The sequence below is a fragment of the Stenotrophomonas sp. Marseille-Q4652 genome, from assembly GCF_916618915.1.
Taxonomy (GTDB): domain Bacteria; phylum Pseudomonadota; class Gammaproteobacteria; order Xanthomonadales; family Xanthomonadaceae; genus Stenotrophomonas.
On record NZ_CAKAKE010000001.1, the window covers coordinates 1,025,737 to 1,083,407 of the forward strand.

At 68.4% G+C, this 57,671-nt stretch carries 50 protein-coding genes and 1 pseudogene (2 of these 51 only partly in view); 50 read left to right on the plus strand and 1 reads right to left on the minus strand.

Going from position 1 to position 57,671, the window contains the following annotated elements:
• The 50 genes and pseudogenes from fliD to LG380_RS04965 all read left to right on the plus strand — a co-directional run.
• Positions 1-159: the 3' portion of a flagellar filament capping protein FliD gene (gene fliD, locus LG380_RS04715; protein ID WP_225763823.1), read on the plus strand. Its footprint begins 1,194 nt before the window's first position; only the last 159 of its 1,353 coding nucleotides appear in the window; its start codon lies beyond the left edge, outside the window; its stop codon occupies positions 157-159.
• A gap of 130 nt (positions 160-289) precedes the next feature.
• Positions 290-703, plus strand: a complete 414-nt coding sequence (fliS, locus tag LG380_RS04720; RefSeq protein ID WP_225763824.1) for a flagellar export chaperone FliS — start codon at positions 290-292, stop codon at positions 701-703.
• Between the two features lie 6 nt (positions 704-709).
• Positions 710-1,015: a hypothetical protein gene (locus tag LG380_RS04725; protein WP_225763825.1), complete on the plus strand. Its 306-nt coding sequence runs from the start codon at positions 710-712 to the stop codon at positions 1,013-1,015.
• A complete protein-coding gene (locus LG380_RS04730; RefSeq protein WP_225763826.1) occupies positions 1,012-1,593 on the plus strand; it encodes a PilZ domain-containing protein in 582 nt (193 codons plus the stop codon). Before LG380_RS04725 ends, LG380_RS04730 begins: the two co-directional genes overlap by 4 nt.
• Before the next feature lie 79 nt (positions 1,594-1,672).
• Positions 1,673-2,305: a response regulator transcription factor gene (locus LG380_RS04735; RefSeq protein ID WP_225766446.1), complete on the plus strand. Its 633-nt coding sequence runs from the start codon at positions 1,673-1,675 to the stop codon at positions 2,303-2,305.
• A gap of 265 nt (positions 2,306-2,570) precedes the next feature.
• On the plus strand, positions 2,571-3,977 hold the full coding sequence (rpoN, locus tag LG380_RS04740; RefSeq protein WP_225763827.1) for an RNA polymerase factor sigma-54: 1,407 nt from the start codon (positions 2,571-2,573) through the stop codon (positions 3,975-3,977).
• Positions 3,978-3,990: 13 nt separating this feature from the next.
• Positions 3,991-4,374: a response regulator transcription factor gene (locus tag LG380_RS04745; RefSeq protein ID WP_225763828.1), complete on the plus strand. Its 384-nt coding sequence runs from the start codon at positions 3,991-3,993 to the stop codon at positions 4,372-4,374.
• On the plus strand, positions 4,367-5,884 hold the full coding sequence (locus LG380_RS04750) for a sigma-54 dependent transcriptional regulator (RefSeq protein ID WP_225763829.1): 1,518 nt from the start codon (positions 4,367-4,369) through the stop codon (positions 5,882-5,884). Before LG380_RS04745 ends, LG380_RS04750 begins: the two co-directional genes overlap by 8 nt.
• A gap of 376 nt (positions 5,885-6,260) precedes the next feature.
• Positions 6,261-6,620 (plus strand): flagellar hook-basal body complex protein FliE, encoded by a 360-nt coding sequence (fliE, locus tag LG380_RS04755; RefSeq protein WP_225763830.1) that lies wholly within the window; start codon positions 6,261-6,263, stop codon positions 6,618-6,620.
• A gap of 13 nt (positions 6,621-6,633) precedes the next feature.
• Positions 6,634-8,280 (plus strand): flagellar basal-body MS-ring/collar protein FliF, encoded by a 1,647-nt coding sequence (fliF, locus tag LG380_RS04760; protein ID WP_225763831.1) that lies wholly within the window; start codon positions 6,634-6,636, stop codon positions 8,278-8,280.
• A 7-nt stretch (positions 8,281-8,287) separates the two neighbouring features.
• Positions 8,288-9,274 (plus strand): flagellar motor switch protein FliG, encoded by a 987-nt coding sequence (gene fliG / locus LG380_RS04765; RefSeq protein WP_225766447.1) that lies wholly within the window; start codon positions 8,288-8,290, stop codon positions 9,272-9,274.
• The gene (locus tag LG380_RS04770) at positions 9,271-9,927 is read left to right on the plus strand and encodes a FliH/SctL family protein (protein ID WP_225763832.1); all 657 of its coding nucleotides are present in this window, start codon (positions 9,271-9,273) and stop codon (positions 9,925-9,927) included. Before fliG ends, LG380_RS04770 begins: the two co-directional genes overlap by 4 nt.
• Complete coding sequence (locus LG380_RS04775; RefSeq protein WP_225763833.1) at positions 9,924-11,303, plus strand: FliI/YscN family ATPase; 1,380 nt, start codon at positions 9,924-9,926, stop codon at positions 11,301-11,303. The genes LG380_RS04770 and LG380_RS04775 overlap by 4 nt, the downstream gene beginning before the upstream one ends.
• Positions 11,304-11,306: 3 nt before the next feature.
• Positions 11,307-11,768, plus strand: a complete 462-nt coding sequence (fliJ, locus tag LG380_RS04780) for a flagellar export protein FliJ (RefSeq protein ID WP_225763834.1) — start codon at positions 11,307-11,309, stop codon at positions 11,766-11,768.
• On the plus strand, positions 11,765-12,907 hold the full coding sequence (locus LG380_RS04785; protein ID WP_225763835.1) for a flagellar hook-length control protein FliK: 1,143 nt from the start codon (positions 11,765-11,767) through the stop codon (positions 12,905-12,907). Before fliJ ends, LG380_RS04785 begins: the two co-directional genes overlap by 4 nt.
• A gap of 134 nt (positions 12,908-13,041) precedes the next feature.
• A complete protein-coding gene (locus LG380_RS04790; protein ID WP_225763836.1) occupies positions 13,042-13,551 on the plus strand; it encodes a flagellar basal body-associated FliL family protein in 510 nt (169 codons plus the stop codon).
• A 10-nt stretch (positions 13,552-13,561) separates the two neighbouring features.
• Positions 13,562-14,575, plus strand: coding sequence for a flagellar motor switch protein FliM (gene fliM / locus LG380_RS04795; protein WP_225763837.1), 1,014 nt, complete (start codon positions 13,562-13,564; stop codon positions 14,573-14,575).
• Positions 14,572-14,925 carry a flagellar motor switch protein FliN gene (gene fliN / locus LG380_RS04800; protein ID WP_225763838.1) on the plus strand — a complete coding sequence of 118 codons (354 nt, stop codon included), beginning with the start codon at positions 14,572-14,574 and terminating at the stop codon, positions 14,923-14,925. The genes fliM and fliN overlap by 4 nt, the downstream gene beginning before the upstream one ends.
• Positions 14,925-15,332 (plus strand): flagellar biosynthetic protein FliO, encoded by a 408-nt coding sequence (gene fliO / locus LG380_RS04805; RefSeq protein WP_225766448.1) that lies wholly within the window; start codon positions 14,925-14,927, stop codon positions 15,330-15,332. The genes fliN and fliO overlap by 1 nt, the downstream gene beginning before the upstream one ends.
• A 1-nt stretch (position 15,333) precedes the next feature.
• Positions 15,334-16,113, plus strand: coding sequence for a flagellar type III secretion system pore protein FliP (gene fliP, locus LG380_RS04810; protein WP_225763839.1), 780 nt, complete (start codon positions 15,334-15,336; stop codon positions 16,111-16,113).
• Between the two features lie 865 nt (positions 16,114-16,978).
• A complete protein-coding gene (locus tag LG380_RS04815) occupies positions 16,979-17,248 on the plus strand; it encodes a flagellar biosynthetic protein FliQ (protein ID WP_225763840.1) in 270 nt (89 codons plus the stop codon).
• A 6-nt stretch (positions 17,249-17,254) separates the two neighbouring features.
• Entirely contained in the window at positions 17,255-18,052 is a 798-nt protein-coding gene (gene fliR / locus LG380_RS04820) for a flagellar biosynthetic protein FliR (protein ID WP_225763841.1), read from the plus strand.
• A gap of 121 nt (positions 18,053-18,173) precedes the next feature.
• Positions 18,174-21,047, plus strand: a complete 2,874-nt coding sequence (locus tag LG380_RS04825) for a ligand-binding sensor domain-containing diguanylate cyclase (RefSeq protein ID WP_225763842.1) — start codon at positions 18,174-18,176, stop codon at positions 21,045-21,047.
• Positions 21,048-21,181: 134 nt separating this feature from the next.
• The gene (flhB, locus tag LG380_RS04830) at positions 21,182-22,312 is read left to right on the plus strand and encodes a flagellar biosynthesis protein FlhB (RefSeq protein WP_225763843.1); all 1,131 of its coding nucleotides are present in this window, start codon (positions 21,182-21,184) and stop codon (positions 22,310-22,312) included.
• A 23-nt stretch (positions 22,313-22,335) separates the two neighbouring features.
• Positions 22,336-24,426, plus strand: coding sequence for a flagellar biosynthesis protein FlhA (gene flhA, locus LG380_RS04835; protein WP_225766449.1), 2,091 nt, complete (start codon positions 22,336-22,338; stop codon positions 24,424-24,426).
• Positions 24,427-24,555: 129 nt separating this feature from the next.
• Positions 24,556-26,442, plus strand: a complete 1,887-nt coding sequence (gene flhF / locus LG380_RS04840) for a flagellar biosynthesis protein FlhF (RefSeq protein ID WP_225763844.1) — start codon at positions 24,556-24,558, stop codon at positions 26,440-26,442.
• Positions 26,429-27,313 carry a MinD/ParA family protein gene (locus LG380_RS04845; protein WP_225763845.1) on the plus strand — a complete coding sequence of 295 codons (885 nt, stop codon included), beginning with the start codon at positions 26,429-26,431 and terminating at the stop codon, positions 27,311-27,313. Before flhF ends, LG380_RS04845 begins: the two co-directional genes overlap by 14 nt.
• Positions 27,310-28,056: an RNA polymerase sigma factor FliA gene (locus tag LG380_RS04850; RefSeq protein ID WP_225763846.1), complete on the plus strand. Its 747-nt coding sequence runs from the start codon at positions 27,310-27,312 to the stop codon at positions 28,054-28,056. The genes LG380_RS04845 and LG380_RS04850 overlap by 4 nt, the downstream gene beginning before the upstream one ends.
• A 14-nt stretch (positions 28,057-28,070) precedes the next feature.
• Positions 28,071-28,460 carry a chemotaxis response regulator CheY gene (gene cheY / locus LG380_RS04855; RefSeq protein ID WP_225763847.1) on the plus strand — a complete coding sequence of 130 codons (390 nt, stop codon included), beginning with the start codon at positions 28,071-28,073 and terminating at the stop codon, positions 28,458-28,460.
• On the plus strand, positions 28,460-29,068 hold the full coding sequence (locus tag LG380_RS04860; RefSeq protein WP_225763848.1) for a protein phosphatase CheZ: 609 nt from the start codon (positions 28,460-28,462) through the stop codon (positions 29,066-29,068). Before cheY ends, LG380_RS04860 begins: the two co-directional genes overlap by 1 nt.
• 4 nt (positions 29,069-29,072) lie before the next feature.
• Positions 29,073-30,926 carry a chemotaxis protein CheA gene (locus LG380_RS04865; protein ID WP_225763849.1) on the plus strand — a complete coding sequence of 618 codons (1,854 nt, stop codon included), beginning with the start codon at positions 29,073-29,075 and terminating at the stop codon, positions 30,924-30,926.
• 70 nt (positions 30,927-30,996) lie between these two features.
• On the plus strand, positions 30,997-31,737 hold the full coding sequence (locus tag LG380_RS04870) for a flagellar motor protein (RefSeq protein ID WP_225763850.1): 741 nt from the start codon (positions 30,997-30,999) through the stop codon (positions 31,735-31,737).
• A gap of 1 nt (position 31,738) precedes the next feature.
• Positions 31,739-32,614 (plus strand): annotated as a pseudogene (gene motD / locus LG380_RS04875) (flagellar motor protein MotD); the annotation flags it as partial.
• A gap of 122 nt (positions 32,615-32,736) precedes the next feature.
• Positions 32,737-33,519: a ParA family protein gene (locus tag LG380_RS04880; protein ID WP_225763852.1), complete on the plus strand. Its 783-nt coding sequence runs from the start codon at positions 32,737-32,739 to the stop codon at positions 33,517-33,519.
• Complete coding sequence (locus LG380_RS04885; protein ID WP_225763853.1) at positions 33,516-34,673, plus strand: chemotaxis protein CheW; 1,158 nt, start codon at positions 33,516-33,518, stop codon at positions 34,671-34,673. The genes LG380_RS04880 and LG380_RS04885 overlap by 4 nt, the downstream gene beginning before the upstream one ends.
• Positions 34,674-34,770: 97 nt before the next feature.
• The gene (locus tag LG380_RS04890) at positions 34,771-35,079 is read left to right on the plus strand and encodes an STAS domain-containing protein (protein WP_225763854.1); all 309 of its coding nucleotides are present in this window, start codon (positions 34,771-34,773) and stop codon (positions 35,077-35,079) included.
• On the plus strand, positions 35,076-35,441 hold the full coding sequence (locus LG380_RS04895) for a response regulator (protein ID WP_225763855.1): 366 nt from the start codon (positions 35,076-35,078) through the stop codon (positions 35,439-35,441). The genes LG380_RS04890 and LG380_RS04895 overlap by 4 nt, the downstream gene beginning before the upstream one ends.
• Positions 35,442-35,476: 35 nt before the next feature.
• A complete protein-coding gene (locus LG380_RS04900; RefSeq protein ID WP_225763856.1) occupies positions 35,477-37,462 on the plus strand; it encodes a chemotaxis protein CheA in 1,986 nt (661 codons plus the stop codon).
• 74 nt (positions 37,463-37,536) lie between these two features.
• Positions 37,537-38,715 carry a porin gene (locus LG380_RS04905; protein ID WP_225763857.1) on the plus strand — a complete coding sequence of 393 codons (1,179 nt, stop codon included), beginning with the start codon at positions 37,537-37,539 and terminating at the stop codon, positions 38,713-38,715.
• A 183-nt stretch (positions 38,716-38,898) separates the two neighbouring features.
• Positions 38,899-41,070: a methyl-accepting chemotaxis protein gene (locus LG380_RS04910; protein WP_225763858.1), complete on the plus strand. Its 2,172-nt coding sequence runs from the start codon at positions 38,899-38,901 to the stop codon at positions 41,068-41,070.
• 213 nt (positions 41,071-41,283) lie between these two features.
• Positions 41,284-43,530 (plus strand): methyl-accepting chemotaxis protein, encoded by a 2,247-nt coding sequence (locus LG380_RS04915; RefSeq protein ID WP_225763859.1) that lies wholly within the window; start codon positions 41,284-41,286, stop codon positions 43,528-43,530.
• Between the two features lie 232 nt (positions 43,531-43,762).
• Complete coding sequence (locus LG380_RS04920; protein WP_225763860.1) at positions 43,763-44,524, plus strand: flagellar brake protein; 762 nt, start codon at positions 43,763-43,765, stop codon at positions 44,522-44,524.
• Between the two features lie 86 nt (positions 44,525-44,610).
• Positions 44,611-45,099 (plus strand): chemotaxis protein CheW, encoded by a 489-nt coding sequence (locus LG380_RS04925; RefSeq protein ID WP_225763861.1) that lies wholly within the window; start codon positions 44,611-44,613, stop codon positions 45,097-45,099.
• Between the two features lie 131 nt (positions 45,100-45,230).
• A complete protein-coding gene (locus LG380_RS04930; protein WP_225763862.1) occupies positions 45,231-45,614 on the plus strand; it encodes a hypothetical protein in 384 nt (127 codons plus the stop codon).
• Positions 45,615-45,690: 76 nt separating this feature from the next.
• Positions 45,691-48,060 carry a methyl-accepting chemotaxis protein gene (locus LG380_RS04935; RefSeq protein WP_225763863.1) on the plus strand — a complete coding sequence of 790 codons (2,370 nt, stop codon included), beginning with the start codon at positions 45,691-45,693 and terminating at the stop codon, positions 48,058-48,060.
• Between the two features lie 652 nt (positions 48,061-48,712).
• Entirely contained in the window at positions 48,713-50,872 is a 2,160-nt protein-coding gene (locus LG380_RS15885) for a methyl-accepting chemotaxis protein (protein WP_318780076.1), read from the plus strand.
• 19 nt (positions 50,873-50,891) lie between these two features.
• A complete protein-coding gene (locus LG380_RS04950) occupies positions 50,892-51,746 on the plus strand; it encodes a CheR family methyltransferase (protein ID WP_225763864.1) in 855 nt (284 codons plus the stop codon).
• Positions 51,743-52,345 (plus strand): chemoreceptor glutamine deamidase CheD, encoded by a 603-nt coding sequence (cheD, locus tag LG380_RS04955; protein WP_225763865.1) that lies wholly within the window; start codon positions 51,743-51,745, stop codon positions 52,343-52,345. The genes LG380_RS04950 and cheD overlap by 4 nt, the downstream gene beginning before the upstream one ends.
• Complete coding sequence (locus LG380_RS04960) at positions 52,342-53,415, plus strand: chemotaxis response regulator protein-glutamate methylesterase (RefSeq protein ID WP_225763866.1); 1,074 nt, start codon at positions 52,342-52,344, stop codon at positions 53,413-53,415. Before cheD ends, LG380_RS04960 begins: the two co-directional genes overlap by 4 nt.
• 3 nt (positions 53,416-53,418) lie before the next feature.
• Positions 53,419-56,016 carry an EAL domain-containing protein gene (locus LG380_RS04965; protein ID WP_225763867.1) on the plus strand — a complete coding sequence of 866 codons (2,598 nt, stop codon included), beginning with the start codon at positions 53,419-53,421 and terminating at the stop codon, positions 56,014-56,016.
• Positions 56,017-56,179: 163 nt separating this feature from the next.
• Here LG380_RS04965 and acnB read toward each other — a convergent pair whose 3' ends face one another.
• Positions 56,180-57,671, minus strand: partial view of a bifunctional aconitate hydratase 2/2-methylisocitrate dehydratase gene (gene acnB, locus LG380_RS04970; RefSeq protein WP_225763868.1) — the 3' portion only. Its footprint extends 1,100 nt past the window's final position; only the last 1,492 of its 2,592 coding nucleotides appear in the window; the start codon falls outside the window, past its right edge; it ends in the stop codon at positions 56,180-56,182.

Consider the following 57,671-nt stretch of genomic DNA (forward strand, 5'->3'; position numbering starts at 1 on the left):
AAGGATCTGGAAAAGCGCCTGGACGACCTGGATGCGCGCATGGAACAGGTGTCCACCCGCTACACCAAGCAGTTCACCTCGATGGAATCGCTGGTCAGCCAGATGCAGACCACCAGCGACTACCTGACCCAGCAGCTGGCCAAGAAGACCAGCAGCTGAACCCGCACGGCGGCGCTCAAGTTTGGCGCTGCCGGCGCCGATACAAACAGCAACACAATGCAGGGCCCGTGGCGGGCCCTGATGCCACCGAAAGGCCATGCGCCGGGTGGCCAACCAGGAGACTCATTCAATGTACGGTTCCAGCCGTCAGTACGCAGAGCAGTACCGCAAGGTCGGGGTGAACACCGCCGTGTCCGACGCCGACCCGCACAAGTTGGTTGCACTGCTGCTGACCGGAGCGTGCGAACGCATCCGCCTGGCCGAAGCCTGCATGGAGCGTGGCGACCACGCCCGCAAGGGCAAGGCCATCGGAGAGGCCTGTGCCATCGTCGGCCATCTAAACGGGTCGCTTGATCATGAGGCTGGCGGCGAGATCGCCGGCAACCTGTCGGCGCTCTACGACTACGTGCTGCAGCGACTTACCATGGGCAACCTGCACAACGATCAGGCGGCACTGCTGGAATCCCTGTCCCTGCTTGGCGAGATCGAGTCCGCCTGGAATGCCATTCCGCAGCAGCCGCAGGCCGCTGCAACCAGCGCCTGAGGCCCCATGCTTCCCGACAACAACATCGAGAGCCTGTACTCCGACCTCGAGGCGCTGCGCGTGGCGGTGGAAACCGAGGACTATGAGCTTGCCGAGCAACTGATGCACAGCCACGACCGCCACCTGCGCGAGTACGTGCACAGCCAGGGCGTGCGCGCTCCGCTACCCGCGCTGCAGGGCCTGCTGAAGCTGCAGCAGGCGCTGATGGCCGACATGCTGGTGCGCCGGGACATCGCCGCCGCCCGCCTGCGTGCCGGACGCCAGTCCATCCGCGCCGCCCGCGCCTACCACCAGGCAGAATCGCTGGCATGACCGACGGCCGCGCCAGCGCCATCCACCACCCGGCCGAGGTCGAGCTGTTCGACGACACCCTCGGCTGCGACCTGGCCCTGCCCGCCGAATTCAAGCTGGGCAGCGCAATCGTGCGCCCAGGGGCGGCGGAGATGCTGCTGCGCAGCGTGGCGCTGGTGGAGGACGGACGCGGCGAGGATGCCGCTGAGGAGCGTGCAGAAGCCTCCCAGCAACTGCAGCGGCTGGAGGCCAAGCTCGACCTGACCCTGCTCCTGCTGGGTCGGCTGGTGCGTCAATCCACCGACGCCCTGCCCCTGCGCCCGGTGCGCTGGTCCCGGCGTGGCCTGCGGCTGGAACTGGGCTCGCGCAGCGGTGCATCCCCGGGCAACCAGGGGCTGGCACGCCTGCAGCCCTCGGACTGGCTGCCGGACTGCGTGGAACTGCCGGTGACGGTGCTGGCCGAGGCCGCCAGCGGCTCGGGGGGATTCCACCTGTGGCTGCGCTTCCAGAGCACCAGCGACGCGCTCGAAATGGCGCTGGAACGCCACCTTTTCCGGCTACACCGGCGCCAGGTCGCCGAGTCCAGGCGAGCTCGCTGATGTCTAGGCATAACGCCGCGGTTGGCGTATCCCCGCCGCTCCGTTAAGGTGGCCGTCCTTGCTCCTGCCTTCACACGCCGTGCGAATCCTGATCGTCGATGACCACACTCTGGTCCGTGCTGGCCTGAGCCGTTTGCTGCAGATGTTCAGCGACATTGAGGTCATCGCCGAGGCCAGCAACGCCGAACAGGCGCTGGAACTGACCTTGCAGCACGCGCCGGACCTGGTACTGATGGACCTCTCCCTGCCCGGGCGCAGTGGCCTGGACGCGCTCAGCGACGTGCAGCAAAAGGCGCCGGGGACCAAGGTGGTGATGATGTCCATGCACGACGACGCGGCGCATGTCCGTGATGCGCTGGACCGTGGCGCCGCTGGTTTCGTGGTCAAGGACGCCGCCCCGCAGGAGCTGGAACTGGCATTGCGTGCCGCGCACATGGGCCAGGTTTTCCTCAGCCCGCAGATCTCGGCCAAGATGCTGGCGCCGATGCTGGGACGTGATCGTCCGGTCGGCATTGCCGCACTTTCTCCCCGCCAGCGGCAGATCCTGCGCGAGATCGGGAACGGCCAGAGCACCAAGGAAATCGCCGCCGACCTGGGCATCAGCGTCAAGACCGTGGAGACCCACCGGGCGCGAATGATGGAGGCCCTGGGCTGCCGTCGCGCCAATGATCTGGTGCTGCTGGCTGCGCGCCACCAGTCCGAGCTTCTGTAAACGACAGCTTTCTGACTCACGGTTCAGATTGGAACCGGGTCACAGAAACGAAAACCCGTCGCGCGAAGACCGTCTTTCACTCCGAACTCACGGAATCTCCACATTTCAACCACTTGCGACGCCAAAAGGGCGACGCAAGTCGGGGCGCCCCTGACGCTGCGTCAGAGAACCGACCACCCCCCTAGGGCGCCCCCCGATTCAAGACGTTCCCGGACCTGCCGAAGATGCGCCCATCGCGTCGGGGATTTGGCGCAAGGGATTTGAAATGAAGACTTCTCTCTCCGCCCAGCTTGGGCAACAGCTGCATCTGACCCCAGCCCTGCTGCAGTCGATCCGGTTGCTGCAGCTCAACGGAATGCAGCTCGAGCAGCAAATCCGGGCAGCACTGGAGACCAACCCGCTGCTGGAGCTGGAACAGGACACCGAAGCATCGTCCACCCCGGAAGCCAGCCAGGACCCGGCGCTGGATACCGCCGCGTTCGACGAACTGCCCGAGACCTCGATGTGGGACGTGGCCGGCGCCAGCTGGCGCGACGGCGACGAGGACCGCATGGCCCAGACCCCGGCCGGCGAATCCACCGACCCGCAGCTGCGCGTGCTGCAGCAGCTGGCCCTGGAACTGGACGAGGCCGACCTGGCCATCGCCGGCTTCTGGCTGGAGCACTGCGATGACGCCGGCTACCTGGATGCCCCGCTGGCCGACCTGACCCTGCTGGCCAGCGCGCATTTCGACCGCAGCGGCGCGCACGTCGAATCCATCCGCCAGCGCCTGCTCAACGGCGAGCCGGCCGGCATGGCCGCCACCGACCTGCGCGAATGCCTGCTGGCCCAGCTCAAGGCCCTTCCCGCCCCGGCCCCCGGCCGTCCGCTGGCCGCCCGCATCCTCAACGGCGACCTGTCGGTGCTGGCCGCCCACGACTACCCGGCCCTGGCCGCCGCCCTGGATGTCGAGGAAGCCGACGTCCGCGAAGCCGTCCGCCTGGTGCTGTCGCTGCAGCCCCGCCCCGGTGAGCCGCTGCTTGCCGATACCAATGCAGTTGTTGTGCCGGATGTGGTGGCCTGGCACGCCGACAGCCAGTGGCGCGTGGCGCTGAACCCGGCCACCACCCACCGCGTCAGCATCAACCCGACCTACGAGCGCGCCCTGGCCGAGACCACCGAAGCCGCCCAGCCGCTGCGCGACATGCTGCAGGAAGCCCGCTGGCTGACCCGCGGCCTGTCGATGCGCTACGAGACCCTGCTGCGCACCACCCGCGTGATCGTCGAGCGCCAGGCCGGTTTCCTGGTCCACGGCGACGAAGCACTGGCGCCGCTGACCCTGAAGGAGGTGGCCGACGAGATCGGCATGCACGAGTCCACCGTCTCGCGCATCACCACCAGCAAGTACCTGCAGACCCCGCGCGGCACCTTCGAGCTGAAGCACTTCTTCGCTGTGCGGCTGGAAGGCGCCAGCATCTCCGGCGCCGCGGTCAAGGCCATGGTCCGCCGCCTGATCGAGTCCGAGCCGGCCGGCAAGCCGCTGGCCGACGAGGCGATCGCCGGCCTGCTTTCGCGACAGGGGGTCAACATCGCCCGCCGGACCGTCGCAAAATACCGGGAACAGCTTGATATCGCCCCGGCCCGCGAACGTCGCCGCCTGGGGAGCAAGCCCCAGCTGGCCCGCGTGGGCTGAGGAGATGGAAATCATGAAGAAGCTCACCGTCCTGCTGGTCGACGACCACGAGGGATTCATCAACGCCGCGATGCGCCACTTCCGCAAGATCGAGTGGCTGGAGGTGGTTGGCAGCGCCGCCAACGGGCTGGAAGCGATCGAACGTTCCGAGGCGCTGCGCCCGCGCGTGGTGCTGATGGACCTGGCGATGCCCGAGATGGGCGGCCTGCAGGCCACGCGCCTGATCAAGACCCAGGACGAGCCGCCCTACATCGTCATCGCCAGCCATTTCGACGACGCCGAGCACCGCGAACACGCGCAGCGCGCCGGCGCCGACAATTTCGTAAGCAAGTTGTCCTACATCCAGGAAGTCATGCCGATCCTGGAAAGCATTTCAAAGGAAGAAAGCAATGAGTGAGTCCCGCATCCTGGTCCTGGACAGCGACGGCGTCCGCGCCGAGCGTACGGTTGCACTGCTCGAGTTCATGGACCTGACACCGCGCTGGCTCACCGACGCCGCCGACATCGACACGCAGCGCTACCGCCAGAACGACTGGATGGCACTGGTGGTGGGCAGCCAGGATGACGCGGAAAAGACCGATGCTTTCTTCTCCTGGCTGGGCCGCGCCTCGCTGCCGCCGCCGGTGCTGCTGATGGACGGCGACCCGGTCGCGTTCGCCCGCCGCCACGGCCTGCACGAGGCCAATGTGTGGCCGCTGGAAACCCCGCTGCGCCACGCGCAGATGGAAGCACTGCTGCGCCGCGCCAGCCTCAAGCGCCTGGATGCCGAGCATCAGGCAGGCGCCGCCCAGGACCAGGGCCCCACCGGCAACGGCCCGGCAGTGACCGCCCTGCGCACCATGATCGAGCAGGTCGCCGCATTCGATACCACCGTGCTCGTGCTGGGCGAATCCGGTACCGGCAAGGAAGTGGTGTCGCGCGCCATCCACCAGCGCTCGCCGCGCCGTGACGGCCCGTTCGTGGCGATCAACTGCGGCGCCATTCCGGCCGACCTGCTGGAAAGCGAACTGTTCGGCCATGAGAAGGGCGCCTTCACCGGCGCACTGACCGCGCGCAAGGGCCGTTTCGAAATGGCCGAGGGCGGCACCCTGCTGCTGGACGAAATCGGCGACATGAGCCTGCCGATGCAGGTGAAGCTGCTGCGCGTGCTGCAGGAACGCAGCTTCGAGCGCGTCGGTGGCAACCAGACCATCCGCTGCAACGTGCGCGTCATCGCCGCGACCCACCGCAACCTGGAAGAGCGCATCGCCGAGGGCAAGTTCCGCGAGGACCTGTTCTACCGCCTCAACGTGTTCCCGATCGACGTGCCCTCGCTGCGTGAGCGTGCCGCCGACCTGCCGGCCCTGGTGGAAACCATCGCCGCCCAGCTGGCCCGCACCGGCCGTGGCGAGGTGCGCTTCGCCGCCGAAGCCCTGCAGGCGCTGGCCTGCTACGCCTGGCCGGGCAATGTGCGCGAGCTGACCAACCTGGTCGAGCGCCTGGCCGTGCTGCATCCCTCGGGCATGGTCCGCGTGCAGGACCTGCCGGCCCGCTACCGCGGCGACTTCCAGGCGGCCCCGCCGGCGGAAGTCTCCGAGACCGAGGAACGTTCGGTGCTGCTGTCGCAGCCGCTGCCGGCGCACTTCACCGCCGCCGCTCCGGTGACCCCGGTGGCCGTGGCCGCTGCTCCGGCCGCCGTGGTCACGGCCCCGGTTCCGGCCGCAGGCGAGCCGATCCTGCCCGACGACGGCATGGACCTGCGCGACCATATCGCCGGCATCGAGCTGCGCCTGATCAACGAGGCGCTGGAGCGCACCCAGGGCGTGGTCGCCCACGCTGCCCAACTGCTCGGCCTGCGCCGCACCACCCTGGTCGAGAAGCTGCGCAAGTACGGCATCGAACGCGACCAGATGGAACTGGCCAGCTGACGGACTCTCCCCGTCAGCTTCACCCCCGAAAGCCACCGGCCACCGCTGGTGGCTTTTTTGTTTCCGGACGCCGCGCTGACGCAGCGGGCGTTGCCCGGCGGAGACGGGATCCAGACACGCGGCGGCCAGCGGACCGACGCTGGCGTTCCGTCGGGGCGACGGCAGCTTCCCGTCATCCAGCCCCCGCCGGGGTCTGGGCACTGCCCTTGCACACGTCCCTCCGCAGCCCGGAACCAAGGCTGCGCAAGGCCTCCCGCCTGCCCTGTCGCTGACGGACCAGGCCCACGGTAGCGAGCCGGAAAACCGGCAGCGTTTCGGCACAGGCCTTGCAACTGAACGGGGGACAGTTGCCCCCCATTTGCCCGGATGCACGCCGATGTCCCACTCCGTCAACTCCGTCCTTACCCAGATCCGCAGCCTCCAGACCCAACTGGCCCCGATCCAGCCGGCTACCGACGCTCCGCGCAGCAATGCGATCGAAGGGCTGGTTACCGGCCAACCCGTCCAGGAAGTTCCCAGCTTCACCGAGACCCTCCGTGGCGCGTTGCAGGGCGTCAATGACCAGCAGGTCAAGTCCGGTGCCCTCGCCCGTGCCTTCGAACTGGGTGAACCCGGTGCCGACCTGGCCGCGGTGATGGTCGCAGCACAACAGTCCCAGGTGGCGTTCCGCGCCACCGTGGAAGTCCGCAACCGTCTCGTCCAGGCCTACCAGGACGTGATGAACATGCCGCTGTAAGGAATAGATCCGCATGGCACTCGCCCTTTCCAAGGAATCGTTCAACTCCGAAGCAGCCGGACAATGGTTCGACCGCTTGCAGAGTCTGCAGATCGCCCGCCGGCTGGGGCTGATGGCGATGATCACCGTGGCCGTGGCCGCGGGCCTCGCCGTGTTCTTCTGGTCACAGAAGACGCCGATGGTGCCGCTGTACACCGGACTGGACCAGAAGGCCACGGCCGAGGCCACCGACCTGCTGCGCGCGGCGCAGATCCCGTTCCAGCTTGATGCCGCCACCGGCGCGATCACCGTGCCGGAAAAGAACCTGCACGATGCCCGCCTGAAGCTGGCCGGCTCCGGCCTGACCGACAGCGGCCGCCTCGGCTTCGAGCTGATGGAGCGTGACCCGGGCTTCGGCGTCAGCCAGTTCGTGGAGAACGCGCGCTACCAGCACGCGCTGGAAACCGAACTGGTGCGCACCATCACCACGCTACGCCCGGTGCGTGACGCCCGCGTCCACCTGGCCATCCCCAAGCCCAGCGCCTTCACCCGGCGCCGCGAAGTGGCCAGCGCCTCGGTGGTGCTGGAACTGCGTGGCGGCCAGCAGCTGGAGCGCAACCAGGTCGACGCCATCGTGCACATGGTGGCTTCGTCGATCCCGGACCTGGCCCCCGAACGCGTGACCGTGGTCGACCAGAGCGGCCGCATGCTCACCATCACCGATCCGAACAGCGAGGCAGCGGTCAACGCGGCCCAGTTCGAGCAGGTGCGTCGCCAGGAAACCTCGTTCAACCAGCGCATCCGCGAACTGCTGGAGCCGATGACCGGCGTCGGCCGCGTCAATCCCGAAGTCAGCGTGGACATGGACTTCTCGGTGATCGAGGAAGCCCGTGAGCTCTACAACGGTGAACCGCAGAAGCTGCGCAGCGAGCAGATGAGCGAGAACACCACCAGCACGCCGGGTCCGCAGGGCGTGCCGGGTGCCACCAGCAACAGCCCGCCGGGCCAGCAGGCCGCGCCGGCCGCCGCGCAGGCCCCGACCGAAAGCAGCAAGAACGCCACCCGCAACTACGAGCTGGACCGCACCCTGCAGCACACCCGCCAGCCGGCCGGCCGCATCAAGCGCGTGTCGGTGGCGGTGCTGGTGGACAACGTGCCGCGCGCCGGCGCCAACGGCAAGGTCAGCCCGCAGCCGCTGTCGGCCGCGGAACTGACCCGCGTCGAGGCGCTGGTGAAGCAGGCCGTCGGCTTCAACGCCGAGCGTGGCGACACCGTGTCGGTGATGAACGCCCCGTTCGTGCGTGACACCACGCCGGTCGAAGGCCCGGCCTGGTGGGAACTGCCATGGGTGCACGATGCCGGCCGCATGCTCCTCGGCGCGGTGGTGGTGCTGGCGTTGTTGTTCGGCGTACTGCGCCCGGCGCTGCGCGCGATCACCGGCCAGAACAGGAAGGACGACCCGCAGGCACTGGAGCCGCACACCGCGGACGTGCAGCTGGTGGATGACGATGGCATGCCGCTGCCGGCGCTGGGCACCGACCGGGCAAGCCTGGGCGGACCGGATGCGCTCGCACTGCCGGTGGATTCATATGAGGAACGACTGCGGATGGCGCGTGAAGCCGTGAAGACCGACTCCAAGCGCGTGGCCCAGGTGGTCAAGGGCTGGGTGGCCAATGACTGAGGCACAACTGACCGGTGTACAGCGCGCGGCCGTGCTGCTGCTTTCGCTGGGTGAGCTGGATGCGGCCGAAGTGCTGCGCCACATGGAACCCAAGGAGGTGCAGAAGATCGGCATCGCCATGGCCACCATGACCGACATCACCCGCGAGCAGGTGGAGCGAGTGATGGACCAGTTCGGCCAGGAACTGGGCTCGAAGACCTCGCTGGGCGTGGGCTCGGATGACTACATCCGCAACATGCTGGTGCAGGCGCTGGGCAGCGAGAAGGCCGGCAACCTGATCGACCGCATCCTGCTCGGCCGCAACACCACCGGCCTGGACGCGCTGAAGTGGATGGACCCGCGTGCGGTGGCCGACCTGGTGCGCAACGAGCACCCGCAGATCATCGCCATCGTGATGGCGCACCTGGAAACCGACCAGGCTGCCGACGCGCTGAAGCTGCTGCCCGAGCGCACCCGCGTGGACGTGCTGCTGCGCATCGCGACCCTGGACGGCATCCCGCCGAACGCACTCAATGAGCTCAACGAGATCATGGAGCGCCAGTTCGCCGGCAACCAGAACCTGAAGTCGTCCAGCATCGGCGGCGTGCAGTGCGCGGCCAACATCCTCAACTACATGGATGGTGGCCAGGACCAGGTGATCCTGGGCCAGATCGCGCAGATCGACGCCCCGCTGGGCACCCGCATCCAGGACCTGATGTTCGTGTTCGACGACCTGGTGGACCTGGACGACCGCGAGATGCAGCTGGTGTTGCGCGAAGTCTCCGGCGAACGCCTGGGCCTGGCCCTGCGCGGCGCCGACAACAAGGTCAAGGAGAAGATCACCCGCAACATGTCCCAGCGTGCGGCCGAAATCCTGCTCGAGGACATGGAAGCGCGCGGTCCGGTCAAGCTGTCCGACGTCGAGGCCGCCCAGCGCGAGATCCTGGCCGTCGTCAAGCGCATGGCCGATGAAGGCACCGTCACCATCGGCGGCAACGCAGAGGCCATGCTGTGAGCAACGTCGTCCGCTGGATTGCCCCCGACCTGATGGCGACGCCGGATCCGGAGCTGGAGGCCGAGGAACTGCAGGCCGACGAAGCCTGGCTGGGAGACGAGCCCGAACCGGAGCCCGAAACCGAACCGGCGCTCAAGCCGCCGACCCTGGAGGAAATCGAGGCGATCCAGAACGCGGCCCAGCAGGAAGGCTTCGAACGCGGCCATGCCGATGGCTATGCCCAGGGCCAGGCCGAGGTGCGCCGCCTGATCGCGCAGATCGAAGGCATCCTGGACAACTTCAGCCGGCCGCTGGTGCGGCTGGAGAACGAGGTGGTCGGCGCGCTGGGCGAACTGTCCGTGCGCATCGCCGGCAACCTGGTCGGCCGCGCCTACGAGGCCGAGCCCGAGCTGCTGCAGGACCTGGTACTCGAAGCCCTGGACGCGGTGGGTTCCACCAGCCGCGACGTCGAGGTGCGCCTGCATCCCGACGACATCGCCGCCCTCGCCCCGCTGCTGAACCTGGGCCCCGGCCACCGCCTCAATCCCGATCCGTCGCTGAGCCGCGGCGACCTGCGCGTGCATGCCGAATCGGTGCGTATCGACGGCACGATGGAAGCCCGCCTGCGCGCCGCGCTGGCCACGGTGATGCGCCGTTCCGAGGCTGAACAATGACCCCGGCCGTCCCGCATCCGGCCCCGGCCGAGTGGATGACCGCGCGCAACCTGCGCCTGGCCGCGCGCCTGGACGACATCCGCATCGAGCCCGGCGCCAGCCGCGGCCTGATCCGCGAAGGCGTGCTGCGCCGTGCGGTCGGCCTGACCCTGGAAGCCGTCGGCTGCGAGGCGCCGATGGGCGCAACCTGCAAGGTCGAGGTCGATGGCGGCTGGGTCGATGCCGAAGTCGTCGGCTTCGCCAGCGACCGCACCTACCTGATGCCCAGCGCCGAGCTGCACGGCCTGCTGCCCAATGCCCGGGTGGTGCCGTCGTACCGCCGCGGCGGCGTGGAAGTGGGCGAAGGCCTGCTCGGCCGCGTCATCGATTCGGATGGCGTGCCGCTGGACGGCAAGGGTCCGATCCGCGCCGAAGGCACCTCGCCGATGGCCGGCGTGTCGATCAACCCACTGGCACGCGAACCCATCACCCAGCCGCTGGACGTGGGCGTGCGCGCGATCAACGCGCTGCTGCCGATCGGCCGCGGCCAGCGCGTGGGCCTGTTCGCAGGCTCCGGCGTCGGCAAGTCGACCCTGCTGGGCATGATGACCCGCTACACCGCCGCCGACGTCATCGTCGTCGGCCTGATCGGTGAGCGTGGCCGCGAAGTGCGCGACTTCGTGGAGAGCACGCTGGGCGAGGAAGGCCTCCGCCGCGCCGTGGTCGTGGCGGCCCCGGCCGACCGACCGCCGCTGGCGCGCCTGCATGGTGCCTACCGCGCCACCGCGATCGCCGAGTGGTACCGCGACCAGGGCCTGAACGTGCTGCTGCTGATGGATTCGCTGACCCGCTTTGCCCAGGCCCAGCGCGAGATCGGTCTGTCCGTCGGCGAGCCGCCGACCACCCGCGGCTATCCGCCGAGCGTGTTCGCCAAGCTGCCGGCCCTGGTCGAGCGCGCCGGCAACGGTGCCAAGGGCCGCGGCTCGATCACCGCGTTCTATACCGTGCTGACCGAAGGCGACGATCCGCAGGATCCGATCGCCGACGCCGCCCGCGCCATCCTCGACGGCCACATCCTGCTCTCCCGCCGCGTAGCCGACTCGGGCCTGTATCCGGCCATCGACGTCGAATCCTCGGTCAGCCGCGTGGTCCAGGACATCGCCGACGAGCCGTGGCGCCTGCGCATCCGCAAGCTCAAGCGGCTGGTGTCGGCCTACTCGGCCAACCGCGACCTGATCGCCATCGGCGCCTACCAGCGCGGCAACGATCCGGCCACCGACGAGGCCCTGGAACGCTGGCCGGAGATCCTGGAGTTCCTTGGCCAGGACGTGGCCAGGGCCGCCGACCTGCCGCACAGCCAGGCCGCACTGAAGAACCTGGTGGAAAAAGAGAGCTAAGCCATGAAGCAGTCCCAGCGCATCGATCCGCTGCTCAAGCGCGCCCAGGAGAAAGAGGATGCCGTCGCCCGCGACCTGGCCGAACGCCAGCGCGTGCTCGAAACCCACCTCAACCGCCTGGAGGAGCTGCGCCGTTACGCCGAGGAATACGCCAACGCGCAGATGGCGGCGACCAGCCCGGCCCAGCTGCTCAACCGCCGCGCCTTCCTGGACCGCCTGGACAGCGCCGTGCAGCAGCAGAGCCAGACCGTGGACCGCAACCGCGAGCGGGTCGAGGCCGAGCGCGCGCGCCTCCTGCTGGCCAGCCGCGACAAGCAGGTGCTGGAACAACTGGCCGCCAGTTACCGGGCCCAGGAGCGCCAGGTGGTCGAACGCCGTGACCAGCGCGAAATGGACGACCTGGGCGCGCGGCGCGTGCGCCTGGCCCAGGCCGCCGCTGCCCAGGAATCCGGAGAAACCCCATGAACACCCTGTCCGCCTTTGCCGCGCTGGCGCCTGCCACCCCGGCCGCGACGCCTTCGACCCCGACCAGCACGGCGCGGGGTGAGGGCCAGCGCCAGGAATTCGGCACGCTGCTCAAGTCCACCCCGGCTGCCGAGGCCAGCCCGGCTCCGTCGCCTGCCGCTACTGCGGCCGACCAGCGATCGGCCTCCTCCAACGGGGCCGCTGCACAGCCGGCCACCGAGGCCGAAGATGCCGCGGCAACGGAGTCCTCCACGCTGGCCGCTGCCACAGACGAGGGTGACGACGCCCTGGGGGCCGACGACAGCGATACCGAAGACACCTGGCCGCCGGCCGGCCTGGCCGGGCTGGGCTTCGCCCTGCCGGCATCGCCCAGCCAGCCGTTAGCTGCATCAGCCGCTGCCAGCCCCAATGCCGCCGGAACCGGGCCCGCTGCCATGGGGGCATCAGCGCCGGCGGTCAATCCGATGACCCTGCAGCAGGGAACCGCTGCAGCCATTGCAACCGCCTCCCCGGCAGACGTGGCGAGCCAGCTGGCCGTGTCCACCGATGCCGGTACGCCGGACGCCGAGCTGCAGTTCCAGCAACTGCTGCAGGGTGCCGCCGGCGACGCCGAGGGCACGCAGGCCGACACCGGCACGGCACCGGCGCTGCTGCACGCCCTGTCCGGCGTGGGCGAAACCCGCGTCACCGGCCTGGCATCGCTGGCTGCCGTCGCCGCGCCGACGGCCACTCCTGACGTGCACGCCGAGGATTTCGGCGATGCCTTTGGTGCGCGGCTGTCGTGGATGGCCGACCAGAAGATCGGCCACGCCCACATCCGCGTGACCCCGAACGACCTGGGTGCGATCGAGGTCCGGCTGCAGCTGGACGGCGACCGTGTCCACGCCAGCTTCAGCAGTGCCCATGCCGAAGTCCGCCAGGCCCTGGAAAGCAGCCTGCCGCGCCTGCGCGAAATGCTCGGCGAGCACGGCATGGAACTGGCCCACGCCGACGTCGGCCAGGGCGACACCACCCAGTCCGGTGGCTCGCATGACGGCCAGGGCACCGGTCTTGCCGCCGGCCCGGCGACTGGTGCGGGCAGCGACGCTGCGGTCCCAACCAGCGTGACCCTGCGCGGCCTGCTGGACACCTACGCCTGATCCACCTGGCGGCCTGCGGGCCGCCATCACCGTCCCGGCAACCGGGGCACGTCAAATTCCTGCCACCGGCACATCGCGGTTTTCGGCACGGGCATTGCATCTGAAGGGACAGCAACCCTGAGGAGCACCCCCAAGTGGCTACAGCCGCCGACAAATCCAAGAAGAAAGACGAGTCGCAGGACAAGTCCGACAAGCCGCGCAAGCAACTGCTGTCTGCTGCCCTGATCGCCCTGGTAGCCGCGGCTGCGGCCGGTGGCGGCGTCTGGTTCTTCACCCAGAAGGACGCCCAGCCCGCCAAGGACGCCGCCGCGACCAAGCTCGCTCCGGCGCAGTACTTCGCCCTGGATCCGGCCTTCGTGGTCAACCTGCCCACCTCCTACGACGGCCCGCGCTACCTGCAGGTCGAAGTGCAGCTGATGAGCCGCGACCCGCTGGCCATCGAAGCGATGAAGGCCCATGCACCGGCGCTGCGCGCGCGCCTGCTGATGCTGTTCTCGCAGATCCAGGCCAGCCAGATCTCCGACCGCGCCGGGCGCGAGAAGCTGCAGGCCGAGGCCCTGGCCGAGGTCCAGAAGGTGCTCAAGCACGAGACCGGCAAGCCCTACGCCGACGAGCTCCTGTTCACCAGTTTCGTCACCCAGTAAAGGTGCGTCGATGACCATGAACGACCTGCTGTCCCAGGACGAGATCGACGCGCTGTTGCATGGCGTCGATTCCGGGACCGTTGCCACCGAGCAGGAACCCACCAATCCGGGCGAGGCGCGCACCTACGACTTCGCCAGCCAGGACCGCATCATCCGCGGCCGCATGCCGACGCTGGAGATGGTCAACGAGCGCTTTGCCCGCCTCTGGCGCATCGGCCTGTTCAACCTGATCCGTCGCTCCGCCGAGATTTCGGTGCGCGGCATCGAACTGACCAAGTTCGGCGACTACCTGCACTCGCTGTACGTGCCGACCAACCTGAACCTGATCCGCTTCAAGCCGCTGCGCGGTACCGGCCTGGTGGTGTTCGAGCCGACCCTGGTGTTCGCCGTGGTCGACAACTTCTTCGGGGGCGACGGGCGTTACCCCACCCGCATCGAGGGCCGCGAGTTCACCGCCACCGAGATGCGCGTCATCCACCTGATGCTCAAGCAGACCTTCACCGACCTCAAGGAAGCCTGGGGCCCGGTGATGAACGCCGACTTCGAGTACATCAACTCGGAGATCAACCCGCACTTCGCCAACATCGTCAGCCCGCGCGAGTACGTGGTGGTGACCCGCTTCCATGTCGAACTGGACAGTGGCGGCGGCGACATCCACATCACCCTGCCCTACTCGATGCTGGAGCCGATCCGCGAACTGCTCGACGCCGGCATCCAGTCCGACCGCAACGACCGCGACGAGAGCTGGGCAATCATGCTGCGCGAACAGCTCGATACCGCCGAGGTGGAACTGTCCAGCGTGCTGGCCAAGCGCACCCTGAGCCTGCGCGACCTGACCTCGCTCAAGGTCGGCGACATCCTCCCGATCGAACTGACCAAGAAGGTGCCGCTGTGCGTGGAAGGCATCCCCGTGTTCACCGGTGAGTTCGGCGTCGCCAACGAGCGCAACGCGATCAAGATCACCGCCACCCATCCGCCGGGTACCCGCCCGCGCAACCCCGTTATCCAGGAAGACCCGCAATGAACGACAACCTCGAAACCGAAGCCACCCCGGCGCAGGAGCCCATCCCGGCCCAGTTCGAAGACCTGCGCGCCGACGAAGAACAGGGTCCTGACCTGAACCTGGACGTGATCCTCGACGTCCCGGTGACCCTGCAGCTGGAAGTCGGCCGCGCCCGCCTGCCGATCCGCAGCCTGCTGCAGCTCAACCAGGGTTCGGTCGTGGAACTGGAACGCGGAGCCGGCGAATCACTGGACGTGTTCGTCAACGGCACCCTGATCGCCCACGGCGAAGTCGTCGTGATCAACGACCGTTTCGGCGTGCGCCTGACCGACGTGGTCAGCCCGAGCGAGCGGATCCGGAGACTGCGGTGATCGCCCAGGCGACCCTCGCCACGCTGGTCGCCGCTGCCCCGGCCGCCAAGGTCGGCCAGCACGCGGCCAGCGCACCGGGCCTGGGCGGAGCGGTATTTGCCCTGTTCGCGGTGCTGGCGCTGATCATGGGCCTGGGCTGGGTGCTCAAGCGCATGCCCGGCAGCAGCTTCCGCCAGACCCCCGGCCTGCGCGTGGTCGCCACGGCCGCGGTCGGTGCCAAGGAGCGGGTGGTGGTGGTGGACGTCAACGGTACCCAGCTGCTGCTGGGCGTGACCGCCGGCGGCATCAACACCCTGCACCAGCTGCCCGAACCACTGCCGCCGGTGCCGGCCCCGTCCCTGCCCGACCTCAAGCAACTTCCGAATTTCGCCCAGCTGCTCTCGCAGAAGCTGCGCAAGGACTCCTGACATGCGTTCCCGCCCCTTCCCGCGGCGCGGCCTGCAACTGCTGGCGCTGCTGCTGTTGACCCTCCTGCCGATGCTGGCGCTGGCCACTCCCGGTGCGCCGCAGCTGCCCTCGCTGCCGGAAGTGGATGTCGGCCGCATCGGCAGCCAGCCGGTGACGCTGCCGATGCAGACCCTGCTGCTGATGACGGCCATCACCCTGCTGCCGTCGATGCTGCTGGTGCTGACCGCCTTCACCCGGATCATCATCGTGCTGGGCCTGCTGCGCCAGGCGCTGGGTACCGGCCAGTCGCCGTCCAACCAGATCCTGATGGGCCTGGCGCTGTTCCTGACGGCGATGGTGATGATGCCGGTGTGGGACAAGGCGTGGAGCACAGGCATGGGCCCGTACCTGGACGGCCAGATCGATTTCCAGACGGCCTGGAAGCTGACCACCGAACCGCTGCGCGCCTTCATGCTGGCCCAGGTCCGCGAGACCGACCTGATGACCTTCGCCGGTCTGGCCGGGCACGAGACCTACAGCAGCCCGGAGGCGGTGCCGTTCCCGGTGCTGGTGGCGTCCTTCGTGACCTCGGAGCTGAAGACGGCGTTCGAGATCGGCTTTTTGATCTTCATCCCGTTCGTGATCATCGACCTGGTGGTGGCCTCGGTGCTGATGTCGATGGGCATGATGATGCTGTCGCCGATGCTGGTCTCGGCCCCGTTCAAGATCCTGCTGTTCGTGCTGGTGGACGGCTGGGTGCTGGTGGTCGGCACCCTGGCCGCGAGTTTCAACGCGGTCTGACGACCCCGCCCGTCTTGATTCACGAAGAAGCCGCGACCTGTTCGCGGCTTCTTCGTTTCCCGCGTCTGGCTTTGCCTAGTGGATGCAGGCTGCTCGAGTTCAGGGCGCCCGTAATGCGGAGAGGCTTTGGCTTTGGCTTTGGCTTTGGCTTTGGCTTTGGCTTTGGCTTTGGCTCTTCGCCTTTGATTTACCGGGCCCCTTCCGTAGCGACGGAGCTGGCGGAAAGGACCCCGCAGGGGCGACGCACATGGATGTGCGTCGTTTTCCGAGGGGACATGGATGTCCCGTCGGAAAATCCTGCCAGCGGAGTGGACCTGGAGCGCGGAGCGCGGAAGGCGCGGAGGCAGGGTGTGCTTTCTTTGGGCCACCTTTCTTTGCACAAGCAAAGAAAGGTGTGCTCGCTGGCCGCAGGGCAGCGAAAGCCGTTGCCGTTGCCGTTGCCGTTGCTTTGCCGGCTACAGCCAAAGCCAAAGCTTGTAGAAGCAGGGCTTTCGCTCCCTTGCAGGGAGCGAGTTACTTTTCTTTGCTCGTGCAAAGAAAAGGTAACCAAAAGAAAGCACGCCCTGTCCTCGCGCCCGCGCCACTGCGTGGCCCGGGTCCACTCCGCCAACGGCGATTTTTCGACGAGACATCCATGTCTCGGCGAAAAACGACGCACATCCATGTGCGTCGCCCCTGCGGGGTCTGGCCGCCGGCTCCGTCGCTGCGGAAGGGGCCCGAAGGTCACAAACTGGAGCAACAGCAAAGGCAAAGCAAAGCAAAGCAAAGGCCACAGCCTGAGCCAGATCCAGAGCCGGCCAGCCACGGCGCGAGCGGCGCCGGAATCCCGCCGGATTTCTGGCACCGGGCTTGCATGCATCCCGGCATGACTCCCGAACTCGCCCTCACCGAACTGCGCGGTGGCCTCCTCGCCACCCTGTGGGTCGCCGGTCCGCTGCTGCTCACCGTGCTGGTGGTCGGCGTGGTCGTCGGCATCATCCAGGCCGCCACCCAGCTCAACGAACCGACCATCGCCTTCATCGCCAAGGCCGCTGCCCTGACCGCCGCCCTGTTCGCACTCGGCAGCCTGCTGCTTGGCCACCTGGTCGAATTCACCACCCTGCTGTTCCAGCGAATTCCACACCTGATCGGATAACGCCACATGGATGCCGCCACCCGCATGGTCGTCGATGGCCAGCAGGCCTTCGCCATGATCGGCACGGTCCTGTGGGTTGGCCTGCGCATCGGCGCGATGCTGCTGGCCATGCCGCTGTTCGGTACCCGCGCGGTGCCCGGGCGCGTGCGGGCGCTGGTCGCGCTGACCCTGTCGCTGGCGCTGGCCCCGGTGCTGCCGCCGGTGCCGGTGTGGAACGGCTTCGATGCCGCCACCGTGCTGACCGTCCTGCGGGAACTGGCCATCGGCGTGACCATCGGTTTCACCCTGCGACTGGTGTTCGAGGTCGGCTCGCTGGCCGGCGAACTGATCTCCCAGGGCACCGGCCTGGCCTTCGCCCAGATGACCGACCCGGCCCGCGGCGGCAGCTCCAGCGTCATCGGCCAGTGGTTCTACCTGCTGTTCGGCCTGCTGTTCTTCGCCGCCAACGGCCACCTGGCCCTGATCAGCCTGCTGATGGACAGCTACAAGGTGGTGCCGATCGGCACCTCGCTGCCGGACGCGCACGCGCTGGCCTCGACCGTGCCCAACTTCATGCTGCAGGTGTTCCGGGGTGCGGTCAGCCTGGCCCTGCCGCTGACCGTGGCCATGCTCGCGGTCAACCTGGCCTTCGGCGCACTGGCACGCGCGGCACCCGCGCTCAACCCCATCCAGCTCGGCCTGCCGGTCTCGCTGCTGCTGGGCATGATGATGCTGGCCCTGCTGTTCAGCGAAATGGGCACGCCGGTGCAACAGTTGTTCGACCAGGCCTTCGACGCCGCCGGACAGGCAGTCACTCCGCCCTAAATTTTCCTCGCCTGCGGCCGATAGCCCCACCAAGGGCGCGACAAGCGTGCCCTGGAAGACGAACAGGACCCGAGCCCAGCGCGTGCGTTTCCTTCTGCCCCGGCGATCCAGGCTCCGCGCGTTGGCGTGGCTGGCATTGCTTTGCCTGGCGCTGGGCGGCCAGGCGGGCGCGCAGACCGTGACGTTCCGCAACTACACCCAGGCTGACGGCCTGCAGGGGCTGACGGTCAACTGCCTGTTCGAGGACCGCGAGCATACGGTCTGGGCCTGTACCGAGCTGGGCCTGCACCGCTACGAGCGCGAGACCTTCCAGGCCATCGGTCCCAACGAGGGGCTGATGGCCACGATGGTCGCCGCCGTGGCCCAGGACACCAGGGGCCGGCTATGGGTCAGTACCGCTACCGGCCTGTTCATGGGCGACGGCCGGCGTTTTGCACCGGTGCTTGACGGGGACCAGACCATTTCCGCCGACGTCGGCCAGGCGATCACGCCCTGGGGCGATGCGGTGCTCGTGCAGTCCCGCGACCGGGTCCTGGAAGTCCAGGTCGCCGGCGACGGCCGTTGGCAGGTCACACAGCTCAAGGCCAGCGACGGAACCCCTTTCCCCGCCAGCACTGCCCTGCTGGCGCATGACGACGAAGTCTGGTCAGGCTGCGGCACGGAGCTGTGCAGGCGCGATGCCGAAGGCAGGCTGCGGCGCTATGGCACCACCCAGGGCGTTCCGGCCGACCGCTGGATCGCGCTGATGCGCGACCGGCAGGGTACGCTCTGGGTCCGCGGCGAACGTCACGTCATCTCGCGCAAGCCCGGCAGCCGCCGCTTCTACAACCATCCCGCGCCGGCCGGCAGTGATTTCAGCATCGTCAACAACGGCACCAACCTGGTCGAGGATGCGAAGGGGCGGATCCTCACCCGTATCGACAACGGCGTGGGCCGCTGGGACGGCAGCCGGTGGGAGATCTTCAGCCGCACCCGTGGCCAGGCGGTCACGCCGGCTCCCAGCGCGATGCTGGTCGACCATGCGCACCGCCTGTGGATCGGCAGCCGCGGCCTGGGCATCCAGCGCCTGCTCGGTTACGGGGTGCTGCTGCACTGGAGCGAGGCCGACGGCCTGGCGACCGGCCCCACCTGGAGTGCCCTGCGCGACGCCCGCGGCGAGCTGTTCATCGGCAGCGACATGGGCGGCAACCGCATGGATCCGGCCACCGGCGCGATCCTGCCCTGGGTCGACGAACACGGCCAGCCGCTGCGCCAGCTGCTGCGCATGGCCAGCACCCCCGACGGTGCACTCTGGGCAGGCCTGTCTTCAGGTCGCCTGGTCCGCCGCGACCCGGCCGACGGGGTCACCCGCGACGTCACGGTGCTGCCGGGACAGGTCCGCGCCATGCTGGCCGACACCGGCGGCACGTTGTGGATCGCCACGCGCGAAGGCCTGTTTGCCGTCGCCCCGGGGCAGCACCAGCCACAGCCCGAAGCCGGCGTGCCGGCAGTCGATTCGACCGACCTGGGCCGCGACCGGAATGGCAATGTATGGCTCACCACCACCAGCGGCATCTACCGCCGCCTGCAGGGCCAGTGGCGCAAGCTCGAGGTCGACGGCGCGCCCGGCATGATCTTTACCAAGGTCAGCATCGGCCCCAACGGCGACGCCTGGCTCTCGCGCAACGGAACAGGGCTGTGGCGGGGCGTGCTGCACGGCGACAACCTGCTGGCAGTGGAGCCGGTCTCCGACCCGCTGATCGACAACGTCATGCCCTACCTGCTGCGCCATGACAGCCGCGGCTGGCTCTGGATCGGCAGCTCCCAGGGCCTGGACCTCTTGCGCGACGGGCAGTGGGTGCGCGTCACACAGTCCGAGGGACTGCTGTGGGATGACATCTCCGAAGCGGCCATTCTCGAGGACCCCGATGGCAGCATCTGGATCGGCAGCAGCCTGGGCCTGACCCAGATCCGCGACCCCGGCCAGCTGTTCGCCCGGCATCCACTGCACCTGAAGATCAGCCACGCCAGCCGTGGCCGCCAGCCGCTGCATGCCGACGTTCGCCTGCCCTGGTCGGAAGACCCGATCAACTTCGCCTTCTCCACGCCCGGCACCGTCGGCGGCGAGGACCGCATCCATTTCCGCTACCGCCTGCGCGGGCTGCAGTCGCAGTGGATGACCACCAGCCAGGGCCGGCTGACCTACACCCTGGGTGCGCCCGGACGCTACGTGCTGGAGGTGCAGGCACTGGACGTGCGTGAGCGCACCGCCAGCGGGATCCAGACCCTGGCCTTCGAGGTACTGCCGCAGTGGTGGCGCTCCCGCCTGGCGCTGCTGATCTACCTGCTGGCCGGTGGCGGCCTGCTGACGCTGGCCTGGCGCTGGCGCATGCGCCGCCTGCTGCGGATCAAGAACCGGCTGGAACGACTGGTGACCGAGCGCACCCGCGACCTGGAGCACGACAAGCGGGAGCTGGAGAAGGCGCGTGCCGCCCTTGCGATCAAGGCCAGCCGCGACGAACTGACCGGCCTGTTCAACCGCTCCGGCATCCTTGAAGTGCTGCACGGGGAAATGCTGGCCAGCCAGGCGGCCGGTACGCCACTGGCGGTGGCGCTGATCGACCTGGACTATTTCAAGCGCATCAACGACCAGCACGGCCACCTGGCCGGCGACGCGGTACTGGCCGGCGTCGGCCGGCGCCTGCGCGAGGACCTGCGGGGCCGCGACAGCGTCGGCCGCTACGGTGGCGAGGAGCTGCTGGTGGTCATGCCCGGCCTGGCGCCGAAGGCGCAGCAGCGCCTGCAGGCCCTGCACCGGCTGCTGTCCTGCGCGCCATACGCCATCGGCGATGGCATGGAGCTGGCGGTGACCTGCTCGATCGGCGTGGCCTGGCTGCGCCCGGGCGATACCGGCGAGCAACTGCTGGCACGCGCCGACCTGGCCCTGTACCGCGCCAAGGACGCCGGCCGCGACCGCGTGGAACTGGCGATCGAGCCGGAACCCGAGACAGCCTGACCCGGCCACCGAAGCGGCCGGCAATGACGGCCAGCCGTGCGCCATCGCGGCGCTGATCCCCTTCGCCGCCACGCCGGCGCGCCAACGGAACGGAACTTGCACGAGCACGGGCATCCCGCCCGTGCGTGCCCCCGATGTCCGAAAACGAACAAGCCGGCGAAAAAACCGAACTTCCTACCGAAAAACGCCTTCGCGAAGCCCGCGAACAGGGCAACATCCCGCGTTCGCGCGAACTGGCCACCGCGGCCGTGTTCGGCGCCGGCGTGCTGGCGTTCATGGCCTACTCCGGCTCGATGGCGCGCGGCGCGAAGGACTGGATGCGGCAGGCGCTGTCGCCCGAGCCCACCCTGCGCCACGTGCCGCGGGAAATGTTCGGCCACGTGGGCGAACTGATGGCCCAGCTGATGCTGGCCGTACTGCCGCTGCTGGTGATCTGCCTGCTGGCCAGCTTCCTGGCCCCGGCGATCATGGGCGGGCTGCGCTGGTCCGCCAAATCCATGGCGCCCGACTTCAAGCGCCTCAACCCGCTGTCCGGCCTCAAGCGCCTGTGGGGCCCGGAAGCCATCGCCGAATTCATCAAGTCGCTGCTGCGCGTGGTCTTCGTCGCCAGCGCCGCCGGCCTGTGCGTGTGGCACGGCATCGACGGCCTGCGCGCCCTGCTGCACGAGCCGCTGGAGCGGGCGGTGATCGACGGCCTGGGCTTCACCCTGAAGCTGGTGCTGTCCACCGCGGGTGCCATGGCCCTGCTGGCCGTCATCGACGCGCCGTACCAGAAGTGGAACTGGATGCGGAAGCTGAAGATGACCCGCGAGGAGTTGCGCCGCGAAATGAAGGAGGCGGAAGGCAGCCCGGAAGTGAAGGGCCGCATCCGCCAGCTGCAGCAGCAGATGTCGCAGCGCCGGATGATGGAAGCCGTGCCTACCGCCGACGTGGTGGTGGTCAACCCGACCCACTACTCGGTCGCGCTCAAGTACGAGGGCGGCAAGATGAATGCGCCCACGGTCGTGGCCATGGGGGTGGACGAAGTCGCCCTGCGCATCCGCGAAGTCGCCACCGGCAACAAGGTCGCCATTGTCTCGGCGCCGCCTTTGGCACGCGCCTTGTATCGGGAAGGCCAACTCGGCAAGGAAATCCCCGTGAGACTGTATTCGGCCGTCGCCCAGGTCCTGTCCTACGTCTACCAGCTGCGCACCTGGCGTGGAGGCCCCATGCCGTCCCAGCCGGTGGTGGATATCGATGAGTTCGCCCCGGGGGCCCGCCCATGAGCGCCCAGCCCGCAACCGAAGGGATGAACGTGCGGCGCATGCTGCAGATGGTGCGCCAGGGCCTGGGCGCGCCGCTGATCGTGCTCGCCCTGCTGGCGATGGTCGTGGTGCCGCTGGCCGCGCCGGTGCTCGATGCGCTGTTCACCTTCAACATCGCCATCTCGCTGATGGTGCTGCTGGCCGTGGTCTACGTGAAGCGGCCGCTGGACTTCACCATCTTCCCGATCGTGCTGCTGGTCACCACGATGCTGCGGCTGGCGCTGAACGTGGCGTCCACCCGCGTCATCCTGCTCAATGGCCAGGACGGCCATGAAGCGGCCGGCAAGGTGATCGCCGCGTTCGGCGAGTTCGTCATCGGCGGCAACTACGCAGTCGGCATCGTGGTGTTCGCGATCCTGACCATCATCAACTTCGTGGTGATCACCAAGGGTGCCGGGCGCGTGTCGGAAGTGACCGCGCGCTTCATCCTCGACGCCATGCCCGGCAAGCAGATGGCGATCGACGCCGACCTCAACGCCGGCCTGCTGACCCGCGAGGAAGCCAAGGCCCGCCGTGAGGAGGTCCGCGAGGAAGCCGACTTCTACGGCGCGATGGACGGTGCCAGCAAGTTCATCCGCGGCGACGCGATCGCCGGCATCCTGATCCTGTTCATCAACCTGCTCGGCGGCCTGGCCGTGGGCGTCCTGCAGCACGGCATGCCGTTCGGCGACGCCGCCGCCACCTACACCCTGCTCTCCATCGGTGACGGCCTGGTGGCGCAACTGCCGGCACTGCTGGTGTCCTCGGCGGTGGCCATGCTGGTTACCCGTGCCTCGCGCGCGCAGGACATGAGCCAGGCGATGATGGGCCAGGTCTTCGGCCAGCATCGTGCGCTGACCATTGCCGCCGCCATCCTCGGCGTGGTCGGCCTGGTCCCGGGCATGCCGAACATGGCCTTCCTGAGCCTGGCCGCGATCCTCGGCTTCCTTGCATGGAAACTGTGGAAGCGCGAGCAGGTCACCGAGAAGGAGAAGGCGAGTGCCGGCGTGGTCGGCGCCGCCGGCCCCAACACCCTGCCGCTGGCCGGTGGCCAGCCCTCGCCCACCGCCGAACTGACCTGGGACGAACTGCGCCCGGTCGATCCGCTGGGCCTGGAAGTCGGCTACCGCCTGATCCCGCTGGTCGACGCCAGCCAGGGTGGCGAACTGATGGCGCGCATCAAGGGCGTGCGCCGCAAGCTGACCCAGGACATGGGTTTCCTGATTCCGTCGGTCCACATCCGCGACAACCTGGAACTGCCTGCCGCCGGCTACCGCCTGCTGATCCACGGCGTGCCGGTGGCTACCGCCGAAATCCTGCCGGACCGCGAACTCGCCCTGGACCCGGGCAGCGCGATCGGCACCCTGGACGGCATTCCCGGCAAGGACCCGGCCTTCGGCCTGGATGCGACCTGGATCCAGCCGCACCAGCGCGCCCATGCCGAATCGCTGGGCTACACCGTGGTCGATCCGGCCACCGTGATCGCCACCCACCTGTCGCACCTGATCCGCGAGCACTCGCCCGAACTGCTCGGCCACGAGGAAGTGCAGCAGTTGCTGGCCAACCTGGCCAAGACCGCGCCCAAGCTGGTGGAAGACCTCACGCCCAAGTCGTTGCCGCTGTCGGTGGTGGTGCGGGTGCTGCAGAACCTGCTGGTCGAACGCATCCCGGTGCGCCAGCTGCGCAAGATCGTCGAGGCGCTGGTCGAGAACGCCCCGCTCACCCAGGACCCGGCCAGCCTCACCGCCGCGGTACGCAACTCGCTCGGCCGCTTCATCGTCCAGGAAATCGCGGGCATGTCGCAGGAACTGCCGGTTTTCACCCTCAACCCGCAACTGGAACGCGTCTTGCAGGAATCCACTCAAGGCAATGGTGCCGCGCTCGAACCCGGTCTGGCCGAGCGTCTGCACCAGAGCCTGGCCGAATGCGTCAGCAAGCAGGAAGCCAAGAACGAGCCAGCCGTCGTGCTGGTGCCCGGTCAGGTCCGCGCCGCGCTGGCGCGACTGGTCCGGCACAGCGTCCCGGCGCTCTCGGTCCTGGCCTACAGCGAGGTCCCCGAAGACAAGCGCCTGAAGCTGGTCGGAACCATCAGCTGACGGCGACCGGATTCCGGCGGCAGCGTCGGAAAACGGTCACCCGCAACACCCGCTCCATCCGCATGACCCGGCAGCGCGAGCCCACGCGCCCCACTGGCAAACAGAATTCAACTTTCCCGGTACCACAGCATGAAAATCAAACGTTTCGTCGCCTCCGATATGCGCTCCGCCATGAACCTGGTGCGCAAGGAACACGGTCCTGACGCGGTCATCCTGTCCAACCGGCGAATCGAGGAGGGCGTGGAGATCGTCGCCGCCGCGCACTACGACGAGGAAGTCGTGCAGCGCGCCCTGGAGGCCTCCCGCCCGAAGCCGGCCGCACCGGCCAAGCCGCGCAGCGCCGCCGAGGCGATGATCGCCGCGGTCACCCGCCGCAGGTCGCCCGAGCCGGAACCCGTGGCCCCGACCACCTCGGCCGTGGCCGCCCTGGCCCGCGCCGCCGTCGGCGCCACCGGCCGCACCGTGGAAGCGCCGGCCGAATCCGGCTTCACCAGCCGCTTCGCCTCGCTGCTGAAGCCGCGCCCGGCCATTCGCCCGGCGGTCAGCGTGCCGGTGCAGGACTTCGCCACCCTGCCCTCCACCGACGAGGATCCGCCGGCACTGCCGGCTGACCGATTCGCCCGCCAGGCGCCGCGTCCGGCCGCCGCCCCGGCTGCCCCGCTCAACCGCGCGCGCTTCCAGATCGACCCGCCGCTGGAAGACATGCCGCTGCCGTCGTTCGCCCGCCCGGCCCCGGCCGCTGCACCGGAACCGCGCCACGCGCCGACCGGCCACGCCCTGCACGAACCGACCCCGTCGCCGCGCCAGGAAGCGCCGCGCAGCTTCCAGCAGCCGGCGTCGTTCCTCGACGAGGCCAGCTACCTGCCGCTGGAGCCGGTCGCCGCACCGCGCAGCCTTGGCGAACATGCCCAGCCCGCTCCGCTGCCGGCCTTCGCCGAGCGCACCCCGGCCGCGCCGTCGCCGAACATCGCCGAACGTGCCGCGGAAGCTCCGCAGCGCCCGTTCGTCGAGCCGACCCCGGTGGCAGCGCCCTCGCCGGCCATCGAGCAGGCCCCGGCTGACGCACGCACTGCCGCCCCGACCCTGAGCGCGGTGCCGGCCCCCCGCGAAGACGGCCAGCTGGCCGCCATGCGCAAGGAGCTGACGGTCATGCGCCAGATGATCGAGCGCGAGATGAGCCGCTTCACCGACGAGCGCCTGCGTGGCTGCCCGGTGCGTGCCCAGGCCATGGACCTGATGGACGAGTATGGCTTCGACGCCGGCCTGGCCCGCGACGTGGCCATGGAAATCCCGGCCGACACCGAACTGCACCGTGCCCGCGGCCTGATGCTGGGCCTGGTCTCGCGCCGCCTGCCGATCACCCCGGTCGACCCGATCGAAGCCGGTGGCGTGTTCGCCCTGGTCGGCCCGACCGGCGCCGGCAAGACCACGACCATCGCCAAGCTGGCCTCGCGCTTCGCCGAAGCCCATGCCGCCCGCGACGTGGCCCTGGTCACCACCGACACCCAGCGCATCGGTGCCCGTGAGCAGCTGTACGGCTTTGGCCGCTCCCTGGGCATTGCCGTGCACGAGGCCAACAGCGGTACCAACCTGAGCCAGCTTCTGAACCGCCTGGCCGACTACAAGCTGGTGCTGATCGATACCGCCGGCCTGGGCCAGCGTGACCGCGGCCTGGCTGCCCAGCTGCAGTGGCTGCGTGCCTCCGGCCACGTCAGCACCCAGCTGGTGCTGCCGGCCAACACCAGCTTCCAGGACATGGACGAGGTGGTGCGTCGCTTCGGTGCGGCCAACCCGCAGGGCCTGGTGCTGACCAAGCTGGACGAGACCAGCCGCTTCGGCAGCGCCCTGTCGATCGCGGTCGACCACCGCCTGCCGATCACCTGGGTGACCGACGGCCAGGACGTACCGGACGACCTGCATCGCGCCAGCGCCGCCAACCTCGTACTTCGCCTTGAAGATTTGCGCCGCGCTGCCGATATGCCCTGCAACCCGGAGTTCAACCATGCAGTCGCGTGAGTACGCCAAGCTGACCACCACCTTCCCGTTGTCGGCCACGCGCCGGCAGCCGCTCGGAGCCGTGCGCAGCATCGCCATCACCGGCGGCAAGGGCGGCGTGGGCAAGAGCAACATCGCCGCCAACCTGGCCGTGGCCCTGGCCGAGCTGGGCAAGAAGACGCTGCTTCTGGACGCCGACCTCGGCCTGGCCAACGTTGACGTGATCCTTGGCCTGCAGCCGCGCTTCAACCTGGCTGACCTGGTCGCCGGCCGCTGCACGCTGGAGGAAGTGATCATCGAAGGCCCCGCCGGCCTGCTGGTGATCCCCGCCGCTTCCGGTCGCCGGCACATGGCCGACCTTGGTCGCGCCGAGCACGCCGGCCTGGTCGACGTGATCTCCGAGCTGGAGCGCGAGGTCGAGATCCTCATCATCGACACCGCCGCCGGCATCACCGACAGCGTGCTGACCTTCTGCCAGGCCGCGCAGGACACCGTGGTGGTGGTTTGCGACGAGCCGGCCTCGATCACCGACGCCTACGCCTTGATCAAGGTGCTCTCGCGCGAGCGCGGGGTGGACCGCATCCAGGTGGTGGCCAACATGGTCCGCGACCCGCAGGAGGGCCGCATGCTCTACGACAAGCTGGTCCGCGTGTGCGAGAAATTCCTCGCCGACGTATCGCTCAACTACCTGGGCGCAGTACCGCAGGACGACTGGCTGCGGCTGTCCGTGCAGCGCCAGCAGCCGGTGGTGAAGGCGTATCCCGCCGCGCCCGCGTCGATGGCGATCAAGGAAATGGCTGCCCGCACCGCGCGCTGGCAGCCGCCGACCGAAGCGCGTGGCGGCATCGAGTTCTTCCTGGAGCGCATCATCCATCGCGGGGTGACGGCATGAAGGCCGCCGCCCAGTACCGCGAGGTGCAGCGTTGCAGCGCCACCGAGTGCATCACCCAGCACGGTGACCTGGTCCGCCGCATCGCCCACCACCTGGCCGCACGCCTGCCGGCGAGCGTGGAGATCGACGACCTGGTGCAGGCCGGCATGATGGGCCTGATCGAGGCCTCGCGCAGCTACGACGCCGACCAGGGCGCCTCGTTCGAGACCTATGCCTCGATCCGCATCCGCGGCTCGATGATCGACGAGATCCGCCGTGGCGACTGGGTGCCGCGCTCGGTGCACCGCCGTGCCCGTGACGCCGCCGCCACCATCCGCCGGCTCGAGCAGGAAACCGGCCGTGCCGCCAGCGCCACCGAGGTGGCCGCCGCGATGGACATGCCGCTGTCCGAATACCAGCGGCTTATGGAAGACGCCGCACGCGGCCAGGTGCTGAGCCTGGAATCGCGCGTCGAGGACCACGGCGAGCTGGACACCATCGCCCGCGGTGGCCCCAACCCGCAGCAGTTGCTGGAGCGCAGCCAGTTCGGCAGCGCCCTGTCCGAGGCGATCAGCCACCTGCCCGAACGCGAACAGCTGGTGCTGTCGCTGTACTACGAGCAGGAGTTGAACCTGAAGGAAATCGGCGCCGTGCTCGGCGTCAGCGAATCGCGCGTGTGCCAGATCCACGGCCAGGCAGTGCTCCGCCTGCGTGGCCGACTGAAGATTTTCGAGGCGGCCGATGCCGGCCTCGAGGACCATTGAACGAGGAATCAGATTTGAACAAGAACATGCGGGTCCTGATCGTGGACGACTTCTCGACGATGCGGCGCATCGTCAAGAACCTGCTGGGCGACCTGGGCTTCAACAACACCGCTGAAGCCGAGGACGGCAATGCCGCCCTGGCCCTGCTGCACAGCCAGCCGTTCGACTTCGTGGTCACCGACTGGAACATGCCGGGCATGACCGGCATCGAGCTGCTCAAGGCGATCCGCGCCGACGACGCCCTGAAGACCCTGCCGGTGCTGATGGTCACGGCCGAAGCCAAGCGCGAGCAGATCATCGAGGCCGCCCAGAACGGCGTGAACGGCTACATCATCAAGCCGTTCACCGCCCAGGTGCTGGAAGAGAAGCTGGGCAAGATCTTCGAGCGGCTGGCAGGCGCCTGATGAACGCCGCCGACCACAGATCCGCCCTGATCGGCCGGCTGCAGGATGCGCTGGCTGCCCTGGAAAACGGCGACGAAGCCGCCTGGCGCGAGCAGATCGACGCGCTGGCCGCCCTGCGCCAGCAGCCGATGATGGCCGGCCTGAGCCGGCTGGCCCGCGAGCTGGGCCAGGCGCTGGGCGAACTGCCGCGCCTGCCGACCGACAGCGGCGAGCTGGACGATGCCTGCGCGCGCCTGGACCACGTGGTGGCGATGACCGAACAGGCCACCCACCGCACCCTGGACCTGGCCGAACAGTGCCGCACCCTCGCCGGCCAGCTGCGCGACGGCGGCCTGAGCGAGGACCAGGGCCACCTTGTCGACCAGATCCGCCACAACCTGACCGAGATGGCGCTGGCACAGAGCTACCAGGACCTGACCGGCCAGATCATCCGCCGCGTCGTGGGCATCGTGCGCCGCGTGCACGAGGGCTTCGGCGAACTCGGCCTGCCGCCGCGCAAGGAAGAAGCCGGCAAGGCCGGCCTTGCCGGTCCCGCCGTCGGCGGCCTGGACCGCCACGCGGTGTCGCAGCACGACGCCGACGACCTGCTTTCCGACCTGGGGTTGTAACGACATGAGCGCCGTACCCGACGACATTGCCGCCGATTTCATCGTCGAGGCCCAGGAGATCCTGGATCGCCTCGGCGAACAGCTGGTGTCGCTGGAACAGGCGCCACAGGACAGCGAACAGCTCAACGCGGTATTCCGCGGCTTCCACACGCTCAAGGGGGGTGCCGGCTTCCTTGGCATCCATGCCATGGTCGGGCTGTGCCACGCCGCCGAGGAAACCCTGGGCATGGCCCGCTCCGGCCAGGCGGAACTGCAGGCGCATCACTTCGATGCCGCCCAGCAGTCGCTGGACTGGCTGCAGGCCATGCTCGACGCCGTCTCCGCCGGCACCGAACCCGAACACGCGCCACCGGAACTGATCGCCCAGTTCGACGTCAACGCCGCACCGGCCGCACCGCAGCCGGTGGCTGCCGCGCCCGCGCCGGCCGCGTCGTCGAGCAGCGACCTGATCACCGACGACGAGTTCGAGGCCCTGCTCGACCAGCTGCATGGCAAGGCCCCGCCCAGTGCCAAGCCGGCCGCCCCGGCGCCTGCCGCGGGCGGTGACATGATCACCGACGACGAATTCGAGGCACTGCTTGACCAGCTGCACGGCGGTGCCGCGCCCGGCGCCAAGCCGCTGGCGGCGGTCCCGGCGCCGGCGCCCGTGCCTGCCCCGCGCGCCACCCCGGCACCGGTGTCCAAGCCCGCAGCCAAGCCGGCCGCCGAGGCCGAGCACACCGTGCGCGTGGACACCAAGCGCCTGGACGCCATCGTCAACCTGATTGGCGAGCTGGTGCTCTCGCGCAACCGCCTCAAGACCCTGCGCTCCCGGCTCAAGGACGAGGAACTGGACCGCGCCGTGTCCACGCTGGACATCGCCACCGCGCGCCTGCAGTCGGCGGTCATGCGCACCCGCATGCAGCCGGTGGGCAAGGTGTTCTCGCGCTTCCCCAAGGTCGCCCGCGACGTGGCCCGCAACCTGAAGAAGGAAGTGGAGCTGGAGCTGATCGGCGCTGACACCGAGCTGGACCGCAACCTGGTCGAGGCCCTGGCCGATCCGCTGGTGCACCTGGTGCGCAACGCCATCGACCACGGCATCGAGATGCCGGACCTGCGCGAAGCCTCCGGCAAGCCGCCCAGCGGCCACGTGCGCCTGTCGGCGCAGCAGGAAGGTGACTACGTCAGCATCGAGGTGCAGGACGACGGCGCCGGCATCGACCCGGAACGGCTGCGTGCCAAGGCGCGCGAGAAGGGGCTGCTCGATCCGGAAGCCGCCGCCCGCCTGAGCAGCGAGGAGTGCCTGCACCTGGTGTTCCTGCCCGGTTTCTCGACCAAGCAGGAAGTCACCGACATCTCCGGCCGCGGCGTCGGCATGGACGTGGTGCAGTCGCGCATCCGCGAGCTGAGCGGACAGATCCAGATCCAGTCCGAACTCGGCCGTGGCAGCCGCTTCCTGATCCGCGTGCCGCTGACCCTGGCGATCCTGCCGACCCTGCTGGTGCAGGCCGGCGAGGACGTCTACGCCCTGCCGCTGGCCCGCGTGGTCGAGGTGCTGCATGCGCCCAGTACCGCGCTGGGCTGGTTCGACGGCCGCGCTGTGCTCGACCGCAAGTCACACACGTTGCCGCTGGTGGACCTGCGCCGCTGGTTGAGCGTGGATGCGGTGCAGACCCCGCTGCTGACCATCGTGGTGCTGCAGGCCGGCGAAGCCCGCTTCGGCCTGGTCGTGGACCAGGTGCGTGGCCGCGAGGAAGTGGTGATCAAGCCGCTGCCGCGCGCCCTCCGCGGCCTCAAGGGCTATGCCGGCGCCACCCTGATCGGCGACGGCCGCATGGCCCTGATCCTGGACGTGGACGGCCTGCGCTCCTCCGACTGAGGGGCGCCACGAAGGGACGCCGGCATGCCGGGGTCTCAATTTTTCTTCACATCTGCCGATACCCCGATACATGGACAGACTCAGCCTCATCGGACTTTTCCTCGCGCTGGCCTCGTTGGTCGGCGGCAGCATCCTCAAGGGCGCCGGCCTGTCCTCGCTGTGGTCGCCGGCCGCGTTCGTGATCGTGATCATCGGCACCCTCGCCGCGATCCTGGTCCACACCTCGCCGGCGATCTTCCGCCACGCGTTCCGGATCGTGCCGTGGGTGATCCGTCCGCCGGCAAGCAACCGCAGGCGGCTGATCGAGCAGATCGTCGAGTGGAGCACGATTGCCCGCCGCCAGGGCCTGCTGGGCCTGGAGGCCCATGTCGAGGCTCAGGACGATCCGTTCGTGCGCAAGGGCCTGCAGCTGCTGGTCGACGGCGTCGAGCCGGAAGCCATCCGCCGCATGATGGAGATCGAACTGGGCTCGGAAGAACAGCGGAACCTGGCCGCGACCAAGGTGTTCGAGGGCATGGGCATCTATGCGCCGACGCTGGGCATCATCGGCGCGGTGCTGGGCCTGATCGCGGTGATGAAGAACCTCGCCGACCCGAGCAAGCTCGGCCACGGTATCGCCGCCGCGTTCACCGCGACCATCTACGGCATCGCCTCGGCCAACCTGCTGTTCCTGCCGATCGCCGCCAAGCTCAAGGGCGTGATCGCCGGCACCACGCGCGAGCGCGAGATGTTCATCGAGGGCCTGATCTCGATCGCCCACGGCGAGAACCCGCGCAACATCGAGAACAACCTGTCCGGGTTCCTGGACTGACATGGCACGTCGCAGGCACCACGAAGAGCACACCAATCACGAGGCGTGGGCGATCCCCTACGCCGACCTGATGACGTTGCTGCTTGCCTTCTTCGTGGTGATGTACGCCATCTCCTCGGTCAACGAGGGCAAGTACCGCGTGATGGCCGACGCACTGACCGCCGCCTTCGGTGGTGCGCCGCGCACGGTCACCCAGGTGCCCGTCGGCAACCTGCAGCTGCAGGGTGGCGGGCATGACAGCCCGTCGGCGATCCACTCGCCCAACCTGGCCAGCAACACCGTGCTCAGCGACCAGACCCAGCTGCCGTCGATGGCCTCGCACATGCGCATGCCGGTGTCGATGCACAACCAGGAGCAGCTGCAGCGCGCCGAGCGCCAGCTGGGCCGCATTGCCGGCCAGCTCACCGCCGCACTGGCGCCGCTGATCGACCGCGGCATGATCACCGTGCGCCGCACCGAGCTGTGGATCGAGGTCGAGATCAACAGCGACATCCTGTTCGGCACCGGCTCGGCCGCGCTCGATGCGCACGCACGCCAGACCCTGTCCAAGCTGGCCCAGGTGCTGGTCGACGCACCCAACGGCGTGCGCGTGGAAGGTCACACCGACAACGTGCCGATCGCCACCGCGCAGTTCCCGTCCAACTGGGAGCTGTCGGCCGCGCGCGCGGCCTCCGTGGTCCACCTGTTCGCCGACCAGGGCATCCGCCCCGACCGGCTGGCGATGGTCGGCTACGGCGAATTCCGCCCGCGCGATGCCAATGACAGCCTGGAAGGCCGCAACCGCAACCGCCGGGTGATGGTGATCATCCTCGCCGACGCGGCCGATCCGGTATTCCCCGGCAGCGACGCGAAGGTGACCGCCGGTGCGGCCCCGGCCGCGCTGCCGGCGCCCGCTACCCGTCCTGTCAACAACGTGGCCAGGCCCGCGGCCATCGCCCCGGTGCGGCCGGCCCCGATCGAAGGCGCGCCCGCGGCGACGACCATTGAAGGAGCTCCCTGATGCGCATCTGGGCCATTGCCAACCAGAAAGGCGGCGTCGGCAAGACCACCACCACCCTGGCGCTGGGCCGCAACCTGGCCGCCCAGGGCAAGCGCGTGCTGCTGATCGACCTGGACCCGCACTCCTCACTCACCCGCGCCTTCGGCGTCCCGGTCGATCCGCCGCCGCGCGGCGTGCTGGACCTGTTCGCCGAGTCGCCGGCCGCACTGGCCACGCTGGCCAATCCCAGCGCGATCCCGGGGCTGGACTTCATCTGCGCGCAGGCCGCACTGGCCACGCTGGAACGCCGCAGTGCCAGCCAGCCGGGCCTGGGCCTGGCCCTGCAGAACGCACTGACCCGCCACGCCGGCGGCCACGACTACATCCTGCTGGACTGCGCCCCCACCCTGGGCCTGCTGATGATCAACGCGCTGGCTGCCGCGCACCGCCTGGTCATCCCGACCCAGGCCGAGCCGCTGGCCCTGCACGGCCTGGCCGGCATGGTCCGCACCGCGGAGATGGTCGAGCGTTCGCGCCGCCGTCCGCTGCCGGTGTCGATCCTGCCCACGCTGTTCGACCGCCGCACCCGCGTCGGCAACGAAACCCTGAAGAAGATGCAGGACCTCTACGGCGAGCGCGTCTGGGAAGACGCGATCCCGGTCGACACCCGCATCTGCAACCCTTCGGCGCTGACCGTGGCGGCCGTGGCCGGTGAATACCCGGGCCGTGGCCTGTCCGCCTACCGCCGCGCCCTGGAATGGATCCTGGCCGAAGACGCACTGTGCCTGGAGCAGGCTGCATGAACCCCACCGACGTACTCGACGACTACCTGGAGGAGCTGCTGCTGGATGCGATCCCGTCCAGCGCCGCCGCCAGCCAACACCAAGACCCGACTGCAACCAGCCAAGCGACCGCAGCGGCTGACGCAACTGCCCACTTCGAAGACACGGCAGCCGCCGCAGACGATGCCGTGGCCGTTGGGGCCGATGTCGTCGAGGCAGCATGCGTGGCCGCTGAGGCCTGCGCCGCGGAAACCGATGACGCGGCCGAAGAAGCCACCAGCGACGGTGCGGTGATCGAGGCCGTCGAGGGGGAAGCGGCAGCCGAAGTCGAAGACGAAGACGCGGTTGAAGCGGTGGGAACGATTAAAGCCGCTGAGGTGAATGAGGTCGCTCAAGTGCCCGGAGGGGCCGCAGAAGTCACGGAGCCGCAGCTGGCCACCATCACCGGGGCCATCGGAGCCGGCAGCCCGGTCGCCGAAGCCGCCACCGCCGTTGAGCCACCGCTGGCACCTGCACCTGCTCCCGCCGCTCCCGTCACCCAGACACCGGTTACGCCAGCCGTTGCCCGGGCACCGGGTCTGCCGCCGGCACCTGCGGCTCCCACTGCACCCGCCCCCGCCCCGATCCGAGCGCCGGCTCCCATGCCCCAAGCCTCCCGCCCCGTTCCACCGCCGTCCACCAACGCCGCCTGGAACGAGCTGCAGGCCCAGGCCCGCATCGCCAGCTCGCCGCACCACAACCGCCGCGCCTCCGAACGCACCACCCGCTGGCTGCGGCTGCGCTGCGGCGCCCAGCCCTATGCGCTGGAGCTGCTGAAGGTGCAGGAAGTGGTGCTGCCGGTGCCGCTGCTGCCGCTGCGCGGCACGCCGCCGGCCACGCTGGGCATCATGAACCTGCGCGGCCAGGTGGTCCCGGTCATCGACCTGGGAATCCGCCTCGGCGGCGTGCCGGTGGAGGACGATGCCCTCACCCGCATCGTCGTCCTGGAAGAGGACGGCGAAGCCCTGGGCCTGAAGGTGTCCGCGGTCGAGGACGTGGCCAACCTCACCGACTCGCAGATCGAACCGCCGGATACAGCGCGCATCTGCCAGATCTCCAATGACCTGTTCCGCGGCGTGGCACGGCTCGGCTCCCGGCCGATGATCCTGCTCGACGCCAGCGTGCTGCTGCACTGAGCGGCCCGCGGGCGACAGGAAAGAACCTGGCACCAAGCCCTAAAGCTTTCCACGAAAGCGCCGTTATCAGACCTAGAACCGTTCGTCCGGAGCAATGATGAGCACTGTGGCACTGGGTCAGGATCTCGGAATCGAGACCAGCACCGAGCTGAAACAACAACTTGCCGCCCACCTGGAACACGAGGGCCTGCTGCGCGTGGATGCCAGCCAGGTCGGTCGTATCCACACCGCGGCAATGCAGCTGCTGTGCGCCTTCGTCGAGGCCCGCCGCAAGGCTGGCCACGCCACCGGCTTCGACGGTTGCACCGATACCTTCCGCGACGCCGCGCGCCTGCTTGGCGTTACCCAGGCCCTGGGCCTGGACGCAACTACTGACAACCTGAAATCTGTGGAGAACGCTGCATGAGCGCACGTATCTTGGTGGTGGACGACTCGGCGTCGATGCGCCAGATGGTCTCATTCGCCCTCACCTCGGCCGGTTTTTCCGTCGAAGAAGCCGAAGACGGCGCCGTTGCGCTCGGTCGCGCCAAGGGCGCGAAGTTCAACGCGGTGGTCACCGACGTCAACATGCCGAACATGGACGGCATCTCGCTGATCCGCGAGCTGCGCCAGCTGCCGGACTACAAGTTCACCCCGATGCTGATGCTGACCACCGAGTCGGCCGCCGACAAGAAGTCCGAAGGCAAGGCCGCCGGTGCCACCGGCTGGCTGGTCAAGCCGTTCAACCCGGAACAGCTGGTCGCCACCGTCCAGAAAGTCCTGGGCTGATACCCCCACCGCAAAAACGATCGGATAGCGCGCCAATGAGTATGGACCTGCAACGTTTCCACGCCACCTTCTTCGAGGAAAGCCGCGAAGGACTGGACGCCATGGAAGCCGGTCTGCTCGCGATGGAAGACGGCCAGCACGATGCCGAAACCATCAACTCGGTTTTCCGCGCCGCGCATTCGATCAAGGGCGGCGCCGGCACCTTCGGCTTCGATGCCATTGCCGGCCTCACCCACGTGCTGGAAACCCTGCTCGACGAGCTGCGCGCCGGCAAGCGTGCACTGGAAAGCGCCGCGGTCGACGCCATGCTGGCCTCGGTGGACGTACTGCGCGCCCTGCTGCGCGAAGCCGAACACGGCCAGCCGGCCGACCCCGAATCGGTGCGCGCGGTGAAGGAACGCCTGGAAGCGGTGCTGTCGGGCAAGGCCACCAGCGCCGCCCCGGCCGCCGCCGCAGCCGCCGAGCCCGAGCCGGAAGGCTGGCAGATCGGCTTCACCCCGGCGCCCGGCCTGTTCATGAGCGGCAATGATCCGCTGCGCATCATCCGCGAACTGGAAAGCCTGGGCTCGCTGCAGGTCGCCTCGCGCCTGGAGAAGCTGCCCGAGTTCGCCCACCTGGACCCGCTCGAGGCCTACATGGCCTGGGACCTGGGCCTGGTTGGCAGGATCCCGCGCGCCAAGATCGAGGACACCTTCGCCTGGGTCGTGGACGACTGCGAACTGGAGATCCGTCCGGTCGCCGCGCCGCCGAGCCTGGCCGTTCAGGCCCCGGCCGCTGCCCCGGCTCCCGCCGAAGCGGCACGTCCGGCTGCCGGTGGAGCTTCCGCTCCCGCCGCTGCGTCCAGCGAAGCCGAGACATCGATCCGCGTCAGCGTCGACAAGGTCGATGCGCTGATCAACCTGGTCGGCGAGCTGGTCATCACCCAGGCCATGCTCAAGCAGGTCTCCGGCGGGCTGGACCCGGTCCACGCCGAGCGCCTGTTCGCCGGCCTGGACCTGCTCGAACGCAATACCCGCGACCTGCAGGAAGCCGTCATCGGCGTGCGCATGCTGCCGGTGGACGCCGTGTTCCGCCGCTTCCCGCGTCTGGTCCGCGACCTGTCCACCCGCCTGGGCAAGCACGTGCGCCTGCGCACCATCGGCGAAGGCACCGAGCTGGACAAGGGCCTGATCGAGAAGATCGCCGATCCGCTGGTCCACCTGGTCCGCAACTCCATCGACCACGGCCTGGAAATGCCCGACGTGCGTTGCCAGGCCGGCAAGGACGAGACCGGCACCATCACCCTGGCGGCTTCGCACCAGGGCGGCCACATCGTCATCGAGGTCAGCGACGACGGGCGCGGCCTGAACCGCGACAAGATCCTGGCCAAGGCCCAGGAACGCGGCCTGGCCGTGCCGGACAACCCGACCGACGCCCAGGTCTGGGACCTGATCTTCGCACCGGGCTTCTCCACCGCCGATGCCGTCACCGACCTGTCCGGTCGTGGCGTGGGCATGGACGTGGTCCGCCGCAACATCCAGGCCCTGGGTGGCGAGGTGCAGATCGAATCCAGCGCCGGTGCCGGTACCCGCACCCTGATCCGCCTGCCGCTGACCCTGGCCATCCTCGACGGCATGACCGTGTCCGTTGGTGGCGAGACGCTGATCCTGCCGCTGGCCTACGTGCTCGAAGCGTTGCAGCCCAAGGAAGAGGACATCCGCACCATGGCCGGCGAAGGCCGCGTGCTGCGCGTCCGCGGCGAGTACCTGCCGATCCTGTCGCTGCGCGAGTACTACGCCTACGGTGCCGAAGGCGCCAACCCCGATCCGCTGGTGGTGGTGGTCGAAGGCGACGGCCAGAAGATCGCGCTGGAAGTCGACGAACTGGTCGGCCAGCAGCAGGTCGTGGTCAAGAACATCGAGAACAACTACCGTCGCATCAGTGGCGTGTCCGGCGCCACCATCCTCGGCGACGGCCGTGTCGCGCTGATCGTGGACATCGGTGGCCTGGTGCGTTCGCTGCGCATCGCCGAAGCGGCGTGATCCCCATCGCGGTTTGACGCCACGCCTCCGGGCGTGGCGCAATTCCCCGCCCGCTGTACGAAGGCCCCCCCACAATGAAGTCTTCCTTCCTGCTTGCCGTGGCCAGCCTGGCCGCGCCTGCCTGCGCGCTCGCGCAGTCCCCGTCCAGCGATGCCAGCCTGTGGCCGCCGCGCTGGAGCCCGGCCAACGGCACCGAGGTCTCGCTGACCGGCAACATCGCCTACGACCTCAACCGCGTCGATGCCGATGGCACCGGGCTGCAGGACGATGATGCCTGGCGCCGCCATGAGCTCGGCCTCAACATCAAGCGCAAGGGCGTGTACGACATCGCGGTCGCCTACGACCTGCACAACGAGACATGGATGGACGTGACCCTGCGCCTGGAGAGCAAGGCGCTGTTCGGTCGCGACGTGGGCAAGCTGCGCGTGGGCCACATGAAACTGCCGCTCGGCTTCGAGGGCAACTCGGCCACCCGCAACGGCTCGTTCATGGAGAACTCGATCGCCACCCAGGCCTTCTACGAGGGCCGCCGCCTCGGCGTGGACTGGTCGCTGGAACAGCCGCGCTGGCTGTTCAACGCCGGCTGGTACGCCGACGACCTGCACGGCAACAACCCCGGCAACAGCATGGCCGCACGCGTGGCGTGGACGCCGCGCAAGCAGGACGGCCAGGTGCTGCACCTGGGCCTGTCCGGCACCCGCGAGCTGCCCGACCCGGAGATCAACGGCCGCGGCGTCGAAGTGCTGCCCAGCGTGCGCTGGCGCGCCAAGCCCGAGGTCTCGCTGACCGGCGTGCGCCTGGTCGACTCCGGCACCCTGGCCAATATCGACCGCATCGACCGCCACGGCATCGAGGCGCTGTGGATCGAAGGGCCGTGGTCGCTGCAGGGCGAATACCTGCGCCAGGAAACCTCGCGCCGCGGGGGGCTGGGCAACTACGCCAGCGACGGCTGGTACCTGTCCGGCAGCTGGCTGGTCACCGGCGAGTCGCGTGTCTACAGCGGCGGCAACATCGCCAACCCCAGGCCGGAAGGCAAGGCCGGTGCGGTCGAACTGCTGGCCCGCTACAGCCATATCGACCTGGACAGTGACGGCATCGCCGGTGGGCGCGAAAGCAACTGGACCGTGGGCGCCAACTGGTACGTGGGCCGCCACCTCAAGTTCCAGGCCAACCATGTGTGGGCCGATGCCCGCCGCGGCGCCGTCCACGTCCGTCCGCGGGCCCTGGAACTGCGGGCCCAGCTGCACTTCTGATCCCGTCGCCCACGGCCGGCATCCAGCCGGACTACACACCTTCAAGAAAGTCAAGCGCGCGCCGCTAACTCATCCAGCGGCGCGTTCTTTTTTGCGCCTCCGCAGCAGCACCTGCGACCGCAGCCCTGCCGCGGATATCCGGGCAGCGCGGCGGCGTGTTGTCCCTGGCCTTTGGAGAGCATCATGAAGTGGTTCCAGAACCTGCCCATCACCCGCAAGCTGCTGCTGGCCTTTGCCAGCACCTGCGCACTGACGGTAATGCTGGGCGTGTTTTCGCTGTGGCGCATGCAGCTTTCCGACGTACGCATGCAGGAGGTCAATACCAACTGGATGCCGGCCGTGCAGCATCTGGGTGAAATGCGCGCCCAGCTCGGCGAGTTCCGCACCTTCGAGCAGGCCCAGCTCAATTTCCAGGGCAACGAGGAGCGGCTGGCCGACTACCGCAAGCGCCTGGCCGATGTGCGCGGCGTGATCGAGGCCTCCGAGAAGGCCTACGACGACATCCCCAGCGAGTACGCGCCCGAGGAAAAGGCGATGTACGAGAACATGCAGTCGCTGCGCGCAGCCTATTTCGCCGCCAACGACCGCATCGCCGAAGCCATTGCCGCCGACGACTTCGCCGCCGCCCGCGCGATTTCCGACGACGAGTCGCGCAAGATCCGCCGCGAGCTGTTCGACCAGCTCAAGGAGATGTCCAGGTACAACCAGGACGAACTGGGCAAGGTGATCGCCGAGTCCAACCGCGTGCACAAGCAGTCGGTGGCCGCGGTGATCATTGGCCTGCTGCTGATCCTCGGCCTGGCTGTCGCGCTGGGCGTGGCCATCACCCGCTCCATCGTCCGCCCGCTGGCCGATGCGGTGCGCGTGGCCGACGACGTGGCCCAGGGCCGGCTCGACACCCGCGTGGATACCTCGCGCCAGGACGAGGTCGGCAAACTGCTGGTCTCCATGCAGCGCATGAAGTCGCAGGTGCAGGCAGTGATCGCCGCCCAGCTCGAAATGAACCGGATGCACGAGGAAGGCCAGATCAGCTACCGCATCGATGCAGCCCGGTTCCCGGGCGAGTACGGCCAGCTGGTGGAAGGCGCCAACGCGCTGGTATCGCAGCACATCGCGGTCCAGCTCAAGGTCGTGGAGGTCATGCGCCGCTACGCCGCCGGTGACCTGTCGGTGGACATGGACCGCCTGCCCGGGGAGAAGGCCGCCATCACCGAGGCCATCGGCGCGACCAAGGCCAGCCTGTCGGCCATCAACGGCGAAATCCGGCGCCTGGCCACGGCCGCCGCCGCCGGCGATTTCAGCCAGCGCGGTGACGAGGGTCGATTCCAGTACGAATTCGGCGGGATGGTGGCCGGGCTCAACCGGCTGATGGAGACCACCGACGGCAACCTGGCCGAGGTCTCCGCCCTGCTGCAGGCCATCGCCCGCGGCGACCTCACCGTGCGCATGGACGGCGACTTCCACGGCGTGTTCGCCCGCATGCGTGATGACGCCAACGCCACCGTCGCACAGCTGACCACCATCGTCGGCCGCATCCAGTCCGCGGCCGACAGCATCAGCCTGGCTGCCGGCGAGATTGCCTCGGGCAACTCGGATCTGTCGCGCCGTACCGAACAGCAGGCCGCCAACCTGGAAGAAACCGCCGCCTCGATGGAGGAACTCACCTCCACCGTGCGCCAGAATGCCGAGCACGCCCGCCAGGCCAACCAGCTCGCCATCGGCGCGCAAGGCGTCGCCTCGCAGGGCGGCCAGGTCGTGGGCCAGGTCGTGACCACGATGTCGGCCATCGAGGCCTCGTCGAAGAAGATCGCCGACATCATCTCGGTCATCGACGGCATCGCCTTCCAGACCAACATCCTGGCGTTGAACGCCGCGGTGGAAGCCGCCCGTGCCGGCGAACAGGGCCGCGGCTTCGCCGTGGTCGCCTCGGAGGTGCGGACCCTGGCCCAGCGTTCGGCCGGTGCCGCCAAGGAGATCAAGACCCTGATCGACGACTCGGTCGAGAAGGTGTCCGAGGGCTCGGCGCTGGTCAACCAGGCCGGCAGCACGATGGGCGAGATCGTCACCAGCGTCCAGCGCGTGACCGACATCATGGCCGAGATCTCCGCCGCCTCGCAGGAACAGAGCGCCGGCATCGAACAGGTCAACCACACCGTCAACCAGATGGACGAAACCACCCAGCAGAACGCCGCGCTGGTGGAGGAAGCCACTGCCGCCGCGCGCTCGATGGAGGAACAGGCCGCGCAGCTGGTCGAAGCCGTCGCCAGTTTCCGGCTGTCGCAGGACGCCGGCGTGGCCGGACTGGTACGCGACCGCGTGACCCGCATCGCCGCGGCATCGGCCCCGCGTTCCTGAACCCTGTCGCCCGCGGCTGCGCACAACCCGCAGGCGTTCGTGCAACACCTGTCGTACTGCCGCATGGACGCCGTGGAACAACCTTCCACCAGGGGAAGCCGGAAGCACCAGGCACCGGCTCCCCTAGCAACAACGAGGGACCTGCGTGGCCCGCCGCGTGCTGGCCAGCAGATCCGCCCACACCGGCCTGGCTGGCCCTGCAGAGACCGCCGCATGAAGCTCGACACCCTCCTCGCAAGAAAGCTGTCCAACCTGCCACTCAAGCGTAAATTCCTGATCCAGACCGTACTGGTGGCCATCGGCACCATCGTGCTGGCGGTCATCGCCGCCCGCATCCAGTACCTCGATCTCAACAGTACCCGCCAGGCCGGCCTCAAGGCGCAGACCGAGATGGCGCTGGGCGTGATCGAGCATTACGCCGGACAGGTTGCCGATGGCCACATCGACGAGGCCGAGGGCCAGCGCCTGGCCCTGGCAAGCCTGTCGGCGATGCAGGCCAACAACGGCGTGGACTACTTTTTCGTCACCGATGAAGAACCGCGCATGCTGATGCACCCCACCCGCCCGGACCTGATCGGCAAGCCCATCGCCGACGTGCTCAGTGCCGATGGCAAGCGCATCTTCCCCGAGTTCGTCCGCGTTGCGCAGGCCGGCGGCGGGCACGTGGACTACGCCTGGGCCAAGGCCGGTGAGAAGGATCCCGTTCCCAAGACTTCCTACGCAGCGCTCTACAAACCCTGGGGCTGGGTGGTCGGCACCGGCGTCTACCTCGACGACACGCAGGCGCAGGCCCTGCAGTTCACCTTCATCATGACCTTCGTCGGCGGCGGGCTGGTGCTGCTGACCATGGCTATCGGCTGGGCGATCGGCTACTCCGTGCTGGAGCCGGTATCGCGTGCACTGGCCGCGATCCGCGGCGTTTCGCGCGGTGACCTGGGCGTTCGCAGCGGCCACCACGGCAGCGACGAGGTCGGCCAGATGCTCAAGGCCACCGACGAGATGGTGCACATGCTCGAGCGCTTCTCGCGCGAGACCGGCACCATGATCCGGCTGCATGCCGCCGAGGACATCAGCCACCGCATGCCGGAGGATTTCCCCGGCGTGTATGGCGAGCTGGCGCATGGCATCAACACCATGATGTTCGAGCACCTGGACGCCTTCCGCGATGCGATCAGCGTGCTGGACCGCTACGCCCACGGCGACCTGGCCCAGGACGCCCGCCGCCTGCCCGGCTCGCGCGCCTTCCTGCACGAGGCGATGGATGCGGCCAAGCAGGCGTTGCTGGCAATCAACGGCGAGATCAAGCGCCTGGCACGGGCCGCGGCCGCCGGCGACTTCAGCGTGCGTGGCGACGAGTCCCGCTTCAACCACGATTTCCGGCAGATGGTGCAGGGCCTGAACGCGATGATGGCGACCAGCGACCGCAACCTGGCGCAGCTGTCCGCACTGCTGCAGTCACTGGCCGAGGGCGACCTGACCGTACGCATGGACGGCGACTTCCACGGTGTGTTCGCCCGCATGCGCGATGACGCCAACGCCACCGTCGCCCAGCTCACCAGCATGGTCAGCCGTATCCAGGCCTCGGCCGACAGCATCAACCTCGCGGCCGGGGAGATTGCCTCGGGCAACGCCGACCTGTCGCGCCGCACCGAGCAGCAGGCTGCCAACCTGGAAGAAACCGCCGCCTCGATGGAGGAACTCACCTCCACCGTGCGCCAGAACGCCGAACACGCCCGCCAGGCCAACCAGCTGGCCATCGGTGCCCACGGCGTCGCCTCGCAGGGCGGCCAGGTCGTGGGCCATGTCGTGACCACGATGACGGCCATCGAGCAGTCTTCGAAGAAGATCGCCGACATCATCAGTGTGATCGACGGGATCGCCTTCCAGACCAACATCCTGGCGTTGAACGCCGCGGTGGAAGCCGCGCGTGCCGGCGAGCAGGGCCGCGGCTTTGCCGTCGTGGCTTCGGAAGTGCGCACCCTGGCCCAGCGTTCGGCCGGTGCCGCCAAGGAGATCAAGACCCTGATCGACGACTCGGTCGACAAGGTCTCCGAGGGCTCGGCATTGGTGAACCAGGCCGGCAGCACCATGGGCGAGATCGTGAACTCGGTCCAGCGCGTCACCGACATCATGGCCGAGATCTCGGCGGCGTCGCAGGAACAGTCCTCGGGCATCGAACAGGTCAACAAGACCGTGACCCAGATGGACGAGACCACCCAGCAGAACGCCGCGCTGGTGGAAGAAGCCACCGCTGCCGCCCGCTCGATGGAGGAGCAGGCCTCGCAGCTGATGGAAGCCGTGGCCGTGTTCCGCGTCGCGGGCCAGCCCGCGGCCGCCGCGCCGGCACGCCAGCCCACCGCCCCAGCCCCGGCAAAACGCACGCAGCCCCGCCCGGCGGCCCGTGCAAAGGTGGACGCGGTGATGGAAACCGCAGCCGACGCCGAGTGGCAGGAGTTCTGATCCACCACTGGAAAACGCAGCGGGCCCAGCCTGCCCCTACCCACCGGCGGTCCGCCTTCGCGACCGCCGGTGGATCCCGCAGGACCGTGCCGACCCCTGCCGGTCGGGCGGCAGTCCGCGGACAGCATCCTCCACGGCCCCGCTAAAGACCCGCCACGGCCGGCCGATACCCCTTGCTGTCCACCCGTCTTCGGAGACGGCGGTCGACGACTGTCCCTCCCAACAGAGCGCCATGACAGACGAAAAAACCCCAGCGGCGCACGAAGCGTCCGACGAGCAGGATGAGCGCTATCTGGTACGCAACCCGCGCCAGATCCGCCAGCTGCTGCAGGCAATGATCGACCAGCGCTCGCTGATCAATGCCCACCTGGCTGGCCGCGAACAGTCATTCCCTACCGCGATCCTGGAACTCGATGACGACGAGCTCCTGATCGACGGCAGCCCGTCCGAGGCCGCCAACGCGGCCGCCGAGGCCGCGCCGCATCTGCTGTGCTTTGCCCAGCTGGAACGGGTGACGGTGCGCTTCCGCCTGGACGGCCTGGTCCGCGTCCGCAATGGCGCGCATACCGGCTTCCGCGCCGATATCCCCGAGGAGATGATCCACCTGCAACGACGCGAGCTGTACCGGCTGGAGACGCCCGTCACCGACTCGCCTACCTGCCATGTTCCCCGCGGCGACAGCGGCGGCGGCGCTTCGTTCCGGGTGATGGACATCAGCGGCGGCGGCATCTCGCTGGCGCTGCCGGCCGACCAGCACGTGTTCTCCATGCAGCAGCGCTATCCCGGCTGCCAGCTGGCCCTGCCTGACGCCCCGCCGATGACCGTCACCCTGGTGGCCTGCAACGTCCGCACCCAGGTCATGCCCAACGGCGTGGAAATCCAGCGCGTGGGCCTGCGCTTCGACGACATGCCCCGCGGGGGCGATGCCGCCATCCAGCGCTACATCTTCCGCATCGAGCGCCAGCGCAGTGCCCGCAAGAACGGCGACCTCTGACCGCCACTAAAGTCGCCGCCCTCCGGTGCCGATACCCCGGCTGTACCCCTCCTTACGGCTGCCCCTGGCCAGGATCAGGAAAACCGATGAACGACATCAACTCCCAGAACACCGGCGCCGCCGGTGAATACCTCAGCTTCACCCTCGGCAACGAGCACTACGGCGTGGACATCCTCAAGGTCCAGGAAATCCGTGGCTATGACTCGGTGACCAAGGTCCCGGACGCCCCGGACTACATCAAGGGCGTGATCAACCTGCGCGGCACCATCGTGCCGGTCATCGACCTGCGCCTGAAGCTGCGCCTGGACGAAGCCCGCTACGACGCCTTCACCGTGATGATCGTGCTCAACGTGGAAGACCGCGTGGTCGGCATCGTCGTGGACAGCGTGTCCGACGTGATCCCGCTGGCCCCCGAGCAGATCCGCCCGACCCCGGAATTCGGCGCCGCCGTCGATACCCGCTTCATCTCGGGCATCGGCACCCAGGACGACCGCATGCTGATCCTGCTCGACATCGAGACCCTGCTGGACAGCGCCGAGCTGGGCCAGGCCAAGGCCGTCGAGGAAGCCGCCTGAAAATGAAAGGCCAGATTCGATCAATCGAATCGATCGATGCGGCCTTCAGATCTGCGGCCGACCGCCGATAGCAGAAACATGTCCTGCCCGCTCCCGCGGGCCGGAGCTTTTATCACTACCGGAGATTCCCGATGAAGACGTTACTCCCCCTTGCAGCCATTGCTGCGCTGGCCATGGCCGCTCCCGTGAACATCGCCCGGGCCGCGGACATGATCCCGCCGGAACTGGCCGCCCGTAACACCGGCAAGGAAGGCATGGTCTGCGGCAAGGTCGAGAAGGCCCGCTACGCCGAAGGCTCCGAAGGCCAGCCGACCTTCCTGCACATGGGCGGCGCTTTCCCCCGCCACACCTTCTCCGCCCGCATCGCCGGCGCCAACCGCGGCAAGTTCAACTTCCCGCTGGAATCGCTGGAAGGCAAGGACGTGTGCGTGATCGGCATGATCAAGCGTGACGCATCGCGCGCCGAGATCGAAGTCAGCTCGCCGGCCGGACTGAAGCTGGCCAACATCAAGTAATCCGCGTGGGCGCCGGCGCTCGCCGGTGCCCGTCCCGCCGGACGGCCGTCCGGCGAGTTTCTGGAGTCCTGCCCCGATGCAGTGGATCAACAACCTCAAATTGATGCCGAAGCTGATGCTCACCTTCGGCATCGTGCTGTTCGTGATGCTCATCCAGGGCATCGTGGCCTACAAGGGCCTGAGCTCGCTCGACTCGGTCACCACCGACCTTGCGCAGAAGCGGATGGAGAGCATCCGTACCGCCGGTGAGCTGCGCGGCATGGTCGGCGAGTACCGCAATGTCGCCTACCAGGGCCTCATCCGCGCCAGCGCCGACGTCAAGGCCGACGCGCAGAAGCAGAGCGTTGAGATCCGCGCCCACATCGAGGAGGCCATCAAGGCCTATCCCAGGCTGATCGACGACCCGGCACAGCGCAAGCTGTTCGATACCTTCGTGGCCGACTGGGAAGCGGCTCTGGTTTCCTATGACTCGGTGACCGAGTTGCTGGAGCTGGAACTGCCCGACGACGCGGTGGACACCTTCGTTGGCGAGACCCGCAGCCTGCATCGCAAGGCCTCCGCCTCGCTGGGCGCGCTGATCGAGGACGAGAACCGTCGCTCGGTCGAGGCCGGCGCCGCCGCCGCGTCCACCTACAACGCCTCCGCCACCCTGACCTCGATCGCCCTGCTGGTCGGCATCGCCTGCGGCCTGGTGCTGGCATGGCTGTTCGCCCGCTCGCTGGTGCGCAACATGCAGGGCGCGGTGACCACCGCCAACGAGATCGCCAGTGGCAAGCTCGACGGCCGCATCGATGCCTCGCGCAAGGATGAGGTCGGCGACCTGATGCGCGCCATGCAGCGCATGCAGCACGACCTGCGCGAACGCATCGAGGCCGACGCCCGCGTCGCCGCCGAGAACCTGCGTATCCGCACCGCGCTGGACTGCTCCACCACCGGCGTCTACATCACCGATCCGGAACTGAAGATCGTCTACGCCAACCCGGCACTGGAAGGCCTGCTGCGCTCCCATGCCGAGGATGTCGTGGTCGCCCTACCGCAGTTCGACCCGGCCGAGCCGCTGGTCGGCAAGTCCGTGTCCTACCTGGAACACAACGGCACCGTGGACCAGGACACCGCGTCCAAGCTGGCACGCGATGGCGTGGTCCGCCGCCCGATGCAGTACGGCGATGCGATCTTCGCGCAGATCATCAGCACCATCCGCGACGCCGATGGCGAGCCGGTCGGCAACGTCGTCGAGTGGCGTGACCGCACCGCGGAAGTCCAGGTCGAGCAGGAAGTGGCGCATGTGATCCGCGCCGCCGCGGCCGGCGACCTCTCCGAGCGTGTCGAAGCCGAAGGCAAGGAAGGCTTCTTCCTGCAGCTGGCCCAGCAGATCAACAGCCTGCTGGACGCCAACACCAACAGCATCGAGCAGATCTCCAACCTGCTGTCGGCGCTGTCGCATGGCGACCTGACCGTGCGCATGCACGGCGACTTCCAGGGCGTGTTTGCCCGGATGCGCGACGACGCCAATGCCACGGCCGAACAGCTGACCGGCATCGTCAGCCGCATCAAGCAGTCGTCGGTGGCCATCAACGCCGCCGCCACCGAGATCGCCAGCGGCAACGCCGACCTGTCGCGTCGTACCGAGCAGCAGGCCGCCAACCTGGAAGAGACCGCCGCCTCGATGGAGGAACTGACCTCCACCGTGCGCCAGAACGCCGAATCGGCCCGCCAGGCCAACCAGCTGGCCATCGGTGCCGCCTCGGTCGCCTCGCAGGGCGGCGAAGTGGTTGGCCAGGTGGTGACCACGATGAGCGCGATCGAGCAGTCCTCCAAGAAGATCGCCGACATCATCTCGGTCATCGACGGCATCGCCTTCCAGACCAACATCCTGGCGCTCAACGCCGCGGTGGAAGCCGCCCGTGCCGGTGAACAGGGTCGCGGCTTTGCGGTCGTGGCCTCGGAAGTGCGCACCCTGGCCCAGCGTTCGGCCGGTGCCGCCAAGGAGATCAAGGGCCTGATCGACGATTCGGTGGACAAGGTGTCCACCGGCTCCACCCTGGTCCGCAAGGCCGGCACCACCATGGGCGAGATCGTGACCAGCGTGCAGCGCGTGACCGACATCATGGCCGAGATCTCCGCGGCGTCGCAGGAGCAGTCCAGCGGCATCGAGCAGGTCAACCAGACCGTCACCCAGATGGACGAAACCACCCAGCAGAACGCCGCGCTGGTGGAGGAAGCCACCGCTGCCGCCCGGTCGATGGAAGAACAGGCCATCCATCTCGCCAACGAGGTGGCGGTGTTCAAGCTGGACGAGAAGTTCGTGGCCGATGCCAGTCCTGCTCCGCGTGCCGCCGCTCCCGTCGCCCCGCGTCCCGTGGCCGCACCAGCCGCCCCTGCCCCGCGCAAGGCAGCCCGCGTAGCCGCGGTGGAAACCACCGACTCGGACTGGCAGGAGTTCTGATCCCGCCTTGCCGCTGATGAAAACCAGAGGCCCCGATGCAGTGCATCGGGGCCTTTTCCTTGCGCAGTGCAAGGAGCGTGTCGCGACGGGCCCGCTCCACTCGTGCTCTGGTCGATGTGTGATGCCGCCACGCGGTTCTGCGAGTTGGATTTCCGGTGTCGGTCAATGCCGTGCCGCAGCCGCCGATAAAGCAAAGCGGGTCGTTCGGGAACCAGACCCGCCCGGTTCCTGCAAGTCGCTACACGTTGCCACGCACGATTCCCGCCGTTGGATGTCCCGACGGTGTGGCCCAGGCCGCGGCCCACCCTGCTCCCCGCCAAAGCCTGGCCGGCCAAACCGACCCAGTTACCCGGCTGAAACGAGGAATCCAGACTGGCAGGAGTTCTGAGCTGCCGGTGATCCGTGCAGTGCCGGAAACCCGTGGATCGCGCCGGGGCAGCCGGTGTCCGGCACTGCAAGGGATGTGCCGATTCCTCCCTGGTCCGCCCGGTCCATTGGTCAATGTGTGACGGCCGCACGGCGTTTTCCGATAGCCGCTGCAAAGCCCCTCAACCTCGGCCGATAGCCGCCGATAGATAGACGAGTCCTTCAGGGCCCGGTCGGTTTTCCGTGCCCTGCAGCCTGTCATCGCATTGCCCTGCACGAGTACCTGATGAAAGTCTTCCAGTTCTGGTCCAGCTACATTTCCAACATCTCGGTCCGCCGCAAGTTCAACCTGCTGACCGGCCTGATCGCAGTTGGCGTGATCCTGCTGTCGGTGTGCGCCGCACGCATGCAATACCTGGACCTGCGCAATACCCAGCAGCAGGCATTGAAGGTGCAGGTCGAACTGACCTACGGCGTCCTGGACCACTACAGGACGCTGATCGAGACCGGCGAGCTTCCGGAGGAAACCGCCAAGGAAGCCGCGCTGGCGGCGCTTGAGAAGATGCGCGCCGATGGCGACGTCTACTACTACACGGTCTACGACACCGACCACAACATGCTGATGCACCCGTTCCGCAAGGACCTGCTGCACACCAACGTGAAGGACTACCGCACCGAGGACGGGGTGCAGGTGTACGTGGAACAGGTGGAGGCCGCGCTTGCCGGCGGCGGCTTCGTCTCCTTCCTGTGGGCCAAGCCCGGGGGCGAAGGCTCGGTCGAGAAGGCCACCTACGCCGGGCTCTACAAGCCGTTCAACTGGGTCATCACCACCGGCGTCTACATGGACGACATCCAGCACCAGGCCATGGCCTTCACCATGGTGATGACCTTCGCCGGCGGCCTGGTGGTGCTGGTGGTGTTCGGCCTGAGCTGGGTGATCGGCAACCGCATCGCGATCCCGATGCGCCGTGCCACCTCCGTGGCTGATGCCATCGCCAGCGGCCGCCTGGACAACGTCATCGGCAAGCAGCCGCGTGACGAGGCCGGCCAGTTGCTGGAAAGCATGCACCGCATGCAGGACCAGCTGCAGTCGGTGATCGCTGCCCAGGGCGAGATGGCCAGCCGCCACGATGCCGGCGAGCTGAGCTTCCGCATGGACGACAGCCGCTTCCCCGGCGACTACGGCCGCATGGTCCGCGACAGCAACGAACTGGTCGCTGCCCACGTGCAGGTACAGAACCGCCTGATCGAGGTCATGAAGCACTACGCCGCCGGCGACCTGTCGGTGGACATGGACCGCCTGCCCGGCGAGAAGGCCGCCATCACCGAGGCGATGGACGCCACCAAGGCCAACCTGTCGGCGATCAATGCCGAGATCCGCCACCTGGCCACGGCCGCCGCGGCCGGTGATTTCAGCCAGCGCGGCGACGAGGCCCGCTTCCAGCATGACTTCCGCGCGATGGTCGCTGGCCTGAACCAGCTGATGGAAACCACCGACGGCAACCTGGGCCAGCTGTCCTCGCTGCTGCAGGCCATCGCCCGCGGCGACCTGACCGTGCGCATGGATGGCGACTTCCGCGGCGTGTTTGCCCGCATGCGTGATGACGCCAATGCCACCGTCGCCCAGCTGACCACCATCATCAGCCGCATCCAGACCGCTGCCGACAGCATCAGCCTGGCCGCCGGCGAGATCGCCTCGGGCAACAGCGACCTCTCGCGTCGCACCGAGCAGCAGGCCGCCAACCTGGAAGAAACCGCCGCCTCGATGGAGGAGCTGACCTCCACCGTGCGCCAGAACGCCGAGCACGCCCGCCAGGCCAACCAGCTGGCGATCGGTGCGCACAGCGTCGCCTCGCAGGGTGGCCAGGTCGTGGGCCAGGTCGTGACCACGATGTCGGCCATCGAGGCCTCGTCGAAGAAGATCGCCGACATCATCTCGGTCATCGATGGCATCGCCTTCCAGACCAACATCCTGGCGCTCAACGCCGCGGTGGAAGCCGCCCGTGCCGGTGAGCAGGGCCGCGGCTTCGCCGTGGTGGCCTCGGAAGTGCGCACCCTGGCCCAGCGTTCGGCCGGTGCCGCCAAGGAGATCAAGACCCTGATCGACGACTCGGTCGAGAAGGTGTCCGAGGGCTCGGCGCTGGTCAACCAGGCCGGCAGCACCATGGGCGAGATCGTGACCTCGGTACAGCGGGTGACCGACATCATGGCCGAGATCTCCGCCGCCTCGCAGGAGCAGTCGGCCGGCATCGAGCAGGTCAACCAGACCGTGACCCAGATGGACGAAACCACCCAGCAGAACGCCGCGCTGGTGGAGGAAGCCACCGCCGCCGCGCGCTCGATGGAGGAACAGGCCACCCAGCTGACCGAAGCCGTCGCCGTGTTCCGTATCGCCTCCACCGCGGCCGAGCCGGCACCGCGCCGTCAGCCTGAAGCCGCGTACTGATCCACCGGAACCGACTGCAATGACCGTCTCCTCCCCCAGCACCACCACCGGTCGCGATTTCGAGTTCAGCGACCGCGATTTCCGTCGCGTCTGCGAACTGATCCACCAGCGTGCCGGCATCGCCCTGGCCCCCGCCAAGCGCGACATGGTCTATGGCCGCCTGTCGCGCCGCCTGCGGGCGCTGGGCCTGCGCTCATTCCAGGAATACCTGGACCGGCTGGAGAAGGATGGCGGTGACGAATGGCAGGCGTTCACCAACGCACTGACCACCAACCTGACCTCGTTCTTCCGCGAGCCGCACCACTTCGACAAGCTGCGCGAGGAACTGCTGCAGCGCACCCACCGCGCGCCGCTGCAGATCTGGTCGTGCGCCGCCTCCACCGGCGAGGAGCCCTACTCGCTGGCGATCACCGCCTGCGAGGCTTTCGGCACCCTGACCCCGCCGGTGCGCATCCTCGCCACCGACGTGGATACCCAGGTGCTGTCGGTCGGTGCGCAGGGCGTGTACTCGGTCGAGCGCATCGCCAACCTGGACCCGGCACTGAAGCGCCGCTATTTCCAGCGCGGCACCGGCCCCAACGAGGGCAAGTGCCGGGTGATCCCTGCCCTTCGCCAGCTGATCGAGTTCCGCCAGCTCAACCTGCTGTCGCCGCGCTATGACGTGGGCGGTCCTTACGACGCGCTGTTCTGCCGCAACGTGATGATCTATTTCGACAAGCCGACCCAGCGCGCCATCCTGTCGCGCCTGGTCGAGCACATGGGTGACGACGGCCTGCTCTACACCGGGCACTCGGAGAACTACCTGCACGCGGCCGACCTGATCCAGCCCTGCGGTCGCACCCTGTACCGCCGTGCGCAGAGGACCGGTGCATGAGCCTGCCTGCCACCGCCCCCACCGATGACGTGATGCGTTATCGCGACAGCCGCTTCCAGACCACGGCGGCCAAGCTCCTGCCGACCCAGTACCTGGTGGTGGATGACAACACCGCGCTGACCACGACCCTGGGCTCGTGCGTGGCCGCGTGCCTGCGCGACCCGGTGCTGAAGATCGGCGGCATGAACCACTTCCTGCTGCCCGAGGGCAACGCCGGCGACGGCGCCCCGGCCCGCTACGGCAGTTATGCGATGGAACTGCTGATCAACGACATGCTCAAGCGCGGCGCCCACCGCAAGCGCCTGGAAGCCAAGGTCTTCGGTGGCGCCAACGTGCTCAAGGGCTTCACCAGCAACCCGGTCGGCACCCGCAACGCCGAGTTCGTGCGCCAGTACCTGCAGGCCGAGCACATCCCGATCGTGGCCGAGGACCTGTGCGGCATCCATCCGCGCAAGATCTGGTTCTTCGCCGACACCGGCCGCGTGGTCGTGCAGCGCCTGCCGCACGCGCACGAGGCCGAAGTGGCCGCTGCAGAATCGGCCGTGCGTGCCCGCCTGTCCCAGGCCCCGGTCACCGGTGGCGTGGAGCTGTTCGAATGAGCGCCGCCGACAGCCCCTGCCGCGTCCTGATCGTCGACGACTCGGCCGTCGTGCGCCAGGTCCTGACCGAGATCCTGTCGCAGGATCCGGGTATCGAGGTCATCGGCTCGGCCGCCGATCCGATCCTGGCGCGCGAGAAGATCAAGCGCCTGAATCCGGACGTGATCACGCTGGACGTGGAAATGCCGCGCATGGACGGCCTGGCCTTCCTCGAGAACCTGATGCGATTGCATCCGATTCCCGTGGTGATGGTGTCCTCGCTGACCGAGCGCGGCGCCGACACCACGCTGCAGGCACTGTCGCTGGGCGCGGTGGACTTCGTCGCCAAGCCCAAGCTCGACGTTGCCCGCGGCCTGCAGGACTACGCCCGGGAAATCACCTCCAAGGTGAAGATGGCCGCCCGTTCGCGGGTGCGTCCGCTGGGCCGTCCGCCGACGGTCAAGCACGTGCTCGGACCGCGGCAGGCACCGGCGCGTGCCAGCACCTTTCGCACCACCGACCGCCTGATCGCCATCGGCGCCTCGGCCGGCGGTACCGAGGCCCTGCGTGTGGTGCTCGAAGGCATGCCGGCCGATGCACCGGCGATCGTCATGACCCAGCACCTGCCGGCCAGCTTCAGCAGTGCCTTCGCCGAGCGCCTGGACCGCCATTCGGCGATGTCCGTGCGCGAGGCCACTGATGGCGAAGCCGTCCTGCCGGGCCATGCCTACCTGCCGCCGGGCGGCAAGCACCTGCGCATCATCCGCGACGGCGCCCGCTGGCGCTGCCGCATCGACGACGGTCCGCCGGTCAACCTGCACAAGCCGGCAGTGGACGTGTTGTTCCGTTCCGTGGCCATCAGTGCCGGACCGAACGCAGTCGGCGCCATCCTCACCGGGATGGGCGACGACGGTGCGCGCGGCCTGCTGGAAATGCTTCAGGCCGGCGCGCCAACCCTGGTACAGGACGAAGCAACCAGTGTGGTCTGGGGCATGCCCGGGGCCGCTTACAAACTTGGGGCGGCACAGGAAGTACTGCCGCTGGACCGTATCGCCGCGAGGCTGCTCGCGCTTTCGCAACAGGCCCGGTAATCGATGACGACAGCCCTCTCCGCGCTCGGCGCGCTCACTCCCCTGCGTGACCTGTCCACGCTGGCCAATGGCCAGACCGGCAGCAAGCCCGGCAACTGCCTGATGTCCAGGGTTGGCGCCTGTTTCGCCGGCGTGGGCGTGATGGTCATCGATGACCATGGCCAGCTGCTGTACTGCTCGCCGGAGTGCGAACTGGTCTGCGGTTTGGCGGCGGAGAAGCTGAAGGGCCGCGTGCTGGAGTCAGTGTTCACCAGCACCAGCGGCGAAGTGCCGAACCTGCAGCCGCCCAGGGGCCAGAACGTCAAGGACCTGCTGCTCAAGGGCGTCTTCGCGCTGGCCGGCGATGCGCGCCAGGTCTCGATGACCCTGTCGCCGGTACGCCACGGCCGGCGCTGGCTGTACGTGGCCTGCGTCCGCGACGCCAACCCGGCGGCCAACGAACAGCCCCAACTGCAGCAGCTTTCGCAGGCGCTGGACCGCAGCCAGAACGCGATCATCATCTGTGACCGCGAGTCGCGCATCCAGTACGTCAATGCCGGCTTCACCGAGATGTTCGGCCATGCCGCAAAGGACGCGGCGGGCGTGACCCTGGGCGAACTGATCGGCGGCGAACACACCGATCTGCAGCAGCTGGCCCACTGCAGCGATTCACGTCGCTCCTCGCGCCCGCACCAAGCCGACCTGCTGCTGTACCGCGATGACGGCACGCCGCTGTGGGTATGCAGCTCGTCCACCCCGCTGCCTGACAGCGAAGGCCAGCTCAACCGCTTTGTCACCATCCTCAATGACATCACCGAGGCCAAGACCCGCGAGCTGCTGCACGACCGGATCCTCGACGCGCTGGTACGCGAGCAGCCGCTGCACGATTCGATGACCCAGATCTGCCGCGAGGTCGAACGCGTGGCCCCGGACCTGATCGCCTCGGTCGTGGCGGTGGACCCGGAGCACCGGCTGCGTCCGCTGGCCGGGCCGAGCATGCCGCAGGCGTTCTCCGAGTACATCGACGGCGTGCCGATCGGTCCGGCCGTGGGCTCCTGCGGCACGGCGGCCTGGCGCGGTCGGCCGGTGGTGGTGGCCGACATCGCCACCGACCCGCTGTACGCTCCCTATGCCGAGGCCGCGCTTTCCTGTGGCCTGCGTGCCTGCTGGTCCAACCCGATCAAGTCCAGTTCCAACCAGGTCATGGGCACCCTGGCCTTCTACTACCGCGAACCGCGCGAGCCCGCGCCATGGCACGTCAAGCTCGCCGAACTGTGCGTGCACCTGTGCGCACTGGCGATGGAACGCGAGCAGACCAAGGCCCGGGTCCACCAGCTGGCGTTCTACGACGTGCTGACCGGCCTGCCCAACCGGATGATGTTCAATGCACGCGCCGAGCAGGCCTTGGCCACCGCCGAGCACAACGGCGAGCCGGTGGCGATCCTGTTCGTCGACATCGACCGCTTCAAGCGCATCAACGAAACCCAGGGACACTCGGCCGGCGACGGCCTGCTGCGTGACATCGCGCGCCGGCTCGGCGAATGCGCCGGCTCCGGCGCACTGGTCGGCCGCCAGGCCGGCGACGAGTTCGTGATGCTTGTACCGCAGTGCGGTGCCGAGCACGCCGCCGGCCTGTCCGAACGCCTGCTGGCGTCGCTGGGCGAGGCGCTGGTCGTGGGCAACGTCACCGTGCACACCAGCGCCAGCATCGGCGTGGCGATGTTCCCCGACGACGGCCGCGACATCGATACCCTGCTGCGTCACGCCGACCTGGCGATGATCCAGGCCAAGGACGAAGGCGGCGGCAGCGTGCGCTTCTTCAGCCTGGAGATGAACCGCCTGGCGCAGGAACGCATCGCCATGGAAACCGCGCTGCGCGAAGCCCTGCGCCGCGACCAGCTGCAGCTGCACTACCAGCCGCAGCTGGCCAGCGTCGACCACCGCCTGTACGGTGTGGAGGCATTGCTGCGCTGGGAGCACCCGACGATGGGGCCGGTCTCGCCCGCCCGCTTCGTGCCGATGGCCGAGGAATGCGGCCTGATCGACGAGATAAGCGACTGGGTGCTGCGCCGTGCCTGCCAGCAGATGGCCGACTGGCGTGCGCGCGGGATCATGGTGCCGCGGGTGGCGGTCAACCTGTCCGCCGGGTACTTCGAGAACCCGACCCTGCCGCTGGAACTGCAGCAACTGCTGGATGCCAACGGCCTGAAGCCGCACGACCTTGTGCTGGAGATCACCGAGAGCGTGATGCTCTCGCCGCAGGCGCGCGTGCTGCAGAACCTGGATGCGGTCCAGCAGATGGGGATTGGCCTGTCGCTGGACGACTTCGGCACCGGCTACTCGAGTCTTTCCCACCTCCACCGCCTGCCGATTGATGAGCTGAAGCTGGACATGAGCTTCGTGCGCGACATCGAGCACAGCGACACCGCCCGCACCCTGATCACCTCGGTCCTGCGCATCGGCGAGAACCTGCGCAAGCACGTGGTCGCCGAAGGCGTGGAAACCGAGGCGCAGCACCGCTTCCTCGCCGAACAGGGCTGCGAGGTCCTGCAGGGCTACCTGTTCTCCAAGCCCCTGCCCGCGATCAGGCTGGAGGAATGGCTCAAGCTCGGCCGGGACTGACCCACTCACGGTTCACGCCAAAAGGCCGGTGCCGTGCATCGGCCTTTTTTTTGGATTCCATTAGTGGTGGAGACCCCGGACGCGCATAGCGAAAATCCTGCGCGGCGCCCAAAAGAAAACGCCCGGCAATGCCGGGCGTTTTCCGTTTGCTTCACCTGTGTGATCAGGCAGCGACCGTGGCGGCCACTTCCTGGTACTCGGCGATCTGGTCGAAGTTCATGTAGCGGTAGATCTTGTCGCCGTTGGCGTTGATCACACCGATGTCGGCCATGTACTCCTCCTTGGTCGGGATACGACCCAGGCGTGCACAGATCGCGGCCAGCTCGGCCGAACCCAGGTACACGTTGGTGTTGCGGCCCAGGCGGTTGGGGAAGTTGCGGGTCGAGGTCGACATCGCGGTGGAGCCTTCGCGGATCTGCGCCTGGTTGCCCATGCACAGCGAGCAGCCCGGCATTTCCATGCGCGCACCGGCACCACCCAGCGTCGAGTAGTGGCCTTCCTTGGTCAGCTCGGAGGCGTCCATCTTGGTCGGCGGGGCCACCCACAGACGGGTAGGGATGTCGCGCTTGCCTTCCAGCAGCTTGGCGGCGGCACGGAAGTGGCCGATGTTGGTCATGCACGAACCGATGAACACTTCATCGATCTGGGCACCGGCCACGTCGGACAGGGTCTTCACGTCGTCCGGATCGTTCGGGCAGGCCACGATCGGCTCGTGGATGTCGGCCAGGTCGATCTCGATGACGGCGGCGTATTCGGCGTCGGCATCGGGCTCGAGCAACTGCGGGTTGGCCAGCCACTCTTCCATCTTGGCGATACGGCGGGCCAGGGTGCGGGCATCCTGGTAACCCTCGGCGATCATCCACTTGAGCAGCGTGATGTTGCTGGTCAGGTACTCAATGATCGGCTCCTTGTTCAGGCGCACGGTGCAACCGGCAGCCGAACGCTCGGCCGAGGCGTCGGACAGCTCGAATGCCTGTTCGACCTTCAGGTTCGGCAGGCCTTCGATTTCGAGGATGCGACCGGAGAAGATGTTCTTCTTGCCGGCCTTGGCCACGGTCAGCAGGCCCGACTTGATGGCGTACAACGGGATGGCGTTGACCAGGTCACGCAGGGTGACGCCCGGCTGCATTTCGCCCTTGAAGCGCACCAGCACAGATTCGGGCATGTCCAGCGGCATGACGCCGGTGGCAGCGGCGAAGGCGACCAGGCCCGAACCGGCCGGGAAGGAGATGCCCACCGGGAAACGGGTGTGCGAGTCGCCGCCGGTACCGACGGTGTCGGGCAGCAGCATGCGGTTGAGCCAGGAGTGGATCACGCCGTCGCCCGGACGCAGGGACACGCCGCCGCGGGTGGAGATGAACTCCGGCAGGGTGTGGTGGGTCTTGACGTCCACCGGCTTCGGGTAGGCGGCGGTGTGGCAGAAGGACTGCATCACCAGGTCAGCCGAGAAGCCCAGGCAGGCCAGGTCCTTCAGCTCGTCACGGGTCATCGGGCCGGTGGTGTCCTGCGAGCCGACCGAGGTCATCTTCGGTTCGCAGTAGGTGCCCGGGCGCATGCCCTTGCCTTCCGGCAGGCCACAGGCCCGGCCGACCATCTTCTGCGCCAGCGAGAAGCCACGGCCGTTGTCGGCCGGCTGCACCGGCAGGCGGAACAGG

Excerpts from the sequence above, each read along its gene's own strand:
- fliN (WP_225763838.1), top strand. The coding sequence starts at position 14,572 with ATGAACGACAACCTCGAAACCGAAGCCACCCCGGCGCAGGAGCCCATC.
- LG380_RS04890 (WP_225763854.1), top strand. The coding sequence starts at position 34,771 with ATGAGCACTGTGGCACTGGGTCAGGATCTCGGAATCGAGACCAGCACC.
- LG380_RS04910 (WP_225763858.1), top strand. The coding sequence starts at position 38,899 with ATGAAGTGGTTCCAGAACCTGCCCATCACCCGCAAGCTGCTGCTGGCC.
- LG380_RS04860 (WP_225763848.1), top strand. The coding sequence starts at position 28,460 with ATGAACGCCGCCGACCACAGATCCGCCCTGATCGGCCGGCTGCAGGAT.
- LG380_RS04850 (WP_225763846.1), top strand. The coding sequence starts at position 27,310 with ATGAAGGCCGCCGCCCAGTACCGCGAGGTGCAGCGTTGCAGCGCCACC.
- LG380_RS15885 (WP_318780076.1), top strand. The coding sequence starts at position 48,713 with ATGAAAGTCTTCCAGTTCTGGTCCAGCTACATTTCCAACATCTCGGTC.
- LG380_RS04865 (WP_225763849.1), top strand. The coding sequence starts at position 29,073 with ATGAGCGCCGTACCCGACGACATTGCCGCCGATTTCATCGTCGAGGCC.
- LG380_RS04905 (WP_225763857.1), top strand. The coding sequence starts at position 37,537 with ATGAAGTCTTCCTTCCTGCTTGCCGTGGCCAGCCTGGCCGCGCCTGCC.
- cheD (WP_225763865.1), top strand. The coding sequence starts at position 51,743 with ATGAGCCTGCCTGCCACCGCCCCCACCGATGACGTGATGCGTTATCGC.
- fliS (WP_225763824.1), top strand. The coding sequence starts at position 290 with ATGTACGGTTCCAGCCGTCAGTACGCAGAGCAGTACCGCAAGGTCGGG.
- fliR (WP_225763841.1), top strand. The coding sequence starts at position 17,255 with ATGGATGCCGCCACCCGCATGGTCGTCGATGGCCAGCAGGCCTTCGCC.
- fliM (WP_225763837.1), top strand. The coding sequence starts at position 13,562 with ATGACCATGAACGACCTGCTGTCCCAGGACGAGATCGACGCGCTGTTG.
- LG380_RS04725 (WP_225763825.1), top strand. The coding sequence starts at position 710 with ATGCTTCCCGACAACAACATCGAGAGCCTGTACTCCGACCTCGAGGCG.
- fliP (WP_225763839.1), top strand. The coding sequence starts at position 15,334 with ATGCGTTCCCGCCCCTTCCCGCGGCGCGGCCTGCAACTGCTGGCGCTG.
- LG380_RS04950 (WP_225763864.1), top strand. The coding sequence starts at position 50,892 with ATGACCGTCTCCTCCCCCAGCACCACCACCGGTCGCGATTTCGAGTTC.
- fliJ (WP_225763834.1), top strand. The coding sequence starts at position 11,307 with ATGAAGCAGTCCCAGCGCATCGATCCGCTGCTCAAGCGCGCCCAGGAG.
- LG380_RS04750 (WP_225763829.1), top strand. The coding sequence starts at position 4,367 with ATGAGTGAGTCCCGCATCCTGGTCCTGGACAGCGACGGCGTCCGCGCC.
- LG380_RS04900 (WP_225763856.1), top strand. The coding sequence starts at position 35,477 with ATGAGTATGGACCTGCAACGTTTCCACGCCACCTTCTTCGAGGAAAGC.
- LG380_RS04730 (WP_225763826.1), top strand. The coding sequence starts at position 1,012 with ATGACCGACGGCCGCGCCAGCGCCATCCACCACCCGGCCGAGGTCGAG.
- LG380_RS04785 (WP_225763835.1), top strand. The coding sequence starts at position 11,765 with ATGAACACCCTGTCCGCCTTTGCCGCGCTGGCGCCTGCCACCCCGGCC.
- LG380_RS04925 (WP_225763861.1), top strand. The coding sequence starts at position 44,611 with ATGAACGACATCAACTCCCAGAACACCGGCGCCGCCGGTGAATACCTC.
- rpoN (WP_225763827.1), top strand. The coding sequence starts at position 2,571 with ATGAAGACTTCTCTCTCCGCCCAGCTTGGGCAACAGCTGCATCTGACC.
- LG380_RS04845 (WP_225763845.1), top strand. The coding sequence starts at position 26,429 with ATGCAGTCGCGTGAGTACGCCAAGCTGACCACCACCTTCCCGTTGTCG.
- LG380_RS04870 (WP_225763850.1), top strand. The coding sequence starts at position 30,997 with ATGGACAGACTCAGCCTCATCGGACTTTTCCTCGCGCTGGCCTCGTTG.
- flhA (WP_225766449.1), top strand. The coding sequence starts at position 22,336 with ATGAACGTGCGGCGCATGCTGCAGATGGTGCGCCAGGGCCTGGGCGCG.
- LG380_RS04965 (WP_225763867.1), top strand. The coding sequence starts at position 53,419 with ATGACGACAGCCCTCTCCGCGCTCGGCGCGCTCACTCCCCTGCGTGAC.
- LG380_RS04815 (WP_225763840.1), top strand. The coding sequence starts at position 16,979 with ATGACTCCCGAACTCGCCCTCACCGAACTGCGCGGTGGCCTCCTCGCC.
- LG380_RS04920 (WP_225763860.1), top strand. The coding sequence starts at position 43,763 with ATGACAGACGAAAAAACCCCAGCGGCGCACGAAGCGTCCGACGAGCAG.
- LG380_RS04885 (WP_225763853.1), top strand. The coding sequence starts at position 33,516 with ATGAACCCCACCGACGTACTCGACGACTACCTGGAGGAGCTGCTGCTG.
- LG380_RS04895 (WP_225763855.1), top strand. The coding sequence starts at position 35,076 with ATGAGCGCACGTATCTTGGTGGTGGACGACTCGGCGTCGATGCGCCAG.
- fliF (WP_225763831.1), top strand. The coding sequence starts at position 6,634 with ATGGCACTCGCCCTTTCCAAGGAATCGTTCAACTCCGAAGCAGCCGGA.
- flhF (WP_225763844.1), top strand. The coding sequence starts at position 24,556 with ATGAAAATCAAACGTTTCGTCGCCTCCGATATGCGCTCCGCCATGAAC.
- fliE (WP_225763830.1), top strand. The coding sequence starts at position 6,261 with ATGTCCCACTCCGTCAACTCCGTCCTTACCCAGATCCGCAGCCTCCAG.
- LG380_RS04915 (WP_225763859.1), top strand. The coding sequence starts at position 41,284 with ATGAAGCTCGACACCCTCCTCGCAAGAAAGCTGTCCAACCTGCCACTC.
- flhB (WP_225763843.1), top strand. The coding sequence starts at position 21,182 with ATGTCCGAAAACGAACAAGCCGGCGAAAAAACCGAACTTCCTACCGAA.
- LG380_RS04930 (WP_225763862.1), top strand. The coding sequence starts at position 45,231 with ATGAAGACGTTACTCCCCCTTGCAGCCATTGCTGCGCTGGCCATGGCC.
- LG380_RS04880 (WP_225763852.1), top strand. The coding sequence starts at position 32,737 with ATGCGCATCTGGGCCATTGCCAACCAGAAAGGCGGCGTCGGCAAGACC.
- LG380_RS04960 (WP_225763866.1), top strand. The coding sequence starts at position 52,342 with ATGAGCGCCGCCGACAGCCCCTGCCGCGTCCTGATCGTCGACGACTCG.
- LG380_RS04745 (WP_225763828.1), top strand. The coding sequence starts at position 3,991 with ATGAAGAAGCTCACCGTCCTGCTGGTCGACGACCACGAGGGATTCATC.
- LG380_RS04775 (WP_225763833.1), top strand. The coding sequence starts at position 9,924 with ATGACCCCGGCCGTCCCGCATCCGGCCCCGGCCGAGTGGATGACCGCG.
- LG380_RS04935 (WP_225763863.1), top strand. The coding sequence starts at position 45,691 with ATGCAGTGGATCAACAACCTCAAATTGATGCCGAAGCTGATGCTCACC.